The organism is Paenibacillus sp. FSL K6-2393, assembly GCF_038002545.1.
Lineage (GTDB): Bacteria > Bacillota > Bacilli > Paenibacillales > Paenibacillaceae > Paenibacillus.
On record NZ_JBBOCU010000001.1, the window covers coordinates 2,364,529 to 2,422,199 of the forward strand.

52 protein-coding genes and 3 pseudogenes (2 of these 55 only partly in view) are annotated in these 57,671 nt (G+C 44.7%); 36 read left to right on the forward strand and 19 right to left on the reverse strand.

Features of this window, described 5'->3' with window-relative positions:
- Both MHI14_RS10375 and MHI14_RS10380 read left to right on the forward strand, forming a co-directional pair.
- On the forward strand, nucleotides 1–283 hold the 3' end of the coding sequence (locus MHI14_RS10375; protein ID WP_124116107.1) for a nucleotide sugar dehydrogenase. It extends 1,085 nt beyond the left edge of the window; only the last 283 of its 1,368 coding nucleotides appear in the window; its start codon lies off the left edge, out of view; the stop codon is at nucleotides 281–283.
- An 8-nt stretch (nucleotides 284–291) separates the two neighbouring features.
- Nucleotides 292–1,215 (forward strand): hypothetical protein, encoded by a 924-nt coding sequence (locus MHI14_RS10380; RefSeq protein WP_341130267.1) that lies wholly within the window; start codon nucleotides 292–294, stop codon nucleotides 1,213–1,215.
- Nucleotides 1,216–1,474: 259 nt separating this feature from the next.
- Here the strand turns inward: MHI14_RS10380 and MHI14_RS10385 are convergent, their stop codons facing one another.
- Entirely contained in the window at nucleotides 1,475–2,347 is an 873-nt protein-coding gene (locus MHI14_RS10385) for a helix-turn-helix transcriptional regulator (protein ID WP_341130268.1), read from the reverse strand.
- A 548-nt stretch (nucleotides 2,348–2,895) separates the two neighbouring features.
- Here MHI14_RS10385 and MHI14_RS10390 point away from each other — a divergent pair.
- The 6 genes from MHI14_RS10390 (at nucleotide 2,896) to MHI14_RS10415 (ending at nucleotide 9,803) form a co-directional block, all read left to right on the forward strand.
- Complete coding sequence (locus MHI14_RS10390) at nucleotides 2,896–4,080, forward strand: LLM class flavin-dependent oxidoreductase (protein WP_341131692.1); 1,185 nt, start codon at nucleotides 2,896–2,898, stop codon at nucleotides 4,078–4,080.
- Between the two features lie 210 nt (nucleotides 4,081–4,290).
- The gene (locus MHI14_RS10395; RefSeq protein ID WP_133385464.1) at nucleotides 4,291–5,565 is read left to right on the forward strand and encodes an ABC transporter substrate-binding protein; all 1,275 of its coding nucleotides are present in this window, start codon (nucleotides 4,291–4,293) and stop codon (nucleotides 5,563–5,565) included.
- Nucleotides 5,566–5,568: 3 nt separating this feature from the next.
- On the forward strand, nucleotides 5,569–6,441 hold the full coding sequence (locus tag MHI14_RS10400; protein WP_017687487.1) for a carbohydrate ABC transporter permease: 873 nt from the start codon (nucleotides 5,569–5,571) through the stop codon (nucleotides 6,439–6,441).
- 49 nt (nucleotides 6,442–6,490) lie between these two features.
- Nucleotides 6,491–7,306: a carbohydrate ABC transporter permease gene (locus MHI14_RS10405; protein WP_017687488.1), complete on the forward strand. Its 816-nt coding sequence runs from the start codon at nucleotides 6,491–6,493 to the stop codon at nucleotides 7,304–7,306.
- A 113-nt stretch (nucleotides 7,307–7,419) separates the two neighbouring features.
- Nucleotides 7,420–8,637, forward strand: a complete 1,218-nt coding sequence (locus MHI14_RS10410) for an MFS transporter (RefSeq protein ID WP_133385462.1) — start codon at nucleotides 7,420–7,422, stop codon at nucleotides 8,635–8,637.
- A 509-nt stretch (nucleotides 8,638–9,146) separates the two neighbouring features.
- Nucleotides 9,147–9,803: a cell wall hydrolase gene (locus MHI14_RS10415; RefSeq protein WP_445670361.1), complete on the forward strand. Its 657-nt coding sequence runs from the start codon at nucleotides 9,147–9,149 to the stop codon at nucleotides 9,801–9,803.
- A gap of 122 nt (nucleotides 9,804–9,925) precedes the next feature.
- On the opposite strand, the gene MHI14_RS10420 is transcribed toward MHI14_RS10415, so the two are convergent.
- The 4 genes from MHI14_RS10420 to MHI14_RS10435 all read right to left on the reverse strand — a co-directional run bounded on the left by MHI14_RS10420 (nucleotide 9,926) and on the right by MHI14_RS10435 (nucleotide 13,071).
- Entirely contained in the window at nucleotides 9,926–10,636 is a 711-nt protein-coding gene (locus tag MHI14_RS10420) for an ABC transporter permease (RefSeq protein ID WP_341130270.1), read from the reverse strand.
- Nucleotides 10,637–10,642: 6 nt separating this feature from the next.
- On the reverse strand, nucleotides 10,643–11,479 hold the full coding sequence (locus tag MHI14_RS10425) for an ABC transporter ATP-binding protein (protein ID WP_341130271.1): 837 nt from the start codon (nucleotides 11,477–11,479) through the stop codon (nucleotides 10,643–10,645).
- A 138-nt stretch (nucleotides 11,480–11,617) separates the two neighbouring features.
- Nucleotides 11,618–12,553 (reverse strand): LytTR family transcriptional regulator DNA-binding domain-containing protein, encoded by a 936-nt coding sequence (locus tag MHI14_RS10430; protein ID WP_341130272.1) that lies wholly within the window; start codon nucleotides 12,551–12,553, stop codon nucleotides 11,618–11,620.
- 323 nt (nucleotides 12,554–12,876) lie between these two features.
- Nucleotides 12,877–13,071 carry a hypothetical protein gene (locus MHI14_RS10435; protein ID WP_341130273.1) on the reverse strand — a complete coding sequence of 65 codons (195 nt, stop codon included), beginning with the start codon at nucleotides 13,069–13,071 and terminating at the stop codon, nucleotides 12,877–12,879.
- A gap of 190 nt (nucleotides 13,072–13,261) precedes the next feature.
- On the opposite strand from MHI14_RS10435, the gene MHI14_RS10440 reads away from it, so the two are divergent.
- The 5 genes from MHI14_RS10440 to yaaA all read left to right on the forward strand — a co-directional run bounded on the left by MHI14_RS10440 (nucleotide 13,262) and on the right by yaaA (nucleotide 16,670).
- Nucleotides 13,262–13,621 carry a hypothetical protein gene (locus tag MHI14_RS10440; protein WP_341130274.1) on the forward strand — a complete coding sequence of 120 codons (360 nt, stop codon included), beginning with the start codon at nucleotides 13,262–13,264 and terminating at the stop codon, nucleotides 13,619–13,621.
- A gap of 63 nt (nucleotides 13,622–13,684) precedes the next feature.
- A complete protein-coding gene (locus MHI14_RS10445) occupies nucleotides 13,685–13,966 on the forward strand; it encodes a hypothetical protein (RefSeq protein WP_341130275.1) in 282 nt (93 codons plus the stop codon).
- A gap of 120 nt (nucleotides 13,967–14,086) precedes the next feature.
- Nucleotides 14,087–14,527, forward strand: coding sequence for a hypothetical protein (locus tag MHI14_RS10450; RefSeq protein WP_341130276.1), 441 nt, complete (start codon nucleotides 14,087–14,089; stop codon nucleotides 14,525–14,527).
- Nucleotides 14,528–14,823: 296 nt separating this feature from the next.
- Nucleotides 14,824–15,702: a prohibitin family protein gene (locus MHI14_RS10455; protein WP_249913434.1), complete on the forward strand. Its 879-nt coding sequence runs from the start codon at nucleotides 14,824–14,826 to the stop codon at nucleotides 15,700–15,702.
- 215 nt (nucleotides 15,703–15,917) lie between these two features.
- Nucleotides 15,918–16,670: a peroxide stress protein YaaA gene (gene yaaA, locus MHI14_RS10460; RefSeq protein ID WP_341130277.1), complete on the forward strand. Its 753-nt coding sequence runs from the start codon at nucleotides 15,918–15,920 to the stop codon at nucleotides 16,668–16,670.
- A 655-nt stretch (nucleotides 16,671–17,325) separates the two neighbouring features.
- Here yaaA and MHI14_RS10465 read toward each other — a convergent pair.
- A complete protein-coding gene (locus MHI14_RS10465) occupies nucleotides 17,326–18,084 on the reverse strand; it encodes an SDR family NAD(P)-dependent oxidoreductase (protein ID WP_240768060.1) in 759 nt (252 codons plus the stop codon).
- Nucleotides 18,085–18,297: 213 nt separating this feature from the next.
- Between MHI14_RS10465 and MHI14_RS10470 the strand changes: the two genes are divergently transcribed.
- A complete protein-coding gene (locus tag MHI14_RS10470) occupies nucleotides 18,298–19,185 on the forward strand; it encodes an AraC family transcriptional regulator (protein ID WP_133385458.1) in 888 nt (295 codons plus the stop codon).
- Between the two features lie 376 nt (nucleotides 19,186–19,561).
- Here MHI14_RS10470 and MHI14_RS10475 read toward each other — a convergent pair whose 3' ends face one another.
- Entirely contained in the window at nucleotides 19,562–20,128 is a 567-nt protein-coding gene (locus MHI14_RS10475) for a DUF4879 domain-containing protein (protein WP_249913438.1), read from the reverse strand.
- Nucleotides 20,129–20,738: 610 nt separating this feature from the next.
- Between MHI14_RS10475 and MHI14_RS10480 the strand changes: the two are divergent.
- The 5 genes and pseudogenes from MHI14_RS10480 to MHI14_RS10500 form a co-directional block, all read left to right on the forward strand.
- Nucleotides 20,739–20,999 (forward strand): annotated as a pseudogene (locus MHI14_RS10480) (WXG100 family type VII secretion target); the annotation flags it as partial.
- Nucleotides 21,000–21,533: 534 nt separating this feature from the next.
- Nucleotides 21,534–21,947 (forward strand): annotated as a pseudogene (locus MHI14_RS10485) (hypothetical protein); the annotation flags it as partial.
- Between the two features lie 26 nt (nucleotides 21,948–21,973).
- Nucleotides 21,974–22,354, forward strand: coding sequence for a hypothetical protein (locus MHI14_RS10490; RefSeq protein WP_111618892.1), 381 nt, complete (start codon nucleotides 21,974–21,976; stop codon nucleotides 22,352–22,354).
- 112 nt (nucleotides 22,355–22,466) lie between these two features.
- A complete protein-coding gene (locus MHI14_RS10495; protein ID WP_341130278.1) occupies nucleotides 22,467–22,997 on the forward strand; it encodes a hypothetical protein in 531 nt (176 codons plus the stop codon).
- A 270-nt stretch (nucleotides 22,998–23,267) separates the two neighbouring features.
- On the forward strand, nucleotides 23,268–23,510 hold the full coding sequence (locus MHI14_RS10500) for a hypothetical protein (protein ID WP_339309974.1): 243 nt from the start codon (nucleotides 23,268–23,270) through the stop codon (nucleotides 23,508–23,510).
- A gap of 193 nt (nucleotides 23,511–23,703) precedes the next feature.
- On the opposite strand, the pseudogene MHI14_RS10505 reads toward MHI14_RS10500, so the two are convergent.
- Nucleotides 23,704–24,221, reverse strand: a pseudogene (locus MHI14_RS10505) (GNAT family N-acetyltransferase).
- A gap of 687 nt (nucleotides 24,222–24,908) precedes the next feature.
- Here MHI14_RS10505 and MHI14_RS10510 point away from each other — a divergent pair.
- Nucleotides 24,909–25,745, forward strand: coding sequence for a hypothetical protein (locus tag MHI14_RS10510; protein ID WP_091028726.1), 837 nt, complete (start codon nucleotides 24,909–24,911; stop codon nucleotides 25,743–25,745).
- Between the two features lie 263 nt (nucleotides 25,746–26,008).
- Nucleotides 26,009–26,290 (forward strand): DUF6809 family protein, encoded by a 282-nt coding sequence (locus MHI14_RS10515; RefSeq protein ID WP_091028729.1) that lies wholly within the window; start codon nucleotides 26,009–26,011, stop codon nucleotides 26,288–26,290.
- 141 nt (nucleotides 26,291–26,431) lie between these two features.
- On the opposite strand, the gene MHI14_RS10520 is transcribed toward MHI14_RS10515, so the two are convergent.
- Together MHI14_RS10520 and MHI14_RS10525 are read right to left on the reverse strand one after the other, a co-directional pair.
- Nucleotides 26,432–27,808 (reverse strand): right-handed parallel beta-helix repeat-containing protein, encoded by a 1,377-nt coding sequence (locus MHI14_RS10520; RefSeq protein ID WP_341130279.1) that lies wholly within the window; start codon nucleotides 27,806–27,808, stop codon nucleotides 26,432–26,434.
- 553 nt (nucleotides 27,809–28,361) lie between these two features.
- Nucleotides 28,362–29,954, reverse strand: coding sequence for a catalase (locus tag MHI14_RS10525; protein ID WP_289389753.1), 1,593 nt, complete (start codon nucleotides 29,952–29,954; stop codon nucleotides 28,362–28,364).
- A 188-nt stretch (nucleotides 29,955–30,142) separates the two neighbouring features.
- Between MHI14_RS10525 and MHI14_RS10530 the strand changes: the two genes are divergently transcribed.
- Complete coding sequence (locus tag MHI14_RS10530; RefSeq protein WP_341130280.1) at nucleotides 30,143–32,125, forward strand: ATP-dependent DNA helicase; 1,983 nt, start codon at nucleotides 30,143–30,145, stop codon at nucleotides 32,123–32,125.
- Nucleotides 32,126–32,616: 491 nt separating this feature from the next.
- Here the strand turns inward: MHI14_RS10530 and cysK are convergent, their stop codons facing one another.
- From cysK to MHI14_RS10550, 4 genes are all read right to left on the reverse strand, one after another.
- A complete protein-coding gene (cysK, locus tag MHI14_RS10535) occupies nucleotides 32,617–33,573 on the reverse strand; it encodes a cysteine synthase A (protein WP_091028738.1) in 957 nt (318 codons plus the stop codon).
- Between the two features lie 162 nt (nucleotides 33,574–33,735).
- Nucleotides 33,736–34,119: a hypothetical protein gene (locus MHI14_RS10540; protein WP_289389750.1), complete on the reverse strand. Its 384-nt coding sequence runs from the start codon at nucleotides 34,117–34,119 to the stop codon at nucleotides 33,736–33,738.
- A 459-nt stretch (nucleotides 34,120–34,578) separates the two neighbouring features.
- Nucleotides 34,579–34,812: a hypothetical protein gene (locus MHI14_RS10545; RefSeq protein WP_017687536.1), complete on the reverse strand. Its 234-nt coding sequence runs from the start codon at nucleotides 34,810–34,812 to the stop codon at nucleotides 34,579–34,581.
- Nucleotides 34,809–35,846 (reverse strand): nucleotide-binding protein, encoded by a 1,038-nt coding sequence (locus MHI14_RS10550; protein WP_051447360.1) that lies wholly within the window; start codon nucleotides 35,844–35,846, stop codon nucleotides 34,809–34,811. Before MHI14_RS10550 ends, MHI14_RS10545 begins: the two co-directional genes overlap by 4 nt.
- A 949-nt stretch (nucleotides 35,847–36,795) precedes the next feature.
- Between MHI14_RS10550 and MHI14_RS10555 the strand changes: the two genes are divergently transcribed.
- Entirely contained in the window at nucleotides 36,796–37,530 is a 735-nt protein-coding gene (locus tag MHI14_RS10555) for a YitT family protein (protein WP_036614465.1), read from the forward strand.
- 125 nt (nucleotides 37,531–37,655) lie between these two features.
- On the opposite strand, the gene MHI14_RS10560 is transcribed toward MHI14_RS10555, so the two are convergent.
- Nucleotides 37,656–38,126: a DUF2188 domain-containing protein gene (locus tag MHI14_RS10560; protein ID WP_249913446.1), complete on the reverse strand. Its 471-nt coding sequence runs from the start codon at nucleotides 38,124–38,126 to the stop codon at nucleotides 37,656–37,658.
- A 429-nt stretch (nucleotides 38,127–38,555) separates the two neighbouring features.
- On the opposite strand from MHI14_RS10560, the gene MHI14_RS10565 reads away from it, so the two are divergent.
- The 3 genes from MHI14_RS10565 (at nucleotide 38,556) to MHI14_RS10575 (ending at nucleotide 41,420) form a co-directional block, all read left to right on the forward strand.
- Nucleotides 38,556–39,356 carry a lipid II flippase Amj family protein gene (locus MHI14_RS10565; protein ID WP_249913447.1) on the forward strand — a complete coding sequence of 267 codons (801 nt, stop codon included), beginning with the start codon at nucleotides 38,556–38,558 and terminating at the stop codon, nucleotides 39,354–39,356.
- 137 nt (nucleotides 39,357–39,493) lie between these two features.
- Complete coding sequence (locus MHI14_RS10570) at nucleotides 39,494–40,102, forward strand: TetR/AcrR family transcriptional regulator (protein WP_091028744.1); 609 nt, start codon at nucleotides 39,494–39,496, stop codon at nucleotides 40,100–40,102.
- Between the two features lie 82 nt (nucleotides 40,103–40,184).
- Nucleotides 40,185–41,420 (forward strand): MFS transporter, encoded by a 1,236-nt coding sequence (locus MHI14_RS10575; protein WP_249913449.1) that lies wholly within the window; start codon nucleotides 40,185–40,187, stop codon nucleotides 41,418–41,420.
- A gap of 105 nt (nucleotides 41,421–41,525) precedes the next feature.
- On the opposite strand, the gene msrA is transcribed toward MHI14_RS10575, so the two are convergent.
- Nucleotides 41,526–42,488 carry a peptide-methionine (S)-S-oxide reductase MsrA gene (msrA, locus tag MHI14_RS10580; RefSeq protein ID WP_091028748.1) on the reverse strand — a complete coding sequence of 321 codons (963 nt, stop codon included), beginning with the start codon at nucleotides 42,486–42,488 and terminating at the stop codon, nucleotides 41,526–41,528.
- Nucleotides 42,489–42,668: 180 nt separating this feature from the next.
- On the reverse strand, nucleotides 42,669–43,280 hold the full coding sequence (locus tag MHI14_RS10585; RefSeq protein ID WP_074095721.1) for a TVP38/TMEM64 family protein: 612 nt from the start codon (nucleotides 43,278–43,280) through the stop codon (nucleotides 42,669–42,671).
- A 199-nt stretch (nucleotides 43,281–43,479) separates the two neighbouring features.
- Between MHI14_RS10585 and MHI14_RS10590 the strand changes: the two genes are divergently transcribed.
- Nucleotides 43,480–44,418 (forward strand): Gfo/Idh/MocA family protein, encoded by a 939-nt coding sequence (locus MHI14_RS10590; protein WP_091028752.1) that lies wholly within the window; start codon nucleotides 43,480–43,482, stop codon nucleotides 44,416–44,418.
- A gap of 32 nt (nucleotides 44,419–44,450) precedes the next feature.
- The gene (locus MHI14_RS10595; protein WP_091028755.1) at nucleotides 44,451–44,765 is read left to right on the forward strand and encodes a hypothetical protein; all 315 of its coding nucleotides are present in this window, start codon (nucleotides 44,451–44,453) and stop codon (nucleotides 44,763–44,765) included.
- A gap of 25 nt (nucleotides 44,766–44,790) precedes the next feature.
- Here MHI14_RS10595 and MHI14_RS10600 read toward each other — a convergent pair whose 3' ends face one another.
- Nucleotides 44,791–45,609 (reverse strand): AraC family transcriptional regulator, encoded by an 819-nt coding sequence (locus tag MHI14_RS10600; protein ID WP_133385436.1) that lies wholly within the window; start codon nucleotides 45,607–45,609, stop codon nucleotides 44,791–44,793.
- A gap of 190 nt (nucleotides 45,610–45,799) precedes the next feature.
- Here MHI14_RS10600 and MHI14_RS10605 point away from each other — a divergent pair, with 190 nt between their 5' ends.
- From MHI14_RS10605 to MHI14_RS10630, 6 genes are all read left to right on the forward strand, one after another.
- A complete protein-coding gene (locus MHI14_RS10605) occupies nucleotides 45,800–46,912 on the forward strand; it encodes a Gfo/Idh/MocA family protein (protein WP_091028759.1) in 1,113 nt (370 codons plus the stop codon).
- A gap of 201 nt (nucleotides 46,913–47,113) precedes the next feature.
- The gene (locus MHI14_RS10610) at nucleotides 47,114–48,082 is read left to right on the forward strand and encodes a sugar phosphate isomerase/epimerase family protein (protein WP_091028762.1); all 969 of its coding nucleotides are present in this window, start codon (nucleotides 47,114–47,116) and stop codon (nucleotides 48,080–48,082) included.
- Nucleotides 48,083–48,106: 24 nt separating this feature from the next.
- Nucleotides 48,107–48,835 (forward strand): ThuA domain-containing protein, encoded by a 729-nt coding sequence (locus tag MHI14_RS10615; protein WP_017687549.1) that lies wholly within the window; start codon nucleotides 48,107–48,109, stop codon nucleotides 48,833–48,835.
- Between the two features lie 331 nt (nucleotides 48,836–49,166).
- Entirely contained in the window at nucleotides 49,167–49,463 is a 297-nt protein-coding gene (locus MHI14_RS10620) for a winged helix-turn-helix transcriptional regulator (RefSeq protein ID WP_076333333.1), read from the forward strand.
- Between the two features lie 191 nt (nucleotides 49,464–49,654).
- Complete coding sequence (locus tag MHI14_RS10625) at nucleotides 49,655–50,386, forward strand: hypothetical protein (RefSeq protein WP_091028765.1); 732 nt, start codon at nucleotides 49,655–49,657, stop codon at nucleotides 50,384–50,386.
- Between the two features lie 197 nt (nucleotides 50,387–50,583).
- Nucleotides 50,584–51,297 (forward strand): hypothetical protein, encoded by a 714-nt coding sequence (locus MHI14_RS10630; RefSeq protein ID WP_341130281.1) that lies wholly within the window; start codon nucleotides 50,584–50,586, stop codon nucleotides 51,295–51,297.
- Between the two features lie 87 nt (nucleotides 51,298–51,384).
- On the opposite strand, the gene MHI14_RS10635 is transcribed toward MHI14_RS10630, so the two are convergent.
- A complete protein-coding gene (locus MHI14_RS10635; protein ID WP_076333276.1) occupies nucleotides 51,385–52,101 on the reverse strand; it encodes a Crp/Fnr family transcriptional regulator in 717 nt (238 codons plus the stop codon).
- A 430-nt stretch (nucleotides 52,102–52,531) separates the two neighbouring features.
- Between MHI14_RS10635 and adhE the strand changes: the two genes are divergently transcribed.
- Complete coding sequence (gene adhE, locus MHI14_RS10640; RefSeq protein WP_074095716.1) at nucleotides 52,532–55,144, forward strand: bifunctional acetaldehyde-CoA/alcohol dehydrogenase; 2,613 nt, start codon at nucleotides 52,532–52,534, stop codon at nucleotides 55,142–55,144.
- Nucleotides 55,145–56,087: 943 nt separating this feature from the next.
- Nucleotides 56,088–57,671, forward strand: partial view of a formate C-acetyltransferase gene (gene pflB / locus MHI14_RS10645; protein ID WP_341130282.1) — the 5' portion only. Its footprint extends 675 nt past the window's final position; only the first 1,584 of its 2,259 coding nucleotides appear in the window; it begins with the start codon at nucleotides 56,088–56,090; its stop codon lies beyond the right edge, outside the window.

Below are 57,671 nucleotides of genomic sequence, written 5' to 3' on the forward strand. Positions count from 1 at the left end.
AGCTAACGTAAGCTACTACGACCCACATGCGGATTCCTTCAAGGACAAACATGGCGAGACCGTACACAGCGAAGTGTTCAATCTGGAGCAGTTCAAAAAGTACGATTGCATCGTGCTGATCACCAACCACAGCGATTTGCCTTACTTTGATATTGCCGAGATGGGTGTGCCGATTCTGGATACACGTAATGCGTTCCGTTCGTACACACATCCACATATTTACAAGATTGGTCACTCGGTACAGCATCCTGTGCTTGAACCAAGTGAAGCGTTGCTCGTCTGAGGAAATATATGAGGCAACGGGGCAAACTGGTGGGTATGGCGAAATGGGCCATTCTGGCTGTGGTGTTGTGCCTGCTGCTTCTGTCTTGGATGTTCAAATGGTTCCAGGCGGAGGAACACAAAGCGACCTGGCTGTGGGACGCGTCCATTATTGCAGAACAGACGCCTGAGATTATTGCTTTTTCCAAAGAACAGGGCGTAGATACCATCTTCCTGCAAATCCAGGATGAGGTGCCTGATGCAACATACCGTAAATTCATTGCGGCTGCAGGGCAGGCTGAGATTGAAGTGCATGGACTTAACGGTCATGCAGACTGGGCCTATGAGGAAAAGCGGGATGAAGGGCTTGCTTTTATCGAGCGAGTACGAGCATACAATGCAGCTTCCGCCAAGCATGAACGCTTCCAGGGCATTCAACTGGATGTGGAGCCGTATCAGCTGAAACGCTGGGAGAACGAGGAGAGCAGCGTCATTGCAGAGTGGCAGAACAACATGAAGGCTTGGACAAAAGCCGGCGAGGATGCCGGACTGTACATGAGCGCTGCCATTCCGTTCTGGCTTGATGCCCGTCAGTCGGCTGAAGGTGAGGGTACATTCAGTCGCTGGGTCATTTCCCACTTCGATGCGGTAGCCATTATGGCTTACCGGGACAGCGGACAGCAGATGTATGATCTGTCCAAGGAAGAACTGGACGAAGCGGATGATCTCGGCAAGAAAGTCTGGATCGGAGCGGAACTCGCGGACACACACGAGGGGGATCACCTGACCTTTTTCCGCAAAGCGGTTAGCAATATGAATGAAGAGATGGCGAAGGTGTTTGATCTGGGTTCCTCTCATTCTTCTTTTGCAGGTGTGGCTGTGCATCATTATGAAGCATGGTATGCTAAGGAGAATGGTATTCCACTTGCACGAAAGGATGAGGAGAAGGAATAGCGTTACGTCAACGTAAAAAAAGTTCCTCGTTTCGGGTACGTGTGTCATGACTATAGTATACAAGGAAGGCAAGTCCCGGTTAGATGGGGCTTGCCTTTTTTTGTGGTAGATTTCGTAATGGATTTTGCAGCACGATGATGTGCAGGATATGAAACTCAGGAGCCAATGTAAATTGATTGAGGTGACATCTTACACAACCGCATACAAGGCGTGGTGCATGAGGCATGGATTATAGGCTGGGGAGCGAAAGGTCGCTCCCTCATTCTTTCGTGCTCTCCGCTGTACGATAGCGATTGGGCGGCAAACCGACCTGCTTTTTGAACGCTTTGGAGAAGGAGAACAAGTCCGGGTAACCTACGGAATGAGCCACTTCAGTCAAGCTTAGCGGCGTCTGCACGAGCAGACGTTTGGCCTGATTCATTTTCAATTGCTGAATATATTGTACAGGGGACAGACCATAGGCTTTGCGGAACTGTTTGGCAAAATGGGTTCGATCCACACCTGCATGAGCGGACACACCTTCCACGGAGATGCCGCCTGCAAAATGAATGTCCATGTATTCCTTGCCTTTCTGAAGCCAAGGTGTGGCCGAATCCGGTTGCAATCCTTTGGTTGCCGGGGAACGGGCTATCCGGTCAAAGAGGTTTAGAAACCGGGTGAGTCGTCCCAGATCACTCGCTCCGTCCTGTGGTTTGCGAACATCCTCCATAAATGCGCGCATCGCACTTGCGGTCTCCGGGGTAAGTACACCTGAACGGTACGGTGAGTCGGGTGTAAGTCCAATTCGGGAAAGCAGTTCCGATGCATGTGCGCCATCAAATGCAATGAATATTTTCTGCAACGTGTTCTCTGGATCAGTCCAGTACTCATGGGGAACATGTGGAAACAGACAGAATGCATCCCTGGCTCGAAGGGCATGACGCTGTCCGTTCTGTATGAATGTACCTTCCCCCTCCAGCACAAATAGCAAATAATGATAAGGCGTAGTACGCGGGCCAATATGATAGTTGGTCTTGGCTATATTGCGGCCAATGCGAATCGGCCAAGCGCCACCAGCTTTCTCGAATTCAGATGGAGTGAAGAAAATAATATCCAAAAACTCATGGTGGTCCTCCTTCATGCTCTCGGTCATCAGGAACACCTCTTTATTGTATAAGTATCGTTTGTAGATTTTAAAAGTTTCACTTATAACCTATTATACAGGTGGGTTTTATACATATTCAAGATCACGAAGACCTAAATCTGAGAAAAGACCACAAAATGACAAAATGAAATTGCCGCGAAATGACATTGCTCACAGACAAATCAATTGTTATGATGTCCATACCTATTAAACCAAGTTAATTAATCGGCATTTGAGTGTGTACTTTGAAAATGAGTTAGAAATTAGGCGCACTTTAAAAATAAATTTCAAGAGATGCCAAGTAGTGGAGGGGACGAAATCGATTCTGAAGAAGCGAAGCGGTCGCCTGAAAGCTTTCTGAAAGAAAGCTACATCTGAAGCATAAGCTATCATTGAATTTTTACCTTTAAAAAGGAGAATCAAAAAAATTCAAGGATAACAGTGATCGGAAGAACGATTCGTACCCGGAACGTCAAGGAGGCGTAACGGTAACTTTTTTAACATGAGACTTTATTTATTCATAGAAGGGATTGACTTTTGTGAGCGAACAGGAAGATATGAAGTTTGGATGGTTTTTGCCTACAGCAGGGGATGGTAAGTATGTAGGGGTTACCCCAGAGCGTGAGCCAAGTCTTGATTATCTGGTCGATGTGGCACAGACAGCGGAGAAGGCAGGATTTGAATTTGTACTGATTCCGACAGGGGGAGCCTGTCTGGACGCATGGGTGGTTGGCTCGGCTGTGATGAGTCACACGAAGACATTGCGTCCCCTTGTCGCCATTCGCCCGGGATTGGTTACACCCGTACTCGCTGCACGCATGGGAGCGGCACTGGATCAGCTCTCTGGTGGTCGCGCCATGATCAATGTGGTAACAGGCAGTTCTGTTCGAGATCTGGAGGAACTCGGCGATCCACTGGCACATGCGCATGATGAACGGTATGTCCGGGCGAGCGAGTACATGGAAGTGATGAAGCGTTCATGGACCCAATCGACGGGACTGAATCTGACGGAGTTTGCCGGAAGTGGTTCAAAATCTGGTGCAGATGCACCCAGCGATCCCAATCCTGAATTTAACGGCCAGTATTACAACTTCAAAGGACCGGTAGGCATGCCGGAGACGGTGCAAAATCCGCATCCACCATTCTATCTGGGAGGAAGTTCTCCGATTGCCAAGAAGGTCGCTGTTGAACATGCAGATACGTTCCTCATGTGGGGCGAGCCTCATGACTGGATTCAGGAGCAGATCGAAGAGATTGAGGTCATCCGTCAGCAGGTGAAAGAGGAAACGGGAAAAGATCGTCAACTCCGTTACGGCATGCGTGCTCAGGTGCTCATTCGGGACACCGAAGAAGAAGCGTGGGCAGCAGCTTGGGAGATTATTAGTAAAGTACCACCAGAAGCGATCGAGAAAGCCAAAGCCGCTTTTGCCGAAACGGATGCAACCAACCAACGCAGACAGAACGAGTTACGGGAACTGTCCGAGAAGCAGCAGTTTGTCGTAGGTCCTAACCTGTGGGCAGGCTTGTCCGTTGTACGTTCCGGCGGTGCGATCCTTATTGTAGGTACAGCCGAACAGGTCGCAGAACGTCTGATGGAATATGGAGATCTCGGCGTTACAACCTTCATTCTATCCGGTTACCCGCATCTGGAAGAGGCCGAAATCTTCGGCCGGACCGTGATGCCGATCATTCGCGAGAAATGGAAAACAAGACAGAAGCAACATTCAGTTACTACCAACTAAATAAGTTAAACTTTTTTACACGATAACGAAGCGTTCGAAACAAATCTGGAAAAGCGAAGCGATCGCCTTTATCCCCGGATTTTAACCATTGAAGAAATAGTTCAAAGAAATTCGGGGATAACAGCGATTGGAAGATTGTTCTGAACGCGTAGTGATACAGTGTAAATCATTCTTTCAACTTATATAACATCCTTCAGGAGGTCGTCTTTCATGAAAAAAAATAAAAAATTGATCCTGCCGCTCGTCAGTATGCTGGTGATGTCCATCCTGTTGTCAGCTTGCGGCGGTGGGGATAACGCGTCATCTGGAGAGAACGGCTCCTCGGGTTCAGGCAAGGTTACGATCAGCTTCATGCACTGGCGTGGAGAAGATGTGGAAGCACTGAACAAGAGCATTGACGCATTTGAAAAAGAAAACCCGAACATTAACGTGGAGATGCAGACACTGCCTTCCGATCAATATCAGTCCACCGTACAATCCAAAATCAGTGACGGTTCGGTAGGGGATGTATTTGCTTCCTTCCCGGGTGCTCAGTTCGAAGCTTTCACCAAAGCCGGCTTGTTCACGGATCTGACTGGATCCTCGTTCCTTTCGGCCTACAATTCAAAGCTGATTGAATCAGGACAGCATGATGGCAAGCAATATGCGATCCCGTATCAACTCGTATATAACGATCCTATCTATAACGTAAAACTGTTTGAACAATACGGCCTGACGCCACCGACCGATTGGGAAGGTTTCCTGGCACTTTGCCAGAAGCTAAAAGACAATGGCATCATTCCGATTGCCTTTGCCGGAGCGGACATTGGCCCAGGGCAATTCATGAATACGATGGTGATGAACAATGCACCAAGTGACGACATTTTTACCAAAGTGGAAGCTGGCGAAGCTAAACTAACGGATGAGTTCTGGGTGAAAACGTTGACTCAAATCAAGGAACTGAACGATAAAGGTTACTTCCAGCAAGATGCACTGGGCACGAAGGACCCTGCGGCTGGCGCACTGTTTATTCAAGAAAAAGCAGCGATGCTGGCAAGTGGATCGTATCAATTAGCTCAGAACAAGCAGCAGAATCCAAATCTGGAGCAAAAACTGCTTGCACCGATTACCGTAAGCGCAGATCAAGCGAAGTATGAAGGAGTGCATACGACCACATTCATGCTCGCCGTGAACAGCAAGTCAAAACATCCGGAAGAAGCGAAGAAGTTCCTCGAATTCCTTAGCAATCCCGATGTAGCGAGTGACTATGCCAACCAAACGGGACAGAATGTAACGGTGAATGATGTGAAGTACGATACGCCTGAGCTTCAGGTAGCCGGAGAATGGGCGAGCAAAAAGACCGTGTTCCAGCCACGGTTCACCATCCTGAACGGAGATAATCAAAAAGCAGTAACCAACTCCATCCAGGCTGTACTGAGCGGCACTTCTCCAGAAGAAGCAGCACAGCAGGCACAAGCGATCATTGATCAGCATATCGGGAAATAAACGATGAAAAACCGTCTTCAGCTATCCCTGTTTCTGATCCCTGGGTTGCTGCTGTACGTTGGATTGTTCGTATTTCCTACATTGACGGGGCTGTTCTATTCCTTTACGGATTGGGACGGGGTATCCCCGTCGTATGCATTTGTAGGGCTGGATAATTACAAGGACAGTCTCAGCAGCATCGTATTCCGCAAAGCCTTTGGCAACAACGTGGAGTTTATGTTAACGGTTGTTATTGCACAAACCTTTATTTCACTTGTCCTGGCCCTGCTCCTGGTACGCAATACCAAGACACGCATTGTGCTTCGGGCATTGTATTTCCTGCCTGCGATTCTGTCCTCCGTATCGGTCGGACTGATCTGGGCATTTATGTATGATCCATCCATTGGATTGATCAACTATGGACTGAATGAAGCCGGGATGAGCAGCATCGCTCGTAACTGGATTGGTGATCCCAAGATCGCCATCTATTCCATCGCTGCGGTACAAGTCTGGGCCCATGCTGGACAGATGATGATTGTATTCATCGCAGGTCTGCAAGGTATTCCGGCAGAACTTTATGAAGCGGCTCGTATGGACGGCGGCAGCAAATGGCAGGTATTCCGTACCGTGACCTGGCCGCTGCTGGCACCTTCGGCGACGATTGTTGTGGCCTACACGACCATTCAGTCGTTCAAGGCATTTGACCTCATTTTTACAATGACGGACGGAGGCCCGAACTACGCAACTGAAATTTTGACAACATATATCTATCATACCGCCTTTGGCAGCTATTCATTTGGTCTGGCTTCTGCCGGTTCCATGATCTTCCTGGTGTTGCTCGCGTTGCTGACGTTATTGCAGTTCAAGGCACTACGCGCTGACCGGGTGAGCTATTGAGGTTGATGTTGGAGCATTCATCCTGCAATCGAGGCAGAAGGGAGTTCACATGTTTTTAAAATGGTTCAATCGCCTGATCTTATTGGTGTACGCGCTGCTGATTCTGGTGCCGCTGTACTTTGTATTTGTATCCTCGTTCAAAACAAGCAGCAACTTCTTCACCAGTCCATTCAGCTGGCCGGACCCGTTTACGTGGGATAACATCACTGGCATGTTCCGCAATCAGCCGATGTGGCAATATTTCGGAAACAGTCTGGTCGTGACGCTTGGTACGGTTGCCATTGAGTTATTGCTGAGTAGCATGATTGCTTACGCCATTGTCCGCTGGGGCGGCAGTGTAGGCAAAATCGTGTTTGCTCTGTTCGTAGCCGGTCTGATCGTTCCTTCCCAGGTGAGTATGCTGCCGATCTATTCCCTTACACGTACCCTCGGCTGGTCGGACAGTCTGACAGGTTTGATTGTCGTATCCGCGGCAATGCTGATGCCAGTTTCCGTATTTATGCTGACAGGCTTCATGCGCATGCTTAATTCGGAGATTCTGGAAGCGGGCAGTATGGATGGAGCAAGTGAATGGAGGCTCTATACCCGGATTGCACTGCCACTGGCTGCACCTTCGCTGGCGGCAACAGCTACGTTCCTTCTCGTCATGGTATGGAATGACTTGCTTATTCCGATGCTGATGCTCAGCAGTAAGTCCAAGCTCACTTTACCTCTCGCGCTTATGCAGTTCCGCGGGGAATACGTGACGAACTATCCGATGATGCTTACGGGTGTGCTGGTAACGGCCATTCCGATGATCGTGCTGTTCCTTCTGCTCCAGCGTTACTTTGTTGCCGGTCTGACAGCGGGTTCACTCAAGGGGTGAGGTATCGCAGAAATCGGAAGGAAAAGCTTATTTTTCATTGATTTCTGGAGCATTCTGCATAATAATGATTTAGTGTCAGAATGACTACATAGAGATCAAGGGAGCTATAAGTGATGAGCAAACTGGAAGTATTGCGGAATCCCAAGCAGCGCAAGCTGCTGTTCAGTGCCGGCATGAGCTGGCTGTTTGATGCCATGGAGGTTGGCATGATCTCCTTTATCGTGGCTGCACTCGCCAAGGAATGGAGTCTCAGTCCCGGACAAGTCGGCGTGCTTACGAGTATTAACTCGATTGGTATGGCGCTCGGTGCTTTGCTTGCAGGTGCACTTGCGGACCGTTTTGGACGGAAGGCCATTCTGATGTGGACCTTACTAATCTTCACGATTGCAAGCGGTCTGTCTGCACTGGCGACTGGATTCGCCGTGTTGTGTGCACTGCGTCTGGTTGCAGGTATTGGACTTGGCGGAGAGCTGCCCGTGGCATCCACACTGGTATCGGAGTCGATGCCTACAGCAGAACGTGGACGTGCCGTTGTATTATTGGAAAGTTTCTGGGCAGGGGGCTGGATTGTATCCGCGCTGATTGCGAACTTTGTCATCCCGGAGTACGGATGGAGAATTGCTTTTGCCATTGGTGCACTTCCGGCGTTCTACGCATTATATCTGCGTCGTGCCATTCAGGACCCGCCGCGGTACAAGAATCATACCAAGCTTCATAAAATCACGTTCCGTGAGAAAGTGGCTACCGTCTGGTCAGCACCACATCGCCGTACAACGTTGATGCTCTGGATTTTGTGGTTTACCGTCATTTTCTCTTATTATGGAATGTTCCTGTGGTTGCCTTCGGTCGTGATGGCAAAAGGATTTACGTTGGTTAAAAGTTTCCAATATGTGCTGATCATGACGATTGCACAGTTGCCAGGTTACTTCACCGCGGCGTACTTCATTGAACGTTACGGTCGCAAATTCGTATTGGTTGTGTATCTTACCTTGACTGCATGCAGTGCGATTGCGTTCGGACTGGCAACAACGGAAGCGACGATCTTGGCCGCAGGAATCTGTCTATCCTTCTTCAATCTGGGAGCCTGGGGTGGTCTGTACGCCTACAGCCCGGAATTGTATCCGACTTCCGTTCGTTCGACAGGTGTTGGTCTTGCCACATCAGTTGGCCGGATCGGTGGGGTACTTGCTCCATTAATGGTCGGTATGCTGGTTCAGCGTGAAGTGGCGATCAGTCTGATTTTCACGATTTTCTTCGTGACCATCCTCATTGGCGCAGCGGCTGTACTGTTCTGGGGCCGGGAAACGAAGGGTCAGGAACTGGCCGAGTAATTGTCAATAAATACAACGCAACTTTTGTACGGGTCTGCCTGCCTACGGAAATAACGGGTTGGACAAGCGGTATATGGTTGATACAAGAAGGGGCATGACCATGGTGTGACCATGGGCTCATGCCTCTTTTTGTTATGTTCGGTGTCGTTTTTTCACTGCGTCATCGGTCCGATAGACTTCATTTTTTCTATATCCTATAATGACACTCGGGATGTCCAACCGTGAGGATTCAGGAGGAAGATGTGGGATCTGGATTCAGAAAAGTGGAGGTTAATGGAATGATGAAGAATAATATTGGAATGGATCAACCGAATGAAATCAATGAAAAGAATATGATAAGTGAATTAGATAGCGTGAGTGAGATGAAAGAGATGAAGGTGGGAAGCCATATGAACAGTAATGAACGCACTACAGTTGATAGCACGAATGAGGAGTTGGGTCTGTTAACGATTACTGACACCATGGAACCTATCACTGTCAGTCGGAAAGTCACTCATGGAAAGGGGAAAATGGCTGGCAAAAGAGCAGGGCGGGTCAGCATGCTTCTCGGTGCCTGCGCATTGACTCTGGGATTGACCGTGGCAGCTCCTTCTGCGGGAGCACAGAAGTTGGAACAGGGCGTTCGTAGCGAACATGTGCTGCAATTGCAGGAGCAATTAAGCGATCTGGGCTACTTCGATGCTGGAATGACTGGATATTACGGTACCATCACCAAAGGCGCTGTCCGCAAGTTCCAGCAGGCGCAGGGACTGAGTGCAGATGGAGTTGCAGGTCCGGCGACGCTGAATAGGCTGAACAAAAAGGCCAAAGCCGAAGGTGAGACGTTACGCCAGTTGGCGAAGCTGATCCATGGTGAAGCGCGCGGGGAGTCTTTTGAAGGGCAAGTCGCTGTAGGAGCGGTTGTCATGAATCGGGTGCATTCGAATGCATTCCCGTCATCGATCTCCAAGGTCATTTTCCAGAAAGGCCAGTTCACGGCTGTAGACGATGGGCAGTTTAATACCAAGCCAACCCAGACCTCTTACAGAGCTGCTCGGAAAGCTTTAAATGGCGCTGATCCGACGAACGGAGCGCTGTATTATTACAATCCGAAGATTGCCACTTCGGTGTGGAGTAAGAGCAGGCCGACGCTGCTGACTATTGGGCAGCATGATTTTACAAGATGAGTTTAAGTAGAGATATGTAGTTTAATAATTGAAATGATAATGGTGAACCTCGGTTGTACGCTGCTGAATGCAGACGTGTACCGGGGTTTGTTTTATATTTTGGTTGTGTAGGCGAGGAGTGGCTACTCATCCTTTAACCGCCGTTGATACAAAATAACAGACACAATCGCTAATACAACCGTCCATATCAAAATAATGAGGAGAGGTTTTAAGAGGTCTCCAATTGTAAAGCCTGTATGGGGTATATTTAGCAAAGTCACAAGTTGAATGCTTGGTGTATAATCCAGCATTTTAAAAATCGGGAAATCTCCAAACAAGATTGTTGCAACAGGAGGAGCAGAAAATACCATTGCTGCAGGAATGATTGATAATGAAGCTTCAAGGACCGTTTTAGAGAATAAACCACATATCGTTCCTACTGCTGTGTATAGAATTATTGAAAGAATGATTGCAATTGCAAATGCCCATATACTAGCTGGCTCATAGCCTAATATATACGTAGCAATAGCCAGAACAATAGCAGACATGACAAAGACTAAGGTGCTTTTACCAACTAATACATCCATCGTTGTGGCTGGAGTCATCATTAATGATCGTAAGGTGTTACGTTCCTTTTCTTCCGCGATCAAACATGCTTGTGCGAAAGAGGTTAAGAGCACAAACGAAATATTTAGAAGAAAACCTATTGCCCCAGGGAGAGAAGGGCCTGCAGTGCGAAAAAGAAATGCGAATAGAATCGGAACAAGCAACATGATGGAAATGCCATAATTGCGTGAAAACTCTTTGTAGTCCTTTACAAATATTGCTCGCGCACGTTTTAACGAGATACTCATAGCAGTTCACCCTCCTGTCACTTTAATAAAGATATCGCCTAAACTTGGCTCTTTCGATTCCAATCGTTCGATTAAGCCTCGCTTCATCCAATCGGCAATTTGCTCAGCCGTTCCTTCATTCATCGGGAGCTCGTAGGTTTCCCCGTTTACCAATTCTACACAAACGACGTTTTCCCGATGCTGTTTTCTAAGCGCCTTAGGCGAGCCAATAGCTTGGATTTCTCCTTGAAACAAAATCGCTACACGGTCACATAACAATTCTGCTTCTGACATATCGTGTGTCGTTAGAAAAATTGTTGTCCCTTTCTCATTTAAGTAGCGTAGCCCTTTATAAATATGTGTGGAGTTTACCGGATCCAAAGCTGAAGTAGGTTCATCTAAAAATAATAATTCTGGCTCATGGATAATTGCGCATGCCAGCATAACACGCTGACGCATCCCTTTCGATAAGTGGATGACTTTCTTTTTGCGTTCTTCGCTTAAGTTTACAAAATGCAATACTGTATCGATCGAAGATTTAGGGAGGTCATATAATTGGCGATACAACTCCAGATTTTCATCTATCGATAATCTTTGATATAGACCACTGTTATCTGACAAAATACCAAAGCGCATCTTCTGTGCAGACTGATGCATCATCGCCACTGGCTGGTTAAATACAGTTGCCTGTCCACTTGTCGGATTTAATTGCGCAGTTAAAATCTTAATTAAAGTTGTTTTTCCAGAACCACTTGGACCCAGGAAACCCAAAATTTCACCTTTTGGAATTGAAAAAGATACTTCTGATAATGCATTCTTATTTTCAAATCTCTTTCGAATACGTTCTACTCGGATAACATCCATGCATATCACTTCCTTGGAGTTGATGACTTAAGCATATAAAGATTACATGCCTCCAACCATCGAAATCCGCCGAAATGTAGCTGTCAACGGCTGAACGGTACCATTAGTTGCTGGATTGAATCGATATTTCCCTGGAAATCAAATGTTAAGATGTGTTTTTAATTCTTGTAATTTTGAACGAGATAACGGAACAATCGCATCTTGGCCTGTATTTAATCGCAAGCTGTAGCTATTCTTCGTCCATGTAATAATCTCTCTTACCTTCTGTAGATTAACAATATAGGATCGATGACATCTAAAGAATCCGAAGTTAAACAATCTCTGCTCGAGCTCGGTTAGCGTCAGCGCACAGACAAAACTTTCTCCACCTACATGGACAAGAACTGAACCATCCATACTTTCTATGTAATCAATTTCAGGCGGGTTAAATAAAATTACTTTGTCATTTTTTTTCGTATAAATCTTCTGCAGGGTTATATTGGCTCGATCTTGTTCCTGCACTGCTTGCTTATCCTCTTCTGAATCACGAATATCCAATAGATGAAATCCGGATTCATTCAGACGATAAATTGAATCACAGGAAATCATGGCATCCTCTAGATTAGAAGTTAAAATTAAAATCTGTATTTGTTTCGAAAGATCATCTAAAATCCGTTTAAACTGGCGCCGGTCTTGTTCTTCCAAATAAAAATAGGGCTCCTCCAGTACGAGTGTAGACTGATGTGCAAAATAAACGCGCAACAACGTCACATACATCCTTTTTGATGGGCTTAGATTCTTTATTTTTACCTTCCGTTCTTCTTTCAAAGCGAAATAATCCAATAACATAGTGGCACGATCATTCCGCTCTGTTATGTTGATTAAAAATGTGATTAATTCTTCCACCGTTAATTGTGTATACTCGTTTTGTTGAGCTCGAAGTATGTAATATTGGGAACGATCCTGCAGTTGATTCATTAAAATCTGTTTTCGCTTCAAGTCTGTTATAATGCCAATCGATTGGTTACATGCCATATTTAATTCGATTTTGGGTAAAAATAGTTCCCCATCATGATACACTGGTTGAAATTGCATCTTGTCCTCCTGGTCATCACTGCTTTTGGATAATATGTAACAATTATAATGTTGAAGTTATTTTTTGTCAGCTTCAATTGAGATGATTTAGATCCTCGATCAGGCATATGAATAACGAGCCTCCAGCAATCGGTTGGACGTAGCAGCATTGCATACGAAAAGCGATTGGATACCATGAATATATAAACAAAAAACCACTCCAAATGAATGAACTGCACCCCAATTGTTAGACACAACTACCAATTGGAGGTGCAGTTCAATGAATTAGAATGGTTTTTTAGAGTAATAGTTTTGTCATATTGTGCGATGGAGCTGTGTTTACACTATTCTTGAACAGCAAAAGGAATTTTCAACAAAGTGGGCTCTACAATGGTTTTTCCAGCATCGTAGTCATAGACTTTGTTGAACACAAGTTCAATGGATTCCAACTTATCAGGGTCATCGGTATATACCAAACCGTAATTCGTATTATCAATAACTACGCCATCATACTGATTATAGACATATGATTTTCTCATAAAATTGCGATCTGCGGAGATCGGCTTTCCCGTGTTTGGATGAACGGAGTGTTATAGATCACTTTGGCAGATTGTTATACAAATGCGACAGTCTTTTTTACAATAGTATATTTGCTTGTGTCAAAGTCTGGTTCGTCCTGTGTTGCCATAACAGGATTAACATTTGAAATTCATAATAAAGGGGATTTATATGAAAAGAGTATCGTTTTTTTTGCTTTTTCTTCTTCTATTGACAGCATCCGCTTGTTCAAACAAAGTCACTTCATATACAGGAGAGAGTGAGAATTGGCGTGTTTCATGTACAGTTCAAAGTAATAGCGATGTAGCAAGCTATGAATATGAAATTAGGTACTTAGGAGATAATCCTTCATTAATTGAAAAAGTTAAAACCAAATTTATGAGCGAAAATATTCATTCTACAGGAGAAGTTCCTTTTAATACTGTGATCAGAGGAAAAGCTGAAGGGATTTCCCCATTTTTGGATGAGGATGAATTTATAGTTCAGATTGATTGGGAAGGAAACTCGGAAAAGATAGTGGTTACCAAATGATGGTGATAATAAGCGGGAATATTAATAGAATTACAAACTACAGGCTAAAGTGAGGTGAATAAAATGAGATTTCTAAAGGGAGCATTGATTGTAATTGCACTAATAGTTGTAGCTTCAGTCACATGGTATGGCTCCTATAAGAGTGATATGAAGGAGCTTGAAGATGGTTTAATAACGTATTTAATCGTTGAAAAGGGTATGGATGAACATGATATCATTAGCATCACTGCTCGTCGCAGTAAAATGCCACAGTATCCTGTAGTCGTCAAATTAAAGGACAATCCACAGGAAGTTGTATACACCTACAGAGAAGAGCAATGGATGCAACTATGGCCTGATCCATAATTCTTCAATGGTATGTTCTGATATTGTCCGGTTTTATGGAGTGTTACGTCCGGATGGAGTTTAGACAAAAAAATCAATCTTTGGATTATATCCATATACAGACTAAAGGGAAATGATTAAATGAATATAGGAGATATTGAGAAATTACCAGATAGGTTACCTACAGAAGTTTTACTGTCTTTGTTCAGGAATGTTTTAAAAGATTTTAAAAATAAGATTCTTGATAAAAAAGTTTTTCTGTCCATCCTATCCGAATTAACAGATCGACAGATCATGACTTATGAGCTTTTAGAGGATAGAACTAGAAATGAAATGGATGTCTTAATGAGAAAGTTATGGAATACTAATTCCTACGAAGATGTAGACATCATACTCTCTATTGTTGTTAACCTTGGTTTAAAGAATTGTTTTATTAAAATTAAAGAGTCTATAAGTGAAGAAGATAATATAGATTTAATAATTTTAAACGAGATTAAAGAGACAATTATGGAGGTTGGAGATCATATTTCCAATCCATATTATGATTTAGAAAGATTAAACTCACCTAAAAATGAGTTGTAAATGATAAGAAGTAGTAACCTATGATATAAATTATTAGTACTTCAAGCTCTAAACATCCTTGAAACCTAATACCAATTTACAAAGTATATATAAAGAAGGATATAATTAGTTGCTATTTATAAATTTGTACTCGGTTACATCCATAGAGGGGAGGACGAATATGCCATTTATTGGGGGAATCATTTTAATCATTATCCTAGCTTTTATTCTATGGGCATTAATGATCCCGCTATTCAATAAAATAGGTAGTAGAATTCTGAAGAAATACAATAAATTCAAACAAGAGGAGAATGTTGATGAAAAATTCAAAGACGTTTAGGGTAGGAGCGATCACGGTGGCATTGGTTATTATTGTGGGAGCGCTACTGGTGACCTTCTTTGTCACACGAATTCCTAACGGATATGTTGGGGTCGTATATTCACCCAATGGAGGGGTAAAAGATAGTACACTGAGTCAAGGGTGGAAACTGGTTGGAGCGTTTGATAAAGTAACGAAATATCCGATCCGAATTCAAACGGTGGAATACAGAGACATTCAGATTGCAACTTCTGACGGAAAAAACATCACCATTGATTTTGCTTACAACTACCAGGTAGAACCAAGTAAAGTATCTTCTATATTCAATACATTTGGGCCAATTAGCATTCAAGAAATTGAGGATACATATCTCAAAACACGTTTCCGTGACGCAGCCCGTAAAGGAATTTCCAAGTTTACAGTCATTGATGTGTATGGTGAAAAGTCATCTGAAGCAGGCGTCGATGTGCAACAACGTTTCTCTGATGACGTTAAAGAGTTAGGTTTTATTGTATCCAACGTTACTGTAGGTGTTCCTCAACCTGATGCCAAGACTCAGGAAGCAATCGATAAGCGTGTTGAAGCTTCTCAAGAACTGGAACGTAAAACGACTGAACTTGAGATCGCGAAAAAAGAAGCAGAGCGCAAGCGCGTGGAAGCGCAAGGTAATGCAGACAAACTATTGATCGAAGCAGAAGGTCAAGCTAAAGCAAACAAAGAGCTTCAACAATCATTATCGAGTCAACTCGTTGAATATGAAACCATCAAGAAATGGGATGGAGCCCTTCCATATGTAAGTGGGTCAAATACGCCAATGATTCAATTGCCGACTACAAAAACAGAGCAAAATAGCAGCGCGGGGAGCGTATCTCCCTAATAGCGGTTTGAAATGCGAGCCTTGCTTTCTCACCAATCTAATGTGTTGAATTCGAATGAACAAGCCGGTCCAATCGTGGGCTGACTTGTTCATTTTTGAGTCTTTTCAAAGGTACCATGAGGGATTTAGTTAAGCCTTGGCATTGGATTCGCCTGTCCAATCCTGTACAATGGATAACGACTAAAACAACGGTAGATTAAGGATGGATCAGCACGATGAGAATTATCATATCACCAGCTAAAAAGATGAAGATTGATACCGATCTTATGGCTATCGCGCAGATGCCGCAATTTATAAACGAGTCAGAACAGCTATTGAGTCTGCTTCAAAAGTTATCCTATGACGAACTCAAAGCGATGTGGAAGTGTAACGATGCAATCGCCGAACAGAACGTGGAGCGGATTCAGAATATGAATATAAAAGCAAATCTGACACCAGCAATCTATTCCTACGAAGGCATTCAGTATCAATATATGGCGCCAGGTGTTTTTCAAAATGAGGAACTGGCGTATCTGGAGCAGCATTTACGTATATTATCCGGTTTTTATGGCATGTTGCGGCCTTTGGATGGGGTTACACCATATCGGTTGGAGATGCAGGGCAAGCTGCAAGGTCCGGGTTTCAAAACGCTCTATCAATTTTGGGGCAGCAAACTCGCAGATCAGCTTCAGTCGGAAAGCAATTGCATTCTGAATTTGGCTTCCAAAGAATATAGCAAAAACATCACGCCTTTTCTGAGCGAGGAAACCCGCTTTATCACTTGTGTATTTGGACAAATGGTTGATGGGAAGATTGTTGAAAAGGCAACCCGGGCCAAAATGGCTAGAGGTGAGATGGTACGATATATGGCAGAGCGTAAAATTACAGATGTGAAGGATATAAGAAACTTTGATCGGTTAGAGTTTGTTTTTTCAGAAGAGAAATCGGATGAGAGTACGTATGTGTTTATATATACAGAGGAAAAGTAGTTTGTATTATGTGAGCAGATTATAATAAGAAGTGTTTTTTACTAAAAAGTCGCCATCCGGCGGCTTTTGTTGTATGCAGCAACCTTTTGGAGGATGCTCTTACGAGCATCCTTCCTACCGAAAATTGATTATTTAATCAGATTGATTCCAAATGTCATCAAAGTATAAAAGAAAATAGTCCTTATCATTGAGGACTAAATTACTATTACCGCTTTATCATTTTTCTGGTCCTATGGTTTGCGCTTGGAACCATGATGCCGACCAACGGTTACGCACTTTCGGATCCATCAACTTCCATAATAATGAACGAAAGTAGCCGTAGCGGTCTCAATACTTCTATGGAGCAGAGCGTAAAATATAGTGTGCAAATAGAAAAGGAAGACCCTTTCACAGCTTTCCCAAACCGATCTGGAGAAGTCTGTATCCGACGCATCTGATCGAATGTTTAACAAGCAAATCAAGAAATACACGAACCGGAGAGAGCAATGTAATACTACTCTTACGAAAATAAATAAGGCTCATGGCCAAACACCATGAGCTAAATAAACCAAGTATAATCGAACGTAGCAGCTAGAATAATGTTCTATAAGCAGAGCAATATCAGTGTGGAACTCCGCAGATATGCCGTTATTCACAGCGTGTTGTCTTTACATTTTTAAAGCAAATGTCCGCCAGACACTTCAATGTCCTGAGCTGTAACCCAGCCGAAATCATCGGACAATACATTCACAATTACCTTCGCAATATCTTCGGGTTGGCCTATTCTGCCAAATACAGATTGCTCAGCCAGTGGCTTGATGAATTCGGGATGCTTATCGAATACTCCATCGCCAAAATTGCTGTGCGTAGGACCGGGAGAAACGGCGTTAACCCGAATGTTGCGAGGTGCAAGTTCTTTGGCGATATAACGAGTCCATGTGGAGAAGGCTGCTTTTAACGAACCGTAGGCAGAGTAACCTGGGAATGATTGGTTTTTGGATGAACTTGTGGTATTTACGATGGCTCCAGCATCATCCATGAATTGCACGAGGTGTTGTGTTAGAAAAACCGGTCCTTTAAAGTTCGTATTAAGAATCTTGTCGAAGTACTCTTCGCTCATCTCATTGAACATCATGGGTCCGCCAATACCTCCATTATTAACTAAGTAATCAAAAGTTGTTCTATCCCAAATGTCTTTGAGACATTTCTTAACTTCCAGGGAGAAACCTTCGAATGTTGATACTTGCGTCAGATCCAACTTCAGTGCTGCAGCCCGAACTCCATTATTCTTCTCAACTTCCTTAACGACAGCTTCTGCCCGGTCCTTATAAGAATTGTATGTGAGAATCACGCTAATTCCGCGCTTGCCCAGTTCAAGAGCCGTCGCTTTACCAATGCCATTACTTCCACCTGTTACGATTGCAATTTTCATCATATCCACCCTCTCTTGTGATCGATCTGGACTTTATTGTAGTCTCCTCTGCTGAAATTATATAGATCTAATAACACCTTATAATTGCCTAAAATCACCATGTTTAATTTTATGTAATTGTAATTTCCTTTGTTTTATATATAAGAAAAGCCTAAAAGTGCCGATTCATGTCGGTGTTGTGTTGAGGGATACAGAGTCGTCTGATAAAATAGGTGTATGAATAAAATTATGGATGAAATTATAGATTTAATGAAATATGCAGGTACTCGACCGATTGCAACGGAAGTGCCGGGGCTGAGTATGATTAAGGGAGATATACCCGCACATCAGCTTGCAGCGCTATACGAGCCGATGATTGGGTTTACGGTTCAAGGAACAAAGATTCTTTCAATCGGGGAGCGCAGTATTACCTTGGGGGGACCCTCATATTATGTTCTGCCGGTACATGTTCCCGCAACGGCGAGGGTATATCCAGACCCTAATGGCGGTCCTTACATGTCCCTTGGTCTTGTGTTGAATCAGAATGTCCTTCAAAGCTTATTAAGAGATCTGCCTGAAAATCTGATACCAACGTCTTCGGAGCCGTTCGCAGCTTGTGAGATAGATATTGAATTTATGGAGGCATGGCTACGGTTATTGCGATTAACCAAGACAACAAGAGATATTCCAGCTCTTGCGCCGGCCTATGAACGCGAAATCCTATATCGTGTTCTGATGGGACCACAAGGGTGGTATTTGAGGCAACTGGGTATGCAGGAGAGTAATTTTTCGAAGATTTCTCAAATTGTAAAATGGTTTCGCGATCATTTTATGAGTCCAATAGACGTCGGCGAGATGGCAACCAAATCGGGTATGGCTATAAACACCTTTCACCGTCAGTTTAAAAGTGCAACAGGGTTAAGTCCTATTCAATTTCAAAAGCAATTAAGGCTGTTGGAGGCTAGAAACCTCATTGCATTTGAGGGTTATACAGTAGCCGGTGCCGCATATCAAGTTGGCTATCAGAGTACTTCACAGTTTAATAGAGAATACTCCCGTTTCTTCGGTTCATCTCCGGCTCGGGATACTAAGAAACTAAGGCTAATCGAAAGCGCGAGGGATTAGTTAGCTGCCTCTACTAACTTGATGGTAGTGGGGAAGCATATGGTGTATGAGAAAAGACGCAGGGATGTATATCCCTGCGCCTGATCAAGAATCAAATCCGTGTCCATCAATCCAGATTGGATAAGGGATTGAAGCCACTGCTTGTTTCCTCTGCTTTGTTCCACGCATCCTTGACTTCTTGAGACCATTCTTCAAGGTCACCTGAGAAAATGTACTAACATAATTGTTAGCAGAAGAGGGAGCTGTCACATCCAATTTAGGTGCGATCCGATTCGTATCCGAAGCTGATGAGCCTTCGGGCTTACTTACTTCCCGTATTCCTCATGATAGAACCAGGATAGCCAAGTCCTCCAATATTCAGATTACATCCTTCCTCTTAACGAACATTAATCCAAGCGGTCCACTGTGTTGGAATATTAATGGAATAGACCGTACCTACAAATTGTCCGCCTGTTGTATTAGGAGATTCATAAACCCAAGAATGGGCAAAAGCATCTACGACACGATCACCGTCCAGATCAATAGCTTCAGACCAGTTGTTTGTCATTGTATTGCCGGCGAGTGTGCCGTAGTGACTGCTGTCATAACCGATCTGGAAAGTAATACACTGAATCCAAGCCCCACCATGATCATTGGTCGTGGAGAGCGGGTTGTTATTGAAGCCGTAAATTTCTTGACCACCATTCGGAGATACGACACCATATACATTAATGTGAGATACTTTCGGAGCAGGCGCAAATAGGACTGGACCACCCGCATTATCAGCCTTCTGCGATTCAAATTCAGCCTTAGCCGCTTTCACAGCTTCACGGAATTCTTTGGAATTAATAATTTCTTCCTTTGTCATAGGTTTGGCTTGAGTCACGTCACCGTCTGCATAAGCAGCAACATTAAACGAAAGCACTAGAACAAGAATAAGAGTTAAACTAAACAATTTTCTCATAGCAATAAATTCCACCTTTCTTGTTATGGGTATTCTTTTACAAAAACATGCGGTTACGACAAATAGACCTGCTTACAAATTAAATCCTCTTGCCCTCCTCTCTTATGAAAATGGTAGAACTCTACAGGCTAGAAAACTCTATGAAGTAGGAATGTATATGTAAAATGAATGCCTGCCAATGATTATGTGTTGCAGACAAAATATAAAAACTCATTTATACGCATTGATATCTTAGTTATGTTAGGCTCTGATACCCATCTTGTTAATATAAGATTCCAAAATGAATATTTAAATTGTAATATATTCCATTTATACAAACATATAGTACACCTAATCATCCACATGAGTCAAGTTTCTTCATTAATACTATGATTTGTTAAAGTTTTCTGCTCATCGCAGTAAATTGCCACAGTATCCTTTAGTCGTCAAATTGAAGGACAATCCTCAGGAACAATATATACCTACAAAGAGATCCTATGGGGCTGAAGGACGGATATAAATCATTCTGAGCGTGGGTTCATGCAGTGAAATCAGGAGGTTAGGCGGATGTATTGTACTAATACTTCTGCTAACATAGGTTAATCATATATCAGATGAGCGGTGAAAACGGATGAGTACGATTAAGGTGAATCCTGAGCAACTACATCATGTATCCAATCAGGTGGATCAGGCCAGACAACAGTTGGAGCATATTCGCAGTGAACTGACGAGACAGATCATGTTCGTTCAGATAATGTGGATGGGGGCGACGCAGGAGCGATTCTACTATGAGTTTGAACAGTCGCGTCCTATATTGGATAAAGCACTGGAGAGTATGGTGGGCATCTCCAAGGAACTCAAGGAGATCGCTACGCGATTTGAGAATGTCGATGCTGAAAAGGTGAGTCTTGGAAGTGCTGTTGGCGCTGTGGGTGCGGGAGCAATGATGAAGACCTTGGGAAATGATGAGGGTCCGGAGGATAAAGGCTACCGGATGGCACAAGTCAATGTGTATGGGAAGCTGATGTGGATGCCTGTGAACGAGAATGGCGTTACGGATCAGGCTGCGCTCCAGGCATATAAGAAGGATCAGGGGCATTTGGATATCAATCGGATGCAGGCTACGGATGCTGAAGCGCCAGGGGAAGATATTTATGCGATGCAGATCAAAGCCTTCGAAAATGGGATTCATCCCTTCACAGGCGAGCCTGTATCCGATAAGTATGCTCAGATCATGTTGACTTCTCTGAAGTTCAGTCAGCTATTTATGGCATTTCAGATGGTTCGCGGGAGTATGCCGGGTAGCAAAGGTCCGTTTCGCTTGCCTTCTTCTCATCCAGCTGTGGCGAAGATTAAAAAGAATTTGGAAGCGGCTGAGGCAAGGAAAGGTAGTAAGATTAAGGGGACGGGTGATGTTAGACCTGTCCAAATCATTGAAAATAGATATCCAAATGAGATTCAGCAAGGAAAGAGTTTTGACTATGTTTTGAAGAATGGCCAAGTTAAGATTCGAGATGGAATTAAAGAGGTTGACTTTGTCATAGATGTAGATGGTAATTTAAATGTTGGAAGAGGACATTCTCATTTAGCAAATGGAGCTGATGTTCAAGCTGCTGGAAAACTAAAAGTCGATGCAAACGGAAATGCAAGAAGAATAACAAATGAATCAGGACACTATACACCAACAACTGAGCAAGCTAAAAAATATGAGCAGATATTCAATAGTGCTGGAATAAAGACAGAAAACGCTTGGTTAGAGATATATCAACTAGAAGTAACGAGAAGTGGTTATGTCGATATAGGGAAATTAAAGAAAGTATATTCAACTAAACTGAAATAATAGGGGGAGATATTTTGACTACTCAAATGAACGAGGTAATTTTTTCGACTAATTTATCTAAAGCCGTTGATAAGATAAAAAAGGCAAAAAACATTACGAGCGATATCGTTAAGTTTATCATAGAGCCGGTTGAGGAACAGGGGAAAATGTTAGATGGTGGCGATGAAATGATGAAACGTCTTGTGTTATCTAAAGAGAATGTTGGTGGTAAAAAACTATTGTTAGAAGATGTTGTTGGGGTTTTAGGAGGTCTTTTTCCGAAAGCTCCTATATGGATTAATGTATCTTTTATAGAAATTGAAGGAGATACCGCTATCTTCAAGCTGGAAACCAGTTTGCGTTTTAGAAAACCGACTTTATTAAGAAATGCTGAAACAGGTCATGCTCCTTTTAAAGCTATTGTATAAAGTATGTGAAGATTGTCTAATATCTTTATGGAAATTTAAGTAGAGGCTACTTAATTAGTATTGATTCATCATTCAACAAATACAGCAGATTGATCGTGGTCAATATATCACCATGATTAATCTGTTCTTTTGTTATTTTCGTTTCTTTAATAGAAGAGAAGAGTACATTGGTGAACAGAAAAGAAAAGTGTGTTTTTACATGAAAGAAGATTTTCGAAATGTTTGCGATTTTGCACAGAAGATCGAGTTCTCAAAAGAGAAGAGTTTCCAGACTACAAATTTAGTGCTACTTTTGGAGGTGAATAAGTGCATGTCAGTCAGTGCTGTAATATATGAACCACAAAATGATTTTGAACAGAGTTGTTTCTTTGTTCCCATTGCTACGGAATCGTTTTTTAAAGAATGTTGGCAACCTGCGATTGAAGCACTCGGGTTACAATGGACAGACCTCTTTTCATCAGGTGTTGATGTAGAGGAGGAAGATGTACCGTCAATAATTGAGGAACTAATTCAAATCAAAGATTGGGCGGTAAAAAACTTAACTGAGGAAAAAAGGGATAAAATGTTTGAAAGAATAACAATTCTTCAAAATAAATTGCCCATAGCATTTCAGCGCAAAGATGCTGTTGTATTTATAGGATAGATAGGGTATTAGTCATGTTACAGTTTGATGGACTACCCAGTGCAGAGTGAATCCATCATTCAATCAATAACATAATATCTGTATAACTACTTCATCAATTGAGTTGTACGCAGGAAAAGGCTCTGGTTTCATCCCTAATTAATGTTACTCTGTTACATCGAACAGGTCGATTATGGTTAGATATCACTATGATTGCTCTGTTTTTTGTTACCTTGGTTCTTCTGCGTTTTTTAAGAAATGACTTGGACACAACTGATTGGAGATACGAACATGATTAAATATAGGTATACCATTGAATATAAAGAAGATTTCAACGAAGTTATCGTGGACTTAGGCATTGATTCTTCGTTAAAGAATGGTTATCTGATTAGTAATTCTTTGGGATCGGATATATTTGGAGACTTCGCCACGATCCAGGAAGAGATCGGAAACTTAATCGAATTACTGAAAGGGGAAATAACGTTATACGAAGGTGGAGGGAATGTGAACTTAAATTACATTACATATACCTAGTTTGTTTCACTAAATGCGCGTAAGAACCAATTCATCTGCAATACTCAATGAGTTTCCCAAAGGAATAACATCAAGAGCGCGAAATTCAAAATATAAGGAATCTTAAAAGACAAAAAAAGCCTAACCCCTCAGTATCTTGAACGAGGAATTTGGCTTATGATCTTCAGCTTAAACAGCTGCATCTGATTGGTGATTAAAATGATGGTTTATTCGTCCATTTATAAGTAATGAATTTTAACATTTGGCCATTCATTTCAAATTGATTATCACTAGTTTCTGTATGCTCGAATCCGTTTTGCTCTAAAACTTTTTGAGATGCTATATTGTTGGTGGTTGTTTTTGCCTTAACTTCTTTTATATCTAAATCAACTAACGTATTAAGTAATAATTTTAATGCTTTTTTAGCAACACCTTTTCCAGTGTGGATTTGTCCCACTCTGTAGCCGAGAAATCCTATTTTATCGGAATCAATATCAACTAAATTTATTCTTCCAAGAATAGAGTTATTTTCGTCTTTTATTAGATAAAAAAGGAGAGTCCTTTGACTTGTTCATCAAGTAGAGATTCATTCCTTACTTTAAAAACCTCAGGTATGTAATAATCATCTCCTCGAGACGGTACCATTTCCTCGAAAAAAGTTCTGTTTTCAATTTCGAATTCATACAAGTTTTCAATATCTGTGACTTTTAACTTCTCAATTATTATATTCATGATTGTTTTCCTCCAATCAACTTTAATGGAATATATTGCTAATCTGCTTCTATAAACTATAATTTGTACTATGATAGTTTGTTCTAGTTCCTTATTTTGGTTATTTTGAATGAATATTGAATTTATTGCGATTAAGTTTTTGTACATCAAGTACAACATCCTGTTCCGTTATTCAACATTATAGGAGATTAATGGATATTCAAATCCCTAGTAAATTTGAGCAATCTTTGGATGAACATTATGGAAACCTAGGCTCGAAGATGTGGGCGTATATTATGGGGCTTTTTGAACACTTGAGCAATTATATGAACAATGGATCTGCAGTACTATAATTACCTAATGTTGATAAGTTGACTTCTCAATTGACCGCAAGGAAATGGTCAATGACCAGTAAGGGGAAGATATTACTTTAAAAGTAAGAAAGACATGGGTGAGAATCGTTTGAATAAAAAAGTGACCTATTTTTGACCTGATTATGGCCACATGATGGCCTTTCGTTGGACTTTTCACGTGATATATTTGTATTGTGGAAATCGGGCGAGAATGAAACGTACAGCTGCAATAGCGGCATATGACTGGGGCGTTCCGCATCTCGCTTTTTCTTATTTTCTTTGAATAGGAGATTAACATCGTATAATATGTTAAGAATGGGTTAATAAAAAGAATACGAAAGTTAGGTGTTACTTTTTGAAGAAGTTGTTATTTGTAACAGACCTTTACTATCCAGCTAAAGGCAGAAACTATTATGAAGAAGACCTGTATCTCACTTCCAAACTTAGAGAAGAGTTCGACTTGATTATTTGCCATCCGGAGGATATCGAGAGCTTCGAGGATGTTGTCGATTTAATTGTCTTTCGAAATGCAGGTCCTGTTGCCAATTTTAAAGAAAAGTATCAAGCTTTTCGTAAGAGAATAGTAGACAAGCAACTAAATACTTACAATTCATTTAATGGCAAAGCAGATATGAATGGAAAAGAGTATTTGTTGGAATTAACAAATGTGAATTTCCCGGTTATACCCACCATAGATTCCGTTGAAAATGTTAAATTTCTACCCGAGGTAGAATACTTCATTGTCAAACCAAAAGATGGCGCTGATTCCATTGGCATGAAGAAAATTTCTAAAGAAGAACTAACTAATGAAATTGATAATGAGCAGCATAGTATTCTGGTGCAACCGTTTATCCCTTTTGAATACGAGGTATCCTTTTACTTCATTGACAAGGACTATCAGTACGCATTGTATGCACCGGATAAGGATAAACGTTGGGAATTGAAAGAATATACACCTACTGAACAAGATTTATCTTTTGCACAAAAGTTTATTGATTGGAATAACATTGACTACGGTATTCAACGTGTGGATGCATGTCGCACACTATCAGGAGAACTGCTATTAGTTGAACTGGAGGACTTGAATCCTTATCTGTCTCTGTTGGAAATTTCTTCTGAAACTCGCGCCGAGTTTATTCAAAACATGAAGGAATCCTTAATAAAAGCCCTTAGTATCAATCCTTTGGGATAAATGTATATCATTCAAATGATAGTAGCGAAATGATCATAAACATGTCGACTAAAGCCCCCCTCGTGGTGCTTTTTCTTTTGCCTTCATATGACAGAATGTGAGCCATTTGTGAGCGTTGACTACAGCAAGATAAGCTTCCTTTGGTGTTTGAGGTATGAGTTTAACTTTAACTTCGACTCAATAAAAAAACACTAGCGGTTTTCCCGCTAAATCCGCATTTCATCTCTTCCCTTGAGTTACAATCTTCCTGAGGTGACCTTACCATGAAGGATAATATGTCAAACCTGATCGAAGATTTGTTTCACGGGAACCTGCGGTTGGACGAGTCGATTCATCCTGAGCAGGCTGAGTATCAAGAGATCAATCGTCAAATATCGGACATGATGCAGAACTACAAAACAAATCTCACAGATACAGAATACGATGCTTTGGAACAACTGATCGACTTGATCGGACAGTCCACGTCGATGTATGTGGAAGCGGCATTCGAGCAAGGTTTTCGTACAGGCGGCAGACTGATGATTGAGGTTTTAGCCAAAACATAAGTATTTATCTATCTACCTCATAAGCCAGCTGACAATACAAAGCAATTCAAGAATCCCCTCCTCCATTACCACCGATTAGGCTGGCATTGGGGGGAGGGGAATTGCTTTTAAATTATTCTTTTATCTTATTTACTCACATACCTACCGTGCCCCAATATTCTTACCCGCTGGCGTACCCGAACCAATCAAATCACTGCCACCCGCAAGCTTCAGGAAATTACCCAAGACAGGTGTTCCGTCGGCGCTACGTGTTACCGAAGGCACGAGGGAGACAAAGTCGGCTGCGCTGACGAGCAGGCCTTTGGCGTTCTCGCTTTTTTTGTTCTTCCACCAGACGTTGGTGCTGCTGACGTCGGTTCCGCTTGTTTTGTCACTGGCGCCGCCTTGGAAGGACAGGTTGTTGGTGAAGATGTGGGTGCCTACATCAAAGGCAAAGTTGCTTTGCCCATTGTTCCAGGAGGTGTTATTTTTCATCTGGATCGAACCGGGATTGCTGTTGTAGGTGAAGCCGTGCTTTTTATTATTAAACGCAATGCTGTTCTCAACGATATGATTCACTGCAATCTTCTCACCGCCCAGCTTGAAGCCGTTGCCATCGCTGTTGGAGGTGGAAGTGCCGTCTGATGTTGCACCGTTCGCATAGGCGATGCTGTTGCGGATCGTAACCGCGCCGATGGCACCTGTGTCCGTTTTGCTATACAGATCCCAGCCATCGTCCACGTTATAGGCCGCAATACAACCGTCGAAGACGTTGCCCGGGCCTACGGTCAGTTTGGCCGCAAAACCGTCGGCATCCTCGCCGTCATCCGGGTCATAGTTGTTGTGGGAGTAAGAACGAATCACTTCATTATATGCAGGCCATTCACTCTTGGCGGCTGTAGAAGCATAACGTCCCATTTGAATACCCGTATCCCGGTTGTGATGAGCTTCAATCTGCTCCAGACGGTTGTAACTGCCTCCGATGAAGATGCCGTTGTCGCCCGCACCCTTCACCTCAAGCCCTTTGACGAACCAGTAGTCTCCGAACATTTGCAGCCCGCGGTTGGTGGAAGCGAAGGCTTGAGTGGAGAAATCAAAGACCGGTTTTTCCGATCCATAGGCCACCAGGTTTTTGCGTTGGCTCGATGTGCCGCTGTTGCCACGTTCAATGGTAATGGTCTGGGAGAAGTTATAGGTACCGCCGCGTAGATAGATCGTTTTGCCCGGTGCGACCTGGGTTAATGCGTTAGCCAGTGACGTTGGACTGTTGATCGTACCCGGATTGCTGGCTGAGCCGTTAGGGGAGACATAGAGATCACCTGCAGCAAGTGCGATATTCGAAGTCGCCACCGATTCGGAGGGGGGTTGTAAGCTGCTCTCGATCAGCTCTTCAGCACCAGCCGATCCACCACCAATCAATAATAGAGGGAACGCGGCGCTCAGACAGATCTGGGCCATTTTCGATTTGAGGGAGCGTTCCTTCAGAGAACGTGCAGATCGTGCAGATACATGAGTGGATGTGGATGGGAATAATTTCATTACGTAAGCCTCCTTGGTTAATTGGGAATAGAATGAAGAGCATGTGGTAGCCGTGTAGCAGACCGTTACCTATGAGATAGATCATGCCGGCTGGTTAGGTGTAATCTCTAGGACACAGCTTTATGGTAAATGTTGTAAGCGTTATCATCAATAATCATCTGATCAGATGGAGGTACATGCAGGCAGGTCAGGCCTGCAAGCTTCCAATGCCTGTAATATCACGTGAATTATGTAATCTTTCCATTGTGTGATAGCTCTCATTTAACGAAGAATCATCTGAAATGAACGTAGAGAAGTACGCTTTTCAATCCTAAGAGTACCAGTTTTACTTATGATCCACTCCTATGAACTTCATTCAATCTAAAATACATAGCTGCATGCATCCTGAAGTGGAGATTACACTCCAGCTAGTCATGAAAAAGCCCTGATAGCAGCTGCAACTGGCAACTTGACGATCAGGGCTATGTTTAATTCAGAACGTAATCTGCTTACTCAACATACTCGAATGTACTAACAGTGTCAGACTTATCAGTCTAAACGCTGTCCAGCTATTTTAATATCCGTCCGTCTCACGACTGCGTTTCTCTGCTTGCTCGACACTGGGTTCATGTTTCGGTTGGACTGTGGCACTATCATCGGTTGGTACAGAGGCCAACCCTTCAGAGACGCGCCGACCGTAATCCGCATCCGCTTGGGTGAAGTAAGAGATCATGCGATCCCGGATATCCGGTTTGCATTGTGCCAACGCGCCGACCATGTTGCTGATCAGCTCATCTCGCTCCCAATCCTCGAACGCCCGGTACGTATCACCCGCTTGTCCAAAGTCATTGGTGCGCTCAATCTTCTCGCGGACAAGTCGGCCCTCCACCAGTGGTTCATGCTCCTTGCCACGAGGGGGTGCTTCCTTTAAGCCACCAAGCGAAGAAGGTTCGTAGTTCACATGCGGATTCTGACCCGGTGCACGATCCACCTGATACTGCATCTGCCCGCCGCTCTGATTCGTTGCAACCCGGTTCTTCGGTGCATTTACAGGCAATTGCAGATAGTTCGCACCCACCCGGTGACGCTGGGTATCCGAATAGGAGAAGGTGCGCCCTTGCAACAGTTTGTCATCTGAGAAATCCAGCCCGTCTACCAATACACCTGTGCCAAACGCTGCTTGCTCCACTTCATTGAAATAATCCTCGGGATTACGATTCAACGTCATTTTTCCCACAGGTAGAAAAGGGAACTGATCTTGCGGCCATAGCTTGGTTGGGTCCAGCGGGTCGAAGTCCAACTCTGGATGCTCGCCGTCCTCCATTACTTGAACGCACAGCTCCCATTCGGGATACTCCCCTTGTTCAATGGCGTGATAAAGATCCAACGTCGCATGGTTGAAATTCTGTCCCTGAATCTCGCTTGCGTCTTTTTGCAGCAGGTTGCGTATCCCTTGATTGAGCGGTTCCCAGTGGTATTTGATGAGTACGCCCTTGCCTTCCTGATTGACCCATTTGTATGTATTAACACCCGACCCTTGCATCTGCCGATAATTCGCTGGAATGCCCCATGGAGAGAAGAGGAACGTGACCATATGGGTAGCTTCAGGACTTAGCGAGACAAAATCGAAAAACCGCTCCATATCCTGTGCATTGGTCAGAGGATCTGGCTTGAAGGCATGTACCATATCCGGGAATTTGAGTGGGTCGCGAATGAAAAAGATTTTCAGATTGTTACCCACCAGATCCCAGTTGCCGTCTTCGGTATAGAATTTTACAGCAAACCCGCGCGGGTCCCGCAGGGTCTCCGGTGAATGTCCACCATGTATAACGGTAGAGAAGCGAACGAACACGGGCGTTTGTTTGCCTTTCTCCTGAAACAGACGTGCACGTGTGTACTTCGATACCGGTTCATCTCCGGCCGTTCCATACGCTTCAAATACGCCATGAGCGCCAGCGCCGCGGGCATGGACCACACGTTCAGGAATACGTTCACGGTCGAAGTGAGTAATCTTTTCGAGAAAATGATAGTTCTCCAGCGTAGTCGGTCCCCGACTGCCAACGGTTCGTACATTCTGATTGTCCGTAATGGGATGACCTTGTCGATCCGTTAATGTCTCAGGGTCTTTGTCTGAGGAATGCTCTGATTGTGAAGACTGATGATTCATGGAGTGGAGCACCGCCTTTCCTTAAAGTGGATTCCTGTATATATTTTCCCTGAAAAATGGTTCTATACATTGAACCTCGCAAATAATCTCGTAAAAAAAGCTTGTCACCCGCTTCATCGCGTGAGATAATTAACTTTTGCCCTGCGGCCTTTTTTGAACGGAAAAATGAAAGAGGACCGCGTCTAAGAATGGAGGCTGACCTAGGATTGTCTACACAACGTTATCCTTTTGCATATGATCCGGCTGAACCTTTTGTATCCCGTCTCGGGGAATGGGTTGCCGATGTTTTTTACGATATTTTGCCAGAGTCCGGCTTCGAGGTACGGGATGAACAGATTTTTATGGCGTACCAGCTCGAACGGGCCTATGGAGATAAAAAGACCATTATGGCGGAGGCCGGTGTCGGAACAGGCAAGACGTTAGTCTATCTGCTCTACGCGGTCTGTTATGCACGTTATACGGGCAAACCGGCAGTGATCGCCTGTGCCGATGAGTCCTTGATTGAACAGCTTGTGAAGCCCGGCGGAGATATTGCCAAGCTGGCTGCACATCTGGACTTGGAAGTGGACGCACGTCTGGGTAAGTCACCGGACCAATACGTCTGTCTGAACAAATTAAGTGCGATGCGATTTGCGGATGAGGATGCGCCTGTTATTGAAGAAGTGCATGAGAGTCTGCCGGATTTTGTGAACACGCCGGGTACACTTCAGGCCTTCCATCCATATGGTGACCGGAAACAGTATCCACATCTGAATGATCGTCAGTGGAACAAAATTAATTGGGACCCGTTCCAGGATTGTTTTGTATGTCCAAAACGTCAACGTTGCGGCCTGACGCTGTCGCGTGACCATTACCGTCGTTCCAAAGACATCATCATCTGTTCCCATGATTATTACATGGAGCATGTCTGGACCTATGATGCGCGCAAACGCGAGGGACAATTGCCCCTGCTGCCTGATCACAGCTCAGTTGTATTTGATGAAGGACATTTGCTGGAAGAAGCAGCACTGAACGCACTGAGCTACAAACTGAAACACCGTATCTTCGAGGAACTCGTGACTCGCCTGTTAGAAGGAGAGATTCGTGAATCCCTCGCGGAGCGTGTAGATGAAGCGATTGAGAGCAGTGAGCGACTATTTGCATTGCTGGATACGTATACGGTGGCGATTCCGGGATCGGAACGGAAAGAAGTTCGGGTAGAGCCGCCACTGCTGCGTGAGATTGAACGTCTGACGAGTGTGCTGGATGCGATCGGTGAGGAACTGGTATTTGAGAGCGGATTGTTCTCGCTGGATGGTTATCAGATGCGTGTCGTGGAAGAACATTTGGACATGATTCAGTCTGCGCTTGCCTTGTTCCGCAAGGAAGATGGTTACATCTGCTGGGCGGAAGAGAGCGAGGATGAGACGACCTTATCGATCATGCCGCGTACCGTGAAGGAAATGCTGAACGAGCGGGTGTTCAACACAGGTATTCCAATCGTGTTCTCCTCTGCAACGTTATCTGTGGATAGTTCATTCCGTTATGTAGCGGATAGCCTGGGCATTGATGATTTTGTATCGTTCTCGGTAGCTTCCCCGTATGATTATGCGGATAAAATGAAGATGAAAATTACCAATGAAGCTGTGCCGGGGCACCCGGAGAACGAAAATCGCATGCGTGATGCGGTGTCGTTACTTCAGGACAGTGGAGGACGTGCGCTGATTCTGTTCCGTACGATGGAAGAACTACGCGCGTTCAAACAGGACATCGTTCATGTACCTGAAGCAGAAGGTTTGCGCTTTATGTATGAGGGCGACCGGGAGATCAGTGATCTGATCGCGGCGTTCCAGCAGGATGAGGAGAGTGTGCTGTGCTCCGTTAATCTGTGGGAAGGACTGGACGTTCCAGGACCGTCATTATCCAATGTCATGATCTGGTCGCTTCCGTATCCACCACAGGACCCTGTCTTCAATGCAAAACGCAGTGCGTCGGCAGCACCATACGAAGAGATCGATCTTCCGTATATGCTCTTGCGTGTGAAGCAAGGTCTCGGACGTCTGATTCGGACAAGCACGGATTCCGGTTCTGCGGTCATCCTCGATGAATCACTGTATACCAAAAAGGAAGCCAAAGACCGCATTGCGGCCCTGCTTCCTGAAGGTGTGGAATGGACAACCCTGACACATTAATTAGCTTACGTTAAATATTCTTGCTTTGTTTTTGATGATAAAGTTCCTTGCCAAAATAAGTTCTTGTTCTCTGCGGATTCAACATCCGTATGGGAGCAAGAGCTTATTTTTTTATTTTGATGGTTCCTTCAATGTACGTATCTTCCCTTTTTTCGAGGGATTTTCCCTCGCTTCTCGCTACCAATCGCTCCAACATTCTAACGAACCTACCGCACCTTATTAGAGTGATAATTAAGCGATGTGAATTCTAACGAATCTCAGTAACGTTATCCCGTCGAAAATAGCTTTTAAGCCTGTAAATCGACCGAATTTGGAGAAATAACGTCGCTGTGATTCGTTACACGTCAGACCTGCGCAAATAGGAGCGAATAGCGTGTGTCAGGTTCATTAGAACCAATGACCAATGAGCGCTAATAAGGGAGGGCCTCCGTCATGCTCATGACTTATGGGACATGGAAGCCCCTTTTTGATGTGTATAGATTTTTGCTGTGTTAAAAAATACCCATGCTCAAATACCGTTCCCCGGTATCCGGCGCAATGCAGAGCACCCGGTGCCCCGGCCCCAGTTCCTTCGCGATGCGAAGGGAGGCCCACACCGAAGCCCCAGAAGAAGGGCCGAGCAACAGCCCTTCCCGGGCAGCAAGCTGCCGCATCGTATCCAGTGCGTCCTCATCGGACACCTGGATGATGGCATCCCACACGTCGGTATTCAGGATGTCCGGAATGAACCCCGGACTTGTACCGACGAGCTTATGTGGTCCGGGCTCGCCGCCGGACAACACTGGAGACCCTTTGGGCTCCACCGCATAGATGCGGATATCGGGTAACTGCTTGCGCAGTTCTTCCCCGGTTCCGGTAATGGTTCCGCCAGTTCCCGCCGTAGCGATGAAGGCATCCAGCTTGCCTTCCATCTGTTGCATAATCTCGGGAGCCGTCGTGATCCGGTGAATGTCCGGGTTCGCCTGATTCTCGAATTGCTGCGGAATGAAACTGCCCGGAATGTCTGCCTGGAGTTCTTTCGCTTTGCGAATCGCACCAGGCATCCGTTCCGCGGCAGGGGTGAGCACCACATCTGCGCCGTAGGCTTTTAGGATATTGATGCGTTCCTTGGACATATTGTCCGGCATGATCAGAATAGCTTTATATCCCTTGGCGGCGGCATTCATCGCAAGACCTATGCCCGTATTGCCACTGGTTGGTTCGATAATGGTTGCGCCGGGTAGCAAGTGACCCGCAAGTTCAGCCTGAACGATCAGATTGTATGCGGCACGGTCTTTGACGCTGCCACTCGGGTTAAAGTATTCCAGTTTCACGTATACGTCAGCGGAGTCGCTGCCTGTGAGTCGGTTCAGTTTAACGGCAGGTGTCTGGCCGATCAGTTCTGTTACATCTGCTGCAATGCCTGTATGTGCGGGTGTTTGTTTAATCGAATGGGTATTCAAATCCATGAAGTACAGCTCCTTGATTGATAAGACATTGAGAGTATATCCGGTTGAAATCAAATCATGCCTTATTGGAATGGTTGGATATCTCTTCTCCATCTTAATGAACGTAACCTTCCGTGGTCAACTTGTTTTGCTGGGGAGGGGTTCAATATTGTCAAAGTTGTATCAAGTCTGCGCCAAGTCCATCTGCAGATGCCGACTGAGTTCTTTTTTGACTTCATTGCGTGCGAATGTCCACAGCATATAGAACCGTTGCCAATACCCCCTGCACATATACAGAGTTTCGATACCCTCGGCTTCCCGTTTCTCTTCAAGTACTTTGACACCACGGGTTCTCATCTGTTTACGAAGGACCAACATCTCCTTGAGCACATTGTTCTGAATGCGGGTCAGCGACAGAATGTAGACTTCAGGCATCTTCAGCATCAGCGTATCCAGTGTACGAATATCTCGTTCAAGTACATCCAGCAAAAGCGTGCGCACAACCAGACCTTTGATCAGACGGTGGTCTTCATCCGCAGGGGATGGGGCGGAAGTTGAGGATGTCATATGTTCACTTCCTTAACCTTTAATTGGAATTTTATATTTACAGAACATGTGTTCCTATATTATAATCAATATATGTAATGGAGATACACAATACAACCGAGAAATATTGGAAGCACACATTACCGCATTTTCCTAAAGGTACAGATAATGAATGAAGCTAGGGATTTAGGGACAAGCCTGCTCCAAAATAAGGTATAATTTATGGGTTTTGCAGGAAACCTAAGGCCATAAACCAAAAAGCAATGCAGTCTGCTACAGAAGTGATTACAAGCAATGAATTACTGCAATGAATTGCAATCATGATTCAAGGATGCCTTACCTTAACACGATGGCACCGGGTCAACGAGTAGAAGCAGTTTTATTTTAGCGAAAATGAGCAACAAAAAAGCCCCTGCCTTGGGCGGCGGGGCCTATGGAATACTGCCGATTCAGCGGCAGGTTTGATGATGTGTTCAGGAATTAAGCAAGATATTGAGGCTTTTCGTAGAACGCCTCTTTTTCAAGGATGACCTTATAAGGTCTTTCCTTGCCCTTCAGGGAGGGCCCAATGGTAGTTAGCGGTACGGCCGGCTTGTGGAAACGATCTTCTTCCTTGGGTTCCGGAACCGGTCGTGATGATTCGGGCGCAGAACTGAGGCGTACCTTTTTTTCGCTGCCCCAGCGCTTGCTTATTTTTTTCGTTTCCGGTTTCATTCCGGTTCGCCTCCTAACAAATCGTTGATGGCGTTGAACAGTTGACGATTCTGTAGGTCAATCTGCTGAAATACCGCCTCATCCGCTTCAATATGTCCAATAATGTGAACGGTGATTACATACCTCTTGGCTACAGGATAGCATAGCAGATACTCTTTCTCAAGGTAATCATCATACAGGTTAATCTTGATTTTATTCTCCCGGTAAGAATCAATAACCAGGATGCGCTTGGGATCATCCGGTTGTTTGTCGTCATTAGCGGACAAGTCATACTTTCTCCCCGGTTCTCCAACATTACCACATAATTGCTCAATATAACCACTGTCATCTGTACGGTATATGGCTGTGCCACGTACAGCGAATGGAGGATGAGAGACAAAGGCAGTACGCAGGGCATCGCTCATTCGTTCCAGCATCTTGGCATCTGCTTTGCGGGTACGCAGCAATTCCCTAAAGAACCGCAGCAACTTAAGCAGTTGTAACCTTGCTTCTCCCTCAGTGCGTTTATGCTTCTCAATGATGTTCTCCAATTCTGGATCACTCCAGCGTCCTTGTTCCTCAATACTGTCTGCGATTTTGGAACATGCCACGGACACGGCTGGTGCCCACTTTCCATCAGAACGGATTTCATATACGAGTGGATTTAATCCCAGAAGATCTGTGGGCATACGCAATCCTTCGACCTTGGTTGTGTCCTTGATGTCTGTAATATCCTCAGGAAGAATGAAAAAAATACGTTTTCGTCCCAGACGACCCATAAACAGACCCATTTCCAGCATTGTATTATCCCGGACCGACGCGTAGTACTTCCCGCGAATTTTGGATATATCATCCGGATGAAAAATAAAAATGGCAAAGTCAGTCGTACGGACCTCTACTTCCAGATCGTCCATGGTATAGCTGCTTGGATTAAAAACCCCGGAATACCAAGGGGTAACTTCGGCTGAAAAACGTAAGTTTTCGTGTACTGCGGCTGCAATCGGCTTCGCTTCCAGCGAGCAGCCAATAAAGACTCTTGGCTTTAACGTTTTCATCAATCCGCCTCGCTTAAACGGTAGTGGGATTCAATTGTTATATTATACCATAAACAGCAGAGTAAGTCTGGAAACGTCTGAACTGGACAAAGAATAAGCCGATTACGTTTGCTATAGTGTATGTATGAAAGGAAAATGATTCCTTTAAAAAGCGCAAGAAAATAAAAAAAGGCCCCAATTTGTCACAGTTGGGTGACCGACAGTTATTTTTGGAAGCTTTGGTCATAGAATAAAGGAGCAGGTTGCACCATTAGCAAGCATTGCTTATCCTGGTGTTGCCGTATGACTGCTGGAGCAGTCCAAAGGCTGCTTTATGCCTGTTTTTGAGGGGTCCGCTGTTTAGACCCGGTCAAGTTGGTGTTATATAATAGAAGAACAAGCAAGTTAGCTTTGGTGTTTAAACTGAATGAACTTGCAACTGCTGTAAGTTGGGCTTACAATTTACACAGGAACGAAGAGTGCAGAGCCCATCTGTAGAAGCGAAGCGTTCGCCTGAAAGCTTTTTGAAAGAAAGCAGCTTCGGAAGCATAGGCTATCACCGGATTTTCCCCAGAGGGAAAATGGAATTCCAAAAATCCGGGGATAACAGCGATCGAAAGAGGGTACTGTAATCCAAGTGTAAGTGTACAATTAAATGTTCAAGCTTATGCATTGTAGTTATTTTTCAGTTTAACTGAGCACAGCTAACCACAACAGAACAGAAAGGATCAGGATACCATGAGTTCCCGAAGGACAATCTCCCCAAGGACGATCTGGAAACGTTACGATCTCTCATACACATAGCGCCCCTTGTAGAGTACACCAACCGGTTCAAAAAAACGGCTGACTCTGCGAAAGAGGGGATTGGAATGAATATTCGAAGGACGTACACGATGATTTCTTCCAGGCTTACCTTTTGCAGGGTACGGTCGGTCTAAAAAACCAACCTACAAACTGCGAGGGAACCTGAATGAAGAGAACATCGTTAACCTTACAACACGTTAAAACAGAGGCGATCAAATTCGCCATTATGCTGCTCGGTACATTTATTTTAGCTTTTGCCTATTATCACATTAACTTTCAGAATCATTTATCGGAGGGCGGATTTGTTGGTCTGGCCCTGCTCGGAAAATACGCAACAGGCTTATCACCTGCTATCGGTATGTTGTTACTGGACATTCCGGTCATGATCCTGGCTTGGTTCCTCAAAGGCTGGAAATTCATGATTCAGGCATTGCTTGGCGTCGGTGCATTTTCCCTATTCTATGACGGCTTTGAACGATACTCCACACTGGTATTGTCGTTTAACGGAAATCTGTGGATTCCGGCAGTTCTATCCGGTATATTGACAGGGGTAGGCGCTGGGATCGTGCTTCGATTCGGTGGAGCGACAGGCGGAGACGATATTCTTGCCGTACTGGTTAGCCGCTGGAAGGGATGGAAGCTGGGAACAGTTTTCTTTGTCAGCGATGCTTTTGTATTGGGATTGTCGCTTTTCTTTCTTCCGGTAAAAGAAACTTTATATACGATTCTGGCCGTATGGATTGCCAGTAAAGTCATCACGTACGTCGTTAGTGTTCCGGCTCGCGGAACCGTGGTTACAACTTCGGCTGTGAAATTGCCGATGCCATCGGCTGCAGCCAAGGCAGTTAACGCTGCTGCTATTTCACAACGGACTACGGTGGCTAGAGGGGTATCCAATTAACCATACGTTTCAGAACAACCATAACCTGTATGCATCATATTCAGGTCTTGATAGTTAACGTTCATATAAAATCCCTTTTGGCTGCTCTTCAGCAGCAAAAGGGATTTTATTGTTTTCCGATTCATTCAGGGCTTGATCGATGAGGCGATCTGACCATCCTGATTATGGATAATCGCTCGAATATTTTGTTTGCTACTCAGTTCTTTGGCCTTATCTACAGCTTCTGCCTTAGTATCAAATGTGGACAGATAGGTAGACTTTCCTTCTTCCTTGATCGCCCAACCGGAGTCGGTAGGTACTACATGGATGTTATCATGACTTTTGGACGAAGAAACGGGCTCCGAATGACGACGATCCGTGGAATGTGACTTTTTGTGGTCCGAATTATCGGAAGAAGATGTGGAGTCCGATCTCGAACCTTTCGGCACGGGATGATTTTCATCCCATTCTTCCGCCTTCGCTGTCGCTATTGCAATCGAACGCCCTTCCTCATACCCGTCATCGAGCAGAGCATTGGCAATCTCAATTGCTTTGTGTCTGACACGTGGTTCCAGGTTCTTCATGGATACCGGATAATCCTGTTTGTTCCAAGGCATATGAACCCCTCCTGTACAATGATGGATTAGTTGTATATTACCCTGTGAGGGGAGGGATAAACGATAAACAGCCGAGGTCGTAAGTGCATTTACCGATGATCTATATAAATTGAAATAAACATTTACACAAAACGGAGAGGACAGAAAGAACCTGAAGAAGAGGAGCTAAGAGATTTCTGTGGAAAGCTACTTCGTAAGCATAAACTCGCTTTTATCCCCTGATTTACCCCTTTCTAAAAGAAATCAGAAAATCTGGGGATAACAGCGATCGGAAGGTTGTTCTGTCATCGGAGTGTCCAGTGTAAACATTCTTTATTTCAACTTATATAAAAGGACCTCGTTCCTATACTTTTGCAAGCCAGAGGAGTATAATGCTGTCCATGTAAGAAATAAGTTCAACAAAAGGAAGATAAAGGAGTACATACACATATGTTTAGTCTTAGCCTGGCAATCCCTATGCTGTTCACCATGCTGATTCATGCCGCAGACAGCTTGTCATACGCGCTCCGCCTTGGTGGTTTACGCACTCGCAGAATCGCGCTAGCCATTTCTTTGGCAGGTATCTTGCTGTTGGTTTCTCGAACCTCGAATATGGCCCAGGGTCCAATGGTAGGTAATCTAGTGGATACTGCAACACGTGGAGCCAATCCACACTTTGCGGCGCAGCTGCACTGGTTAATGGGTGCGGCGACGATAGGAACAGCATTAGCCATATTGTGTTTCCCAACCATGGTGAAGCTCTCATCGAGAATGGTTGTGCATTTTGAAGCAGCCGGTTCCATCCCTGCGATGGTTCGCGGTATGCTGAAGCGAAGCAAGATTAGAAATGCAACGTATTACATCACCCCGCCATCCTGGAAGATGGCCAAACGATTGGTACAACATGGGATGCCAAGAAGGTTAATGCTGCTGAATGTAGCGGTAACCGCAATCTATACCACAGGTGTCCTGTCCAGCTTGTACGCAGCGTATCTTTACCCAGGGCAGGCTGTAGCTGCATCCCAATCAACCGGGCTAATTAACGGAATAGCGACTATTTTGCTAACCATCCTGATTGATCCGCGGATTTCCCTGCTCAGTGACAAATCATTACGTGGTGAGATCCGTTTGGATCGCATGAATCAGATTTATGGCTGCATGCTCGTGTCCCGTCTATTCGGTACACTGTTGGCACAGTTGTTATTGATTCCATTTGCGTATTGGATTGGTTGGATTGTAAGTATGATGTGACGACTTCTTTCCTGAATTGTAGCCAGGCACTCTCTTGTACATCTTCTGAAGTAGCAAATGAGAGGGTGCCTGTGCACTTTGAATTGACGGGGGGATTTTAGCTGTGATACTATTAGACCGAATAGTCGGTTTAATTTATGGAGGTTTTTCCAATCGAAGTCAAACGAAGAAAAGATGTTACCCAGATAAAGAAAGACATTGCACGTAATACCAAGGAACTGTTTGCCCAAAAGGGATATAGTGCAACTTCCATGGAAGACATATGTACGATTAACAATCGGAGTAAAGGCAGCATCTATTATCATTTCAAAAGCAAAGAAGAGTTATTCATGTATCTGATCAAGCTTAACAATGAAGATTGGATGGATGCTTGGCTGGACAAAGAATCCGGGTATAAGACTGCCATAGACAAACTGTACGGACTTGCTGACCATTACGTGGATGATTTGGCTAACCCGCTGAATCATGCCATTAACGAGTTTGTCTCGGGTCAGGTCGTCAGCCAGGAGATGCTTGATGAGATGCTTTCCCTGATCCGTATTCCGTATGCGACATATGAGTCCATTATTACTAAAGGCATGGAGGATGGGGAATTAAAACAGGATGACCCACAGGATGTAATGCATATTATCTACGGTCTGTTTAGCGGATTGACCACACTCTATTACGAGAAGGACCTGACGGATATTCGTCGTATTTACCACAAAGGCATGGCCGGTCTGCTGGCAGGCATTCAACAACGTTAACCATGAAAAGCTGATGTAACAGTCAGTTTTTCTTTTTAAATATTAATAAACCGGACAGTCGGTTTAAAAGAGGAGATGGAGAATGAACACATTGTTCAGGAATAAAGCTTTTTTAATCGTGACAGGGTCTGATCTGCTGCAAAATCTGGCGATATGGATCCGAAATATGGCGATCCTCTATTATGTGATGGATCGAACTCAGGGAAGTCCAATAGCCGTCTCGCTGATTACCGTACTTGAATATGCCCCGATTTTTGTTTTCTCCATTATAGGCGGTGCACTTGCTGATCGCTGGAATCCCAAACGTACGATGATACTGGGGGATATTCTGAGTGCGTTGTCTATTGTCATGATTATTGGCGTTTTATCTTCCGGGTATTGGCAGATTCTATACGTAGCCACGTTTGTATCGTCTATCGTTAGCCAGTTTTCTCAACCATCTTCTCTAAAGATTGTGAGGCGAAATGTAAAGGGAGAACATTTGCAGTCTGCAATTGCTATTACACAGAGTGGTCAATCGTTGTTTTTAATTCTCGGACCAATCGTCGGAACCTTTATCTACACTGCAATGGGAATTCAGGCATCCATGTACGCATTACTCATTCTATTCCTCATCTCTGCGCTTCTACTCACATTTCTGCCTAAAGACGCCACTCAGCGGGAAACAAATACCTCATTACTAGCGGATATCAAAGAGGGCTGGCAATATGTTGCTCGATCTCGCTCGTTGAAAATGCTTAGTCTGGTATTCATCTGTATAGGGCTTTCTGCAGGTCTGATCAGCCCACTTGGAATATTTCTGATCACCGAACGTCTGGGACTTGAAGCAACGTCGTTACAGTTTTTGTCAGGTGCATCTGGAATAGGTTTATTGATTGGAGGAGGTATTGCGGCTGCTGTAAGTGGCAAGTTGAATCAGACTTTAACTCTAATCGTAGGTGTGCTGTGTCTGGCTGTAGCCACGATGGGGGAAGTGTTATCCAGTTGGTTCTGGCTGACTCTTGTCATCAGCTTTTTGAGTTCAATCAGTTTGGCATTTATCAACGTTATCATCTCTACGTATTTGGTCACCCGGATAGATGAGCACTTGATCGGGAGGGTGAATGGCACCATCACACCTCTATTCATAGGAAGCATGCTTCTTGGATCTTCCATGGCAGGTGTACTGATGAACAGCACATCCATTTATATCGTCTACGCAATTTCGGTTACCGTGATGATGCTGGGTATTGTTCCAGCGATGCGAATTCAATTTCACAATCATCAGACGGCTTCTGCCAGCCAATTGAATTCGGAAATCTCTTCGAGCCAAACCTAATCCATGCATTCTCGTGTAACAATAGTTCGTCTATTAAAAACAAAAATGTACAACAAAAAAAGCAGCGGGATCATCCCACTGCTCTTTTTGTATCTGTATTATAACTTATTGAAAAAGGACGGCGTACTCACCGTATCCTTCTTTTTGCAAGTCTTCTTTGGGTACAAAACGAAGTGCCGCAGAGTTGATGCAATAACGCATTCCACCTGCTTCGGCAGGACCATCGTTGAAGAGGTGACCCAGATGGGAATCACCCTCACGACTTCTCACTTCGGTACGAATCATGAAATGGCTGAGATCGGTTTTTTCCTTCACGTTGTGGTCACGTAATGGACGTGTGAAGCTCGGCCAGCCGCAGCCGGAATCGTATTTGTCGGTAGAACTGAACAATGGCTCGCCAGATACGATGTCCACATAGATACCATCACCGTGGTGATCCCAGAATTCGTTATGGAATGCAGGCTCGGTCGCGCTGTTCTGCGTAACTTCATATTGAAGCGGCGTCAAACGCTCTTTTAGCCCGTCTTTATCCACGTTACCGGACCAGTTGCGTTCGATAAAGTCTACGCGTCCAGAACCTTTGCTGTAGCGTTTATAGTGCGCAGGGTTCTTCCGGTGATAATTTTGGTGATGTTCTTCCGCTTCATAGAACGGTTTCGCTGGCAAGATCGGAGTGAAGATTGGTTTGTCAAAACGTCCACTTTGTCCCAGCTCCGCTTTGGAAGCTTCCGCAATCTGGCGCTGTTCTTCGCTGTGATAGAAGATGGCCGTCTGATAGGAAGATCCACGGTCATGGAATTGTCCGCCTGTATCCGTAGGATCAATCTGCTGCCAGAACAGTTCAACCAGTTTCTTATAAGGGAAGATGGCAGGGTCGAACGTAATTTGTACAGCCTCTACATGTCCTGTTGTCTCCGAGCAGACCTCTTCATATGTTGGATTCTCGGTATGTCCTCCTGTATAACCCGATACGATCTTATGAATACCGGGCAGTTCTTCAAAGGGGGATACCATACACCAGAAGCATCCGCCTGCAAAAGTTGCTAACTCACTTGAATGTTGTTCCATGCTATAGTCACTCCATTTCTGATGAAGATTTAGCGCTCGTGTTCGAGCTCCAGCAATCTACCGTTTTATTAAACTTGTTACACAAGCATTAGGCTTGCTCTTCTATTATATCCTGAATTGGCAAGCCAACCAAGCCGGAATGAAAACAAGCTGAATCTGAACGGTTTGCGAATTCTGAATTCAGGCTTTGTTGCGTGACCGAAAGCGAAATAAGAGCAATACAATGGCCATGAACACCAGATATCCGGCAAGGATCGCCAGGCTCAGCCAGATTGAGGTTTCAGCTTGTGCACCTGCATAGGCAAATACAAAAATCGCTGGCATTTTCCCAATGGCCGTGGCAACCATGAAGACCCAGAATGGCGTGTACGTTATACCTGCGTAGATATTAACGGCCATCTGAGGCACGATCGGTAACAGTCGCATCGACATGACGCCCATGAACGGATGTGCTTCCATCCATGTGGTAAAACGGTTCAGACCCCGAATGCGTTCGAGGTACGATCTCGCCTGATGTCTGAAAATGGTTCTTGCTCCGCCATAAACGAGCATGGCTGCAAGTGTGGTGCCAAGCCAGCATATCCAGGCTGCCGTGGTAGTACCGTAACTGTAACCAAAGGCGATAATAACAAACTTATAAGGAATCACTGGCACAAGAGCAAACAATGTTGCCATGGCGAGTAACAGCGGGATGGACTGATGAAGATCGGTCCAGGCCAGCAGTTCATATCTGTAAATAAACGTGACTCCTGCAAGTAAAACATATAACAGAAGCCATAACCATTTTCGCAAAATCCCAAACGCTCCTTTCAGATCAGGCAGGTCTAGTCGTATCCCGATCTGTACTGCTGTTCCTCCTAAGTTTACCACGTTCGCCCATTGTCTGAACAATTCGAGCGAAGTCTGCTGCAATCACTGGCAAGTTGCTGTCCGAAGGGTTACACTATAGGACGTGGAAATATAGAACCGAACTGAAGGTGGAATGATCATCATGGAAACAACCCAACGTAAACGAGTTGCAATTATCGGCCTGGGCGATATTGCACGTAAAGTATATTTGCCGCTGTTAACAGCTCATCCGAACGTGGAGATTGTAGGCATTATGAACCGATCTCCGGAGCCGGTCAAAGCCGTTCAGGAGGCGTATCGATTAGAACGGGGAACAACGGATCTGAAAGAACTGTTGTCCTGGGATCTGGATGCCGTGTTTGTACATACAGCAACGGAAGCACACTTTGACATTGTCATGCAATGTCTGGAACAGGGATTAGCCGTGTACGTAGACAAGCCGTTATCCTATACGATTCGCGAGTCGGAAGAGATGACTGCTTTTGCCGAGGCACAAGGGCTGCTACTGGCAGTGGGCTTCAACCGCAGATTCGCACCGATGTACCAAAAAGCGAAAGAATGGATGCAGGGTGGAGAAGGCTTCGAGTCCCTGACAGTGACCAAACATCGTACAGGCATTCAGGATCGCCCTGCGGCAGAAACCATCTATGATGATCTCATCCATATGCTGGATCTGATGTTGTGGTACTCGGATCATAATGTGGAGTTGCTTCATCAATGGATTCGGAAGAATGATCTGGACAGACTGCTGCATGCAACCGGAACGGCCAAGCTGGGCAGAACAGCCTACGGTCGATTCGATATGGTGCGTGAAGCTGGGGCAGATCTGGAGAAGATCGAATTGCATGGTGGTGGACGATCTGTTGAAGTGGTGAACATGGACACGATCAGCTGCATGGAACAGGGGAGTCTGGAAACCAAAGAAACGTTCGGGAGCTGGGACACCGTGTTAGCACGCAGAGGTTTTAGCGGAGCAGTTGACAATTTCCTGGCTTGTCTGGACTCACCTGATGATTGCCTGATCAGTGCAAGTCACGTCATGGACAGTCATGAACTGGCTGAACAATTGATTCGCAAATAATTGCAGAATACACATACGGAGGAATACAAGTCATGGATGAATATGAAAAGGAACGTAATAAACAGATCGAGGAAGCCGTTATTGAAACTTATAAACAGGAAGAAGAGATGATGATCCTCGTATTTGCCCAGTGGTGTGTCAATAATGGTTTGGACCCGGAAGAGATGTACCGGCAAGCCTACCCGAATCAGCAGAGCAACGAGCGTTTGCAGCAGGTGCAGAAGCTGATTGTATCCAAGGAGGAAGCCGGTGAGATCCCGGATGATACGGTACTTGGCGTGTTGTCCATGTTTGGCAATGAAGATCTGGCGATGGTTGTATCCGAGGCCATAGCCGCGCGCAAATAAGTTCAACTTACGTATACTGGTATGATTACATCTGTTCCCGGTGAATGACGCGGAATTCCTTCGGGGACATGCCGAACCGGGAACGGAATACCCGATGGAAATAGGTATAGTTGTTAAAGCCGGAAGACTCAGACACTTGCTCCAGAGTCATTGGACTGAAAATAATCCGTTCCCTCGCCATGTTCAGCCTTACGTCAAGCGTGTATTGCATGATGCTTTTGCCAAACGCTTCTTTGAAGAGATGAACACCCCGTGAGACACTGATACCAATATGTGTTGCCACATCATCGAGCTTGAATAAAGAGGAAGCGTTTTCTTCAATATAATTCTTGATCTCATAAGCCACGTAATTGGTATTGGTTATCGTTGGATGCTCCGCGAGCAGACGATCCACTTCGAGACATAAAATTCGCATATAATAACTTGAAATTTCCGGATAAGGATTGGAGATGCGGCGCTGCTCCAGTACGAGCTGTCGAAACAGGACCAAGAGGCTTTCCGTCAGTTCGACTTTAATTCGGGTCGGCCGTTTGTGACGTTTCCACCACTCATCCACCCAGGAACCATTGAAGAAGATGTGATAGTCGCCACTCTCCACCAGTCGTTCTCCCATCGGATTGGTTTCATTGTCTATTCTCAGCTCATAAGGCTCGTCAGGATCAAAAAGAAGCAGATCGCCCGCATCCACCAGGGACATGTCTCCGTCTATGCGTGCGCGGCAACGTCCGTCTGTTTGCAGTCTTAACAGGTAGTTCTTCACCCCTTCAGGCTGCACCATAGCGTAGGGTTTACGATGAAATGAAAAGCCTGCTGTAAGAACTTGGCAGGAAGAATCTGTCGGCATGGGCATACTCCTTGCAATTTGAAAATTATGACCAGATAGTTCATGTTTCAATCATATTATTCATTTTAATTCAAGCTGAAACGGAATACCATAGTATTAGATTTAAGGAACAGGAAACATCCAACAAAACATATGTATCTCAACCATTCAAACGCAGATTTTCACCATGCGTAAGGAGATGAACGTCACAGTGGAGAAAATGAAAGCAGGCATCATCGGGTGTGGTAACATCAGCGCCATCTACTTGGAAAATCTCAAAAACAACCCGGTTATTGAAGTCGTGGCTGTTGCGGATTTGATTCGTGAACGCGCTCAGGAACGGGCAGATGAATTTAATATCGCAAACGTTTACAATGTAGATGAGTTGCTGCAAAATAACGAAATTGAACTTGTGTTGAACCTTACGGTTCCTGGAAGTCACGCCATGACCGATCTGGCTGCACTCGAAGCAGGCAAACATGTGTATGCCGAGAAGCCGCTGGCAATTTCTCTTGAGGATGGTCGCAAGGTTGTTGAGCTGGCTGAGGAAAAGGGATTGTATGTTGGTTCTGCACCGGACACCTTCCTTGGTTCAGGCATACAGACAGCTCGTAAGGCCATTGAAGATGGGCTGATTGGCAAGCCGGTTGCAGCGACTTCATTTTTCATGGGTGGAGGACCAGAAGCTTGGCATCCTAATCCGGAGTTCTTTTATGTTGCAGGTGGCGGACCGATGTTTGATATGGGACCTTACTATCTGACCGCTCTGATTACGTTGCTTGGACCGATACGCAGAATCAGCGCCTCGGCAGGCATACAGATTGCAGATCGCAAGATTGGCTCCGGACCGAAGGAAGGTACAGCGCTTCAAGTAGAGACGCCTACCCACTTGGCAGGAACGATTGATTTCGCAGAAGGTGCCATTGCAACCATGATTACCAGTTTCGATATTCGGGGAGCTTCGGATCTGCCACGTATTGAAATCTATGGTACAGAAGGTACGCTTAGTGTACCGGACCCCAATTATTTTAATGGGGAAGTGAAGGTGCGCAGATACGGTCAAGACACTTGGGAGACGGTCAAACCAGTCTTCGAAAGTGGACAAAACGAACGAGGCATCGGCGTAACGGAAATGGTTGAATCCATTCGTGCCGGACGGGAACACAAGGCCAGTGGCAAGCTTGCTTATCACGTACTGGAAGCCATGCATTCATTCCAGCGTTCTTCACTTGAAGGCAAGCACGTACATCTGGAGAGCAGCTATGATTCTTTTGCAGTAACTCGTACAGTTCAAACTGAGATTGAAACCGTGGAATCCCACTAGTCTGAGTAAAAAGTGTTCGAAGCTTGATGCTCTTGCGAGTGAAGCAGAATAACCAGTATTCTTACGTTCAATTTCAGGATAGAAACACTCTCGATTTTCCACACTAATCAAACAGGCATGTGATCTGAACGGTAATTGTATACAGTTCAATATTCATGAATTCAGCAATCATACGATATCTAATCCAGGGAGGAATCGCACTTGAAACTCGGCGTATTTTTGGTACTATTCGGAGGACGTAAATTGGAGGATGCTCTTGATTATGTAGCATCCAAGGGATTAAAAGCAGTAGAGATCGGAACAGGCGGACATCCAGGCAATGCACATTGTAAGCCAGATGAGTTGTTAAGCAATCCTACAGCATTGAAAAACTTCAAAAATGCAGTGGAATCACGTGGTTTGACGATCAGCGCACTCAGCTGTCACGGTAACCCGCTACATCCGCAAAAGGATATTGCCAAAGGATTCCACGATGATTTTGTTAAAACGGTAGAACTGGCTGAGAAGCTGGAAGTACCTGTAGTGAATACATTCTCCGGTTGTCCGGGAGATCATGAGGATGCCAAATATCCGAACTGGCCTGTTGCACCATGGCCAAATGACTTCCAAGAAATCCTGAAGTGGCAGTGGGAGAACAAAGTTATCCCTTACTGGACAGAGTGGGGTAAATTTGCAGCAGATCGTAACGTAAAAGTTGGATTGGAGCTGCACGGTGGATTCTCCGTTCATACTCCAGCAACGTTGCTGAGACTGCGTGAAGCAGCAGGTGAAGTGATTGGAGCCAATCTGGACCCAAGTCACATGTGGTGGCAAGGTATTGATCCGGTTCAGGCAATTCACATCTTGGGACGTGAAGGAGCCATCCATCACTTCCATGCAAAAGATACAACGATTGATCCGGTAAACGTGAACAAACACGGTGTAACGGATATGCAGGACTATACCAATATGCTGGATCGGGCTTGGCAGTTCCGCTCGGTTGGTTATGGACATGATAACAAGACTTGGGCAGATATTATAAGTGCCTTGCGTCTGGTCGGATATGATTATGTAGTAAGTATTGAGCACGAAGACGGTCTGATGTCGGTTGAAGAAGGATTCTCTAAAGCCGTGCAAAATCTCCAGCAAGTATTGATTGAAGAACCGCTGGGCGATATGTGGTGGGTTTAGAGCTACACTAGGGGGAAATTGAATATGATCAACGTCACCATTTGGAATGAATTTGTCCATGAGAAAATTCACGATGAAGTAAGGGAAGTCTACCCGGATGGTCTGCATCGAGCACTGGCTGACGGACTTGGCGGCGAAGGCTTTGCTATTCGTACAGCTACACTGGATCAGCCTGAACACGGATTAAGTGATGAAGTGCTGAATTCCACAGATGTGCTCATATGGTGGGGACATATGGCACATGATCGCGTAAGCGATGAGATCTCACAGAAGGTTGCGCAGCGAGTGCTGAACGGGATGGGAATGATTGTGCTCCATTCAGGTCATTTCTCCAAACCATTCAAAGCGCTGATGGGAACAAGCTGCGATCTGAAATGGCGTGTAGCTGACGAGCAGGAAATTGTATGGTGTGTTAACCCATCTCATCCGATTGCGGATGGCATAGAAGGCAAGATTGTATTGGAAAAAGAAGAGATGTACGGTGAATTCTTCGATATTCCAGTACCGGATGAACTGGTGTTTGTAAGCAACTTCCAGGGTGGAGAAGTATTCCGGAGTGGATGCACGTTCCGGCGTGGTGAAGGTAAAATCTTTTATTTCCGACCAGGTCATGAGACGTATCCGACCTATTACAAGCCGGAAATATTAAGAGTGATCAGCAACGCTGTGAAATGGGCATATCCTGCCCGCAGCTTTAAGCCGGAATTTGGCAAGAGTGAACCTGTAAGACCATTTGGTGGCGTGCTGGTTTAATTCACTAACTCAATCGTGAAATGGAAATTATAGGTTTTATTCAAAAAGAACCCTTCTCCGAGTCAATGATGACTGTGGCAGTTGGGTTCTTTTTGGGTAAGATAGTACTATGGGGAAGTTATACGATATTTCCCATGGTTACGACGCAGCGTGTAATGTATACTGGGATGTATGATCCATTTTGGATGTTATGCTTCTAAAATTTAAACTTTTTAGTTGCAGGCGTTTTCTTTGAAGCTTAAATATGTTATTATGAAATATACTAACAAAATGTAAGTTGATTTGAGTGATCTCTAAAGAGGTGATTAATGTGGAAGGTCAAGACTTGCGGATGTGTCCGCGTTTTGAAACGGCGTTTTCTTTTTTGGGCAAGCGCTGGAATGGTTTAATTATTCAAACATTGATGAGTGGTTCGAAGCGATTCAAGGATATCTCCAATCTGATCCCATCCATGAGTGATAAGATGTTATCCGAACGGATGAAAGATCTGGAGAGTGAAGGTATTCTGGTTCGTCACGTCTATCCCGAGACGCCGGTTCGTATTGAATATGAACTGACGGATAAAGGTAGAGCGCTCCAGCCTGTCATGAATCAAATTCAAGACTGGGCTGAGAAGTGGGTTGACTAACGTATAAGCATCACCCACTTTCGTTGCATGAATGACATAGACTCCTGATTTCTGTGGAAATCAGGGGTTTTTGTCTTAAGTATAACGTGGATCGGCGTTTTTCTCTTGGGCTATGCACATGTTGTCATGAGTTGTAGTATAATCTATAGAAAATGGCCACAGACGGCCGGAGCGAAGGAGGCCCACTTGTCATGAGAGAAGAAAGCTTATCCCGTGAAGTACGCTACGGCAAAAAAGATATTGCAGAACTTGAGAGCGCATCCATTCAGGTACATCTGATTTACAAAAAAGCTGCGGAGTTGTTTAAGCGCACAGCATATTCCCGTTCGGTTATGGATGATCTTGCCGAAGTGAATACGCATTCTGTGAACAGCGATGGTCCGAGATTAGCTCCGGCGGTGCTGCAAAAATGGATTCAAACGTCCAGGGGCTGGAAGTGTATCGGATGTGAGCTGGGACAACCTGATTCAAAGACTTCTCAGATGGAAGATACCATCCATGGTGAGCGGTTGGTTCTGGATGTGGGAGAAGGTCGGTTGGTTCAGGCAGAAATGCTGATTCAGGCGGTTGTCTGGTCTCAATATGAGAAGATTCGAATGTTTGCACCATGGCTTGGGGATGAACCCTTTTATAGCGTGCAGGAACTGGATGTCATTGCCCGTTATATTGTGCCTACCTATTTCTCGGAACGGCCTTTGCACGAGCAAGGCAAGGTATTCAAGGTCCATCAACAATATGGGCAGATTCCGCTATATCAGGAGTATGTAGACGCACCTTCATGTTGTGTACAGGTGGATGGTGGATTACTTGAAGGTCGATTGCTGACAGGTGTATATGTATCTGAGGAGCAGTTCTTCGGGCTTAATCCATATCTGAAAGATGGCGATGGAGGACGGACATATATGCAGGCTAGTGTCCAGTGATAACGTAACCAATTCGAACATAAAAATGAATTAGATTGGAGAGCCTGTGTGCAGGCTCTCTTTCTTGTACAAGCCCTATTTGGAGGGGACACCCTATAAAAGTAACGGCTTTGACACTTTTTTTTGCCGAAAGTTGTGCCATAATAGAGGTTATGGACAACAGGGTGAATGATTTTACGCAGGGTGGTGTTACCTACATGATGAAGAAAATCCCCGGTTACATAGGTGTATGTTTGCTCCTACTGGCGATCTTGGCTGGTTGTAGTGAGACACAGCCTTCTGAGCAGCCAATTGTCAAGGAGACAGAAACAGCGAATACGATCACAGTGGCTGTAGATGGCAGTACATTTTTGCCTGATGCAACAAAGTCCATTAAGCGAGATTTTAGTGAGGGTTTGACACTCAAAAAAGCATTACTCAATAGCGGACTGGTAGATTTTACGGCAGATGGCAAACGGATTCAATCCGTCGGAGAAGTTTCTCTGGATTCTTCGCTGAGCTGGGCTGTCAAATTAAATGGCAAGGATATTGAGCAGCAAGATTGGGACATGGAGCTTCATGCCAAAGATGAAGTGATCATTTACGTGAAAGCCGCTGACAGTGGGGGGGATGGCGTTGCATATCAGACAACGTTACTCAAGGTTAGCGGTGGAAACATTATGCCAACCCTTAATCGTCAATATGCCGGCGTCTACGTTCAAGAGTGCACAGTTCGCGATGTGTTGAAGTCCAGCGGCATTGTAAGAATGTCTGAGAATAACAAAATTGTCGTTTCGGTCGAGAATGTCACGCCTCGTATGAATGAGCGGTGGGTCATTATGGTGAATGACAAAGAATTAATGGAAAATGGTCTGGACATGAAATTGAATCCACGTGATGCGGTAAAGCTTGAATTGACCAATGCATCCTAAGTATACCAAGAAGCCCAATCTCTTTTTAGAGAACTGGGCTTTTTTCATTATAATATATAAGCAATATCCGATTAACATATTCAAATATTAAATACGACAGATCTCGTTCGGGCAAAGTTCACAGTGACAGATCCCTTGCAGCATCTTCAGATCTTTGATGACAATCATGCCATTGTCATATTCAATCGCATCTTTCTTGCGCAGATCGCTTAACATGCGGTTTACACTTTCACGAGTGGCTCCAATCATATTGGACAGGTCCGTGTGGGTAATTTTTTTGTGAATAATGACATGCTCCCCATGAGGCTCACCATACGAATTCGACAACCGAATGAGGGTGGAGCAGAGTGCACCCGGTTTGCCATATAACATGAGATCCCGGAATTTGGTCTGTGTCAACCGGTGGTGGATGCCCATCCATTTCATAAAGTCGATCGCAAAGTCACAATGCTGGCAGATTAACATCTCCAAGTCTTTATGCTCCAGTACACCAATCTCACTATCCTCCAGAACTTCCGCTGAGAAGCTGTGTTTAGAGCCAAAGAAGGGATCAGCCTGGCCAATCATATCACCGGATTGATACATGTACATGATCAGTTCCTTGCCTTCATCCGTGGATTTGGTGATCTGGGCACGACCCCGTTTCATATAATAAAGTTTGTCAGAGATGTCGCCTTCCCAGTACAGATGTGTACCTTCCGGATAAGTTCTATCTTTCATGGTAACCAGCAGATGGTTGAAATTTGCTTCCGAGAAACAGTTGGTATTACCGCGCTTTTCCAGTACAGTTGTTAGTTCTCTCATAAGTCTATCTCCCCTTTATGTCCATCGGACGACCTTCTGTAGTAAGCAGTAGCCTCCGAGGTTCGCCGCAAACCGTTGCCGTCCTGATCAGGGTCATCTCGGCCGGGAGGAAGGACGGTACAAATTGCGGTGGTTCAATTTTTAAGTTCAGTATATACCTAATCTTACCGTTTGAGGGGGAAGGAAAGGGGGCAAAAATGACGAAATTTCAAACATTGTGATAAAATTCACTTTTAATGGAGAGGATGAATTTTACAGCCCTATATTTTAAATAGGAAGTGAAAATGGTCGTATGAAGGACACTACAAAACTTAAATTAAATTTGTTATACTTTGTGAAAAAAATCACATAATTAAGTTTATTGTCATGTTACGATGTGAATGTAAACGAGAGAGACAAACTAATACGAACCTTTAGGAGGATGAGGGAGATGGCTGTAAAGAACGAAGTCGCCCCAGCAAAAGAACCGACAGCAGGTCAGTATATTCAAACGTTAATTGACAAAGCGAATAAAGCACACGCCGCATTCATGAAGATGGACCAGAAGCAGATTGACCGGATTGTGCAAGCGATGGCGCTTGCGGGTCTGGATAAACACATGATGCTCGCCAAGATGGCCGTAGAAGAAACAGGCCGCGGAGTATATGAGGATAAAATCACCAAAAATATATTTGCAACAGAATATGTGTACCATAGCATCAAGTACGACAAAACCGTAGGTGTGATTGAAGACAACGAATATGAAAGCTTCCAGAAAATTGCGGAGCCGGTCGGCATTATTATGGGGATTACACCAGTAACCAATCCAACATCAACAACGATGTTTAAAGCACTGATCTCCATCAAGACGCGTAACCCAATCATCTTTGGTTTCCACCCATCTGCACAGAATTGTAGCCGGGAAGCTGCTAAAATCCTGTTGGAAGCAGCAGTGAAACATGGTGCACCAGCGGATTGTATTCAGTGGATTGATGATCCTTCCATGGATCGTACAAACGAACTGATGAATCACAATGATGTGGCTCTCATTCTGGCAACAGGCGGATCAGGCATGGTACGTGCGGCGTACAGCTGTGGTAAACCTGCACTGGGCGTAGGACCGGGTAACGTTCCTTGCTTTATCGAGAAAAGTGCTGATATCAATCAGGCAGTGACGGATTTGATCCTGTCCAAATCTTTCGATAACGGCATGATCTGTGCTTCCGAACAAGCGGTCATCATTGAAGAACCGATCTTCGATCAAGTGAAGAAAAAAATGATCGCAAATGGCTGTTACTTTGTTAACAAAGATGAAGCAGCAAAATTGACAGCAGGTGCGATTAATGCCGAGAAATGTGCGGTGAACCCGGCGATTGTTGGTCAATCTGCGGTGAGCATTGCGAAGTTGTGCGGTATTGAAGTTCCAGCAGGCACCAAAATTCTCGTGGCCGAGATTGAAGGGGTAGGTACCAAATTCCCATTGTCGGCTGAGAAATTAAGCCCGGTACTGGCTTGTTACAAAGTTAAAACGGCAGCAGAGGGCATTGAGCGTGCGGCAGAAGTGGTTGCTTTTGGCGGCATGGGTCACTCTTCGGTTATCCACTCCACAAATGAAGAAGTGATCGGCAAATTCGCAGATCGTCTGCAAACCGGACGGATTATTGTGAACTCACCATCCACACACGGTGCCATCGGGGATATCTACAACACAAACATGCCATCGTTGACACTGGGATGCGGATCATACGGACGTAACTCGACTTCTTCCAACGTAACCGCTGTGAACTTAATCAATGTGAAAAGGGTGGCTCGCCGTACCGTGAATATGCAATGGTTCAAAGTGCCAAACAAAGTCTACTTCGAAAAAGGGGCAACGCAGTATCTTGCCAAAATGCCTGATATCACACGTGTGGCGATTATTACGGATGCCATGATGGTGAAACTTGGATATGTTGAAAAGGTAGAACACTATCTGCGTCAACGCCAAATGCCAGTAGCGATCGAAGTATTCTCCGATGTTGAGCCAGATCCATCGACAACAACGGTAGACCGCGGTACAGAAATGATGCGCCGCTTCCAGCCAGACTGCATTATCGCACTCGGCGGTGGATCACCGATGGATGCTGCCAAAGCCATGTGGTTGTTCTATGAATATCCGGACACGGACTTCAACGATCTGAAACAGAAATTCATGGATATCCGTAAACGGATCTACAAATATCCACGTCTCGGCGTAAAAGCGAAATTTGTAGCAATTCCAACCACATCCGGTACAGGATCTGAAGTGACATCGTTCGCGGTTATCACAGATAAAAATCAAGGTAACACCAAATATCCATTGGCCGACTATGAGCTGACACCAGACGTAGCGATTGTTGATCCGGAGTTTGTGTACTCCCTGCCTAGAACAGCCGTTGCAGATACAGGTATGGACGTCCTGACGCATGCGATTGAAGCATATGTGTCTGTCATGGCAAATGATTACACGGATGGACTTGCGATCAAAGCAATCCAACTGGTGTTCCAATACCTGGAGCAATCGGCACTGCAAGGTGACAAACTGGCACGTGAGAAAATGCATAATGCTTCCACAATTGCCGGTATGGCATTTGCCAACGCATTCCTGGGCATTAACCACAGCTTGGCGCACAAATGGGGCGGTCAGTACCATACCGCACACGGACGCACCAATGCAATCCTGATGCCACACGTCATTCGTTACAACGCGAAAAAACCGACCAAATTTGCATCGTTCCCGAAATATTCGCACTTTGTAGCGGATGAGCGGTATGCCGAAATCGCACGGATTCTGGGATTGCCTGCACGTACGACAGAAGAAGGCGTAACCAGTCTCATCAATGCGATTCGCAAACTGAACAAAACATTGGGCATTGAAGAATCGTTCCAGGAAATCGGATTTGATGCCAAAGACTTTGAAGCACATGTGGATTATCTGGCAGACCGTGCCTTCGAAGACCAATGTACAACCGCCAATCCGAAGCTGCCGCTGGTAACTGAACTGGCCGATGTATACCGCAACGCTTTCTATGGAAAGTTTGAATAATAAATTTAGAACGAAGCGTGCCTTACGGCAAGAAGATCAGGGTTCCCCAAGAGGGGAGCCCCGATTGCCGTCTTTCACACAATAACGAGTGGGCAGAAAAACAGAAGAGCGAAGCACCTGTTTTTCAGGATTTATTCTAAGATTTGATTTGCTCCGAGCATAGAGGAGCAAAAGGGTTCTAGAGAGGTTACACGGAATCCGTGATGTGGCTGTTTGAGCCAGATGTTCAAACAATAACGAAGAGGGCAGAAAAACAGAAGAGCGAAGCATCTGTTTTTCAGGATTTATTCTAAGTTTAGTTTTGCTCCGAGCATAGAGGAGCAATGGTTCTTAAAGAGGTTACACGGAATCCGTGACGTGGCTGTTTGAGCCAGATGTTCACACAAGAACGAAGAGGGTAGAAAAACAGAAGAGCGAGCATCTGTTTTTCAGGGTTTATTCTAAGTTTTGTTTTGCTCCGAACATGGAGGAGCAAAGGTTCTTAAAGAGGTTACACGGAATCCGTGATGTGGCCGTTTGAGCCAGATGTTCACACAATAACGGAGAGGGCAGAAAAAACTGAAGAAGCGGAGCGTTCGCCTTTATCCCCGGATTTTCCCCTTTGAAAAATAAAATTGAAAAAATCCGGGGATAACAGCGATCGGAAGTTGTTCTGCCCGCGAAGTGGCTAAGTGTGAAACTAAGTAGGGTTCAATGGGACACAGCGCAGGTGGAGTGAGTTAGTTCACTGACTTTGTGACAAAAATCACAGATGATGAAAGCCCCAAGACGTATACTGAAAATGTAAGAAAAACATTCATCCCGCGGTTCCGGTTCCCAAGTAGAGAGAACATGTTCCGGTTTATGTGAAACAATTCACATTAATCGCGGCTCTGGGCACACAATGCTACGAATGAAGCAAGATGTTATGTGTCCAGAAATCCAAATTAGTGGAGGGATTAAGATGTCGGTGATTGAAAAAGATGTCAAACAACAAACAGGCTGGAGAAACTTTACCAAAGGAACATGGACCAAATCCGTAGATGTGAATGATTTTCTGGCACACAACTTGTCTCCGTATTACGGCGATGAAACATTTCTCGCAGGTGCAACCCAGAATACCAAAGAATTGTGGGAGATCGTATCTGATCTGACCAAAAAAGAACGGGATAACGGCGGTGTCCTTGACGTTGATGTGAACACACCAGCGACTATTGTTTCTCACCAACCCGGTTATCTGGATCAATCCAAAGAGCAGATCGTCGGCGTTCAGACCGATGCTCCGTTCAAACGTTCCATTCAACCAACAGGCGGAATCCGGATGATGATTGATGCATGTGAAGCATACGGCTTCGAATTGCCTCAAGGCGTCATTGATATATTTACGAACATTCGCAAAACTCATAACCAAGGTGTATTCGATGCTTATACTTCCGATATGCGTGCAGCGCGTAAAGCAGGGATTATTACAGGTCTTCCAGATGCGTATGGCCGTGGCCGGATCATCGGTGACTATCGTCGTGTAGCTTTGTACGGGGTAGACTTCCTGATTCGTAACAAAAAAGGCGAATTGAACGCACTCGAAGTTGATGTCATTGATGAAGATGTCATTCGTCTGCGGGAAGAATTGTCTGAGCAGATTCGTGCATTGCAAGAATTGAAACAATTGGGCGACATGCACGGGTTCGATATTTCCTTGCCAGCGACAACAGCAAAAGAAGCATTCCAATGGTTGTACTTCGGTTATCTCGCTGCGATCAAAGAACAGAACGGTGCTGCGATGTCACTGGGACGTGTATCTTCTTTCCTGGATATATACATTGAACGTGACCTGCAAGAAGGTATTCTGTCCGAAGAACAGGCTCAGGAATTGGTTGACCATTTTGTAATGAAACTGCGGATTGTCAAATTCCTGCGTACACCGGATTACAACGAACTGTTCAGTGGAGATCCAACATGGGTAACGGAGTCCATCGGGGGTATGTCTGTAAATGGTGAGACACGTGTAACCAAAAACAGCTTCCGTTTCCTGCATACACTGCACAACTTGGGTCCTGCACCAGAACCGAACTTGACTGTACTATGGTCCACGAAACTTCCAGAAGCTTTCAAAGATTATTGCAGTAAAGTATCCATTGAAACCAGCTCAATTCAGTATGAAAATGATGATCTGATGCGTCCAATCTACGGTGACGATTACGGTATTGCATGCTGTGTGTCGGCTATGAAGATCGGGAAACAAATGCAATTCTTCGGCGCTCGTGCCAACTTGGCAAAAGCTCTCCTGTATGCGATCAACGGTGGTCGTGACGAGAAATCCGGAGCACAAGTTGGACCTGAGTATCCTGCCATCACTAGCGAAGTGTTGGATTACAATGAGGTTATGAAACGTTTCAAACCAATGATGGAGTGGCTGGCGAAGCTGTATATGAACACCCTCAACGTCATTCACTACATGCACGACAAATACAGCTATGAGCGTATCGAGATGGCATTGCATGACCGTGACATTGTACGTACGATGGCTTGTGGTATCGCTGGTCTGTCG

What these genes read in the sequence shown, in the direction of transcription:
- MHI14_RS10420 (WP_341130270.1), bottom strand. Translation starts at nt 10,636, where the DNA reads ATGAGTATCTCGTTAAAACGTGCGCGAGCAATATTTGTAAAGGACTAC.
- MHI14_RS10540 (WP_289389750.1), bottom strand. Translation starts at nt 34,119, where the DNA reads ATGACATCCTCAACTTCCGCCCCATCCCCTGCGGATGAAGACCACCGT.
- MHI14_RS10635 (WP_076333276.1), bottom strand. Translation starts at nt 52,101, where the DNA reads ATGAGAGAACTAACAACTGTACTGGAAAAGCGCGGTAATACCAACTGT.
- MHI14_RS10495 (WP_341130278.1), top strand. Translation starts at nt 22,467, where the DNA reads ATGATTAATCTGTTCTTTTGTTATTTTCGTTTCTTTAATAGAAGAGAA.
- MHI14_RS10555 (WP_036614465.1), top strand. Translation starts at nt 36,796, where the DNA reads ATGAAGAGAACATCGTTAACCTTACAACACGTTAAAACAGAGGCGATC.
- MHI14_RS10500 (WP_339309974.1), top strand. Translation starts at nt 23,268, where the DNA reads ATGATTAAATATAGGTATACCATTGAATATAAAGAAGATTTCAACGAA.
- MHI14_RS10395 (WP_133385464.1), top strand. Translation starts at nt 4,291, where the DNA reads ATGAAAAAAAATAAAAAATTGATCCTGCCGCTCGTCAGTATGCTGGTG.
- MHI14_RS10630 (WP_341130281.1), top strand. Translation starts at nt 50,584, where the DNA reads ATGATGAAGAAAATCCCCGGTTACATAGGTGTATGTTTGCTCCTACTG.
- MHI14_RS10625 (WP_091028765.1), top strand. Translation starts at nt 49,655, where the DNA reads ATGAGAGAAGAAAGCTTATCCCGTGAAGTACGCTACGGCAAAAAAGAT.
- MHI14_RS10445 (WP_341130275.1), top strand. Translation starts at nt 13,685, where the DNA reads ATGAGATTTCTAAAGGGAGCATTGATTGTAATTGCACTAATAGTTGTA.
- MHI14_RS10450 (WP_341130276.1), top strand. Translation starts at nt 14,087, where the DNA reads ATGAATATAGGAGATATTGAGAAATTACCAGATAGGTTACCTACAGAA.
- MHI14_RS10615 (WP_017687549.1), top strand. Translation starts at nt 48,107, where the DNA reads ATGATCAACGTCACCATTTGGAATGAATTTGTCCATGAGAAAATTCAC.
- MHI14_RS10455 (WP_249913434.1), top strand. Translation starts at nt 14,824, where the DNA reads ATGAAAAATTCAAAGACGTTTAGGGTAGGAGCGATCACGGTGGCATTG.
- MHI14_RS10400 (WP_017687487.1), top strand. Translation starts at nt 5,569, where the DNA reads ATGAAAAACCGTCTTCAGCTATCCCTGTTTCTGATCCCTGGGTTGCTG.
- MHI14_RS10430 (WP_341130272.1), bottom strand. Translation starts at nt 12,553, where the DNA reads ATGCAATTTCAACCAGTGTATCATGATGGGGAACTATTTTTACCCAAA.
- yaaA (WP_341130277.1), top strand. Translation starts at nt 15,918, where the DNA reads ATGAGAATTATCATATCACCAGCTAAAAAGATGAAGATTGATACCGAT.
- MHI14_RS10525 (WP_289389753.1), bottom strand. Translation starts at nt 29,954, where the DNA reads ATGAATCATCAGTCTTCACAATCAGAGCATTCCTCAGACAAAGACCCT.
- MHI14_RS10440 (WP_341130274.1), top strand. Translation starts at nt 13,262, where the DNA reads ATGAAAAGAGTATCGTTTTTTTTGCTTTTTCTTCTTCTATTGACAGCA.
- MHI14_RS10520 (WP_341130279.1), bottom strand. Translation starts at nt 27,808, where the DNA reads ATGAAATTATTCCCATCCACATCCACTCATGTATCTGCACGATCTGCA.
- MHI14_RS10475 (WP_249913438.1), bottom strand. Translation starts at nt 20,128, where the DNA reads ATGAGAAAATTGTTTAGTTTAACTCTTATTCTTGTTCTAGTGCTTTCG.
- MHI14_RS10600 (WP_133385436.1), bottom strand. Translation starts at nt 45,609, where the DNA reads ATGCCGACAGATTCTTCCTGCCAAGTTCTTACAGCAGGCTTTTCATTT.
- MHI14_RS10410 (WP_133385462.1), top strand. Translation starts at nt 7,420, where the DNA reads ATGAGCAAACTGGAAGTATTGCGGAATCCCAAGCAGCGCAAGCTGCTG.
- MHI14_RS10435 (WP_341130273.1), bottom strand. Translation starts at nt 13,071, where the DNA reads ATGAGAAAATCATATGTCTATAATCAGTATGATGGCGTAGTTATTGAT.
- MHI14_RS10405 (WP_017687488.1), top strand. Translation starts at nt 6,491, where the DNA reads ATGTTTTTAAAATGGTTCAATCGCCTGATCTTATTGGTGTACGCGCTG.
- MHI14_RS10620 (WP_076333333.1), top strand. Translation starts at nt 49,167, where the DNA reads ATGTGTCCGCGTTTTGAAACGGCGTTTTCTTTTTTGGGCAAGCGCTGG.
- MHI14_RS10385 (WP_341130268.1), bottom strand. Translation starts at nt 2,347, where the DNA reads ATGACCGAGAGCATGAAGGAGGACCACCATGAGTTTTTGGATATTATT.
- MHI14_RS10560 (WP_249913446.1), bottom strand. Translation starts at nt 38,126, where the DNA reads ATGCCTTGGAACAAACAGGATTATCCGGTATCCATGAAGAACCTGGAA.
- msrA (WP_091028748.1), bottom strand. Translation starts at nt 42,488, where the DNA reads ATGGAACAACATTCAAGTGAGTTAGCAACTTTTGCAGGCGGATGCTTC.
- MHI14_RS10590 (WP_091028752.1), top strand. Translation starts at nt 43,480, where the DNA reads ATGGAAACAACCCAACGTAAACGAGTTGCAATTATCGGCCTGGGCGAT.
- MHI14_RS10380 (WP_341130267.1), top strand. Translation starts at nt 292, where the DNA reads ATGAGGCAACGGGGCAAACTGGTGGGTATGGCGAAATGGGCCATTCTG.
- MHI14_RS10570 (WP_091028744.1), top strand. Translation starts at nt 39,494, where the DNA reads ATGGAGGTTTTTCCAATCGAAGTCAAACGAAGAAAAGATGTTACCCAG.
- MHI14_RS10550 (WP_051447360.1), bottom strand. Translation starts at nt 35,846, where the DNA reads ATGAAAACGTTAAAGCCAAGAGTCTTTATTGGCTGCTCGCTGGAAGCG.
- MHI14_RS10575 (WP_249913449.1), top strand. Translation starts at nt 40,185, where the DNA reads ATGAACACATTGTTCAGGAATAAAGCTTTTTTAATCGTGACAGGGTCT.
- MHI14_RS10515 (WP_091028729.1), top strand. Translation starts at nt 26,009, where the DNA reads ATGAAGGATAATATGTCAAACCTGATCGAAGATTTGTTTCACGGGAAC.
- MHI14_RS10425 (WP_341130271.1), bottom strand. Translation starts at nt 11,479, where the DNA reads ATGGATGTTATCCGAGTAGAACGTATTCGAAAGAGATTTGAAAATAAG.
- MHI14_RS10390 (WP_341131692.1), top strand. Translation starts at nt 2,896, where the DNA reads ATGAAGTTTGGATGGTTTTTGCCTACAGCAGGGGATGGTAAGTATGTA.
- cysK (WP_091028738.1), bottom strand. Translation starts at nt 33,573, where the DNA reads ATGGATTTGAATACCCATTCGATTAAACAAACACCCGCACATACAGGC.
- MHI14_RS10470 (WP_133385458.1), top strand. Translation starts at nt 18,298, where the DNA reads ATGAATAAAATTATGGATGAAATTATAGATTTAATGAAATATGCAGGT.
- MHI14_RS10465 (WP_240768060.1), bottom strand. Translation starts at nt 18,084, where the DNA reads ATGATGAAAATTGCAATCGTAACAGGTGGAAGTAATGGCATTGGTAAA.
- MHI14_RS10490 (WP_111618892.1), top strand. Translation starts at nt 21,974, where the DNA reads ATGAACGAGGTAATTTTTTCGACTAATTTATCTAAAGCCGTTGATAAG.
- adhE (WP_074095716.1), top strand. Translation starts at nt 52,532, where the DNA reads ATGGCTGTAAAGAACGAAGTCGCCCCAGCAAAAGAACCGACAGCAGGT.
- MHI14_RS10545 (WP_017687536.1), bottom strand. Translation starts at nt 34,812, where the DNA reads ATGAAACCGGAAACGAAAAAAATAAGCAAGCGCTGGGGCAGCGAAAAA.
- MHI14_RS10565 (WP_249913447.1), top strand. Translation starts at nt 38,556, where the DNA reads ATGTTTAGTCTTAGCCTGGCAATCCCTATGCTGTTCACCATGCTGATT.
- MHI14_RS10415 (WP_445670361.1), top strand. Translation starts at nt 9,147, where the DNA reads ATGGCTGGCAAAAGAGCAGGGCGGGTCAGCATGCTTCTCGGTGCCTGC.
- MHI14_RS10530 (WP_341130280.1), top strand. Translation starts at nt 30,143, where the DNA reads ATGGAGGCTGACCTAGGATTGTCTACACAACGTTATCCTTTTGCATAT.
- MHI14_RS10595 (WP_091028755.1), top strand. Translation starts at nt 44,451, where the DNA reads ATGGATGAATATGAAAAGGAACGTAATAAACAGATCGAGGAAGCCGTT.